Annotated in this window: 48 protein-coding genes and 3 pseudogenes (2 of these 51 only partly in view); 26 read left to right on the forward strand and 25 right to left on the reverse strand. The window is 70.0% G+C overall.

The genetic code is table 11. The features are described 5' to 3' along the window. The 7 genes from ACFT7S_RS16490 to ACFT7S_RS16520 all read right to left on the reverse strand — a co-directional run. Positions 1-331 carry the start of a polysaccharide deacetylase family protein gene (locus ACFT7S_RS16490; protein WP_382732289.1) on the reverse strand. The gene continues 446 nt to the left of window position 1, outside the view, so only the first 331 of its 777 coding nucleotides appear in the window; its start codon is at positions 329-331; its stop codon lies off the left edge, out of view. Positions 332-403: 72 nt separating this feature from the next. Further along, a complete protein-coding gene (locus ACFT7S_RS16495; RefSeq protein WP_382732152.1) occupies positions 404-1,516 on the reverse strand; it encodes a GNAT family N-acetyltransferase in 1,113 nt (370 codons plus the stop codon). A 62-nt stretch (positions 1,517-1,578) separates the two neighbouring features. Then, positions 1,579-2,631: a glycosyltransferase family 2 protein gene (locus ACFT7S_RS16500; protein ID WP_382732291.1), complete on the reverse strand. Its 1,053-nt coding sequence runs from the start codon at positions 2,629-2,631 to the stop codon at positions 1,579-1,581. 47 nt (positions 2,632-2,678) lie between these two features. After that, positions 2,679-3,929 carry a lipopolysaccharide biosynthesis protein gene (locus ACFT7S_RS16505; RefSeq protein ID WP_382732154.1) on the reverse strand — a complete coding sequence of 417 codons (1,251 nt, stop codon included), beginning with the start codon at positions 3,927-3,929 and terminating at the stop codon, positions 2,679-2,681. A 108-nt stretch (positions 3,930-4,037) separates the two neighbouring features. After that, the gene (locus tag ACFT7S_RS16510; protein WP_382732156.1) at positions 4,038-4,439 is read right to left on the reverse strand and encodes a hypothetical protein; all 402 of its coding nucleotides are present in this window, start codon (positions 4,437-4,439) and stop codon (positions 4,038-4,040) included. Then, entirely contained in the window at positions 4,439-6,127 is a 1,689-nt protein-coding gene (locus ACFT7S_RS16515; RefSeq protein WP_382732158.1) for a glycosyltransferase, read from the reverse strand. The genes ACFT7S_RS16510 and ACFT7S_RS16515 overlap by 1 nt, the downstream gene beginning before the upstream one ends. A 353-nt stretch (positions 6,128-6,480) precedes the next feature. Then, positions 6,481-7,323 (reverse strand): glycosyltransferase family 2 protein, encoded by an 843-nt coding sequence (locus ACFT7S_RS16520; RefSeq protein WP_382732160.1) that lies wholly within the window; start codon positions 7,321-7,323, stop codon positions 6,481-6,483. A gap of 308 nt (positions 7,324-7,631) precedes the next feature. Between ACFT7S_RS16520 and ACFT7S_RS16525 the strand changes: the two genes are divergently transcribed. Beyond that, positions 7,632-8,015 (forward strand): helix-turn-helix domain-containing protein, encoded by a 384-nt coding sequence (locus ACFT7S_RS16525; protein WP_382732162.1) that lies wholly within the window; start codon positions 7,632-7,634, stop codon positions 8,013-8,015. Here the strand turns inward: ACFT7S_RS16525 and ACFT7S_RS16530 are convergent. Next, positions 7,954-8,328: pseudogene (locus ACFT7S_RS16530) on the reverse strand (site-specific integrase); the annotation flags it as partial. The gene ACFT7S_RS16525 and the pseudogene ACFT7S_RS16530 overlap by 62 nt on opposite strands. An 87-nt stretch (positions 8,329-8,415) precedes the next feature. On the opposite strand from ACFT7S_RS16530, the gene ACFT7S_RS16535 reads away from it, so the two are divergent. Further along, positions 8,416-9,531, forward strand: a complete 1,116-nt coding sequence (locus tag ACFT7S_RS16535; RefSeq protein ID WP_382732293.1) for a glycerate kinase — start codon at positions 8,416-8,418, stop codon at positions 9,529-9,531. A 222-nt stretch (positions 9,532-9,753) separates the two neighbouring features. Here ACFT7S_RS16535 and ACFT7S_RS16540 read toward each other — a convergent pair whose 3' ends face one another. Continuing rightward, the gene (locus tag ACFT7S_RS16540) at positions 9,754-10,473 is read right to left on the reverse strand and encodes a PucR family transcriptional regulator (protein WP_382732164.1); all 720 of its coding nucleotides are present in this window, start codon (positions 10,471-10,473) and stop codon (positions 9,754-9,756) included. A gap of 277 nt (positions 10,474-10,750) precedes the next feature. Between ACFT7S_RS16540 and ACFT7S_RS16545 the strand changes: the two genes are divergently transcribed. Genes ACFT7S_RS16545 through ACFT7S_RS16565 form a run of 5 tightly spaced genes read left to right on the forward strand, consistent with a single transcriptional unit; the run spans position 10,751 to position 15,614 of the window. Continuing rightward, positions 10,751-11,548: an ABC transporter ATP-binding protein gene (locus ACFT7S_RS16545; RefSeq protein ID WP_382732166.1), complete on the forward strand. Its 798-nt coding sequence runs from the start codon at positions 10,751-10,753 to the stop codon at positions 11,546-11,548. Beyond that, positions 11,536-12,348 carry an ABC transporter ATP-binding protein gene (locus ACFT7S_RS16550; RefSeq protein ID WP_382732168.1) on the forward strand — a complete coding sequence of 271 codons (813 nt, stop codon included), beginning with the start codon at positions 11,536-11,538 and terminating at the stop codon, positions 12,346-12,348. The genes ACFT7S_RS16545 and ACFT7S_RS16550 overlap by 13 nt, the downstream gene beginning before the upstream one ends. Beyond that, positions 12,345-13,235, forward strand: coding sequence for a branched-chain amino acid ABC transporter permease (locus tag ACFT7S_RS16555; protein ID WP_382732170.1), 891 nt, complete (start codon positions 12,345-12,347; stop codon positions 13,233-13,235). The genes ACFT7S_RS16550 and ACFT7S_RS16555 overlap by 4 nt, the downstream gene beginning before the upstream one ends. Continuing rightward, the gene (locus tag ACFT7S_RS16560; RefSeq protein ID WP_382732172.1) at positions 13,228-14,364 is read left to right on the forward strand and encodes a branched-chain amino acid ABC transporter permease; all 1,137 of its coding nucleotides are present in this window, start codon (positions 13,228-13,230) and stop codon (positions 14,362-14,364) included. The genes ACFT7S_RS16555 and ACFT7S_RS16560 overlap by 8 nt, the downstream gene beginning before the upstream one ends. Continuing rightward, positions 14,361-15,614, forward strand: a complete 1,254-nt coding sequence (locus ACFT7S_RS16565) for an ABC transporter substrate-binding protein (protein WP_382732174.1) — start codon at positions 14,361-14,363, stop codon at positions 15,612-15,614. The genes ACFT7S_RS16560 and ACFT7S_RS16565 overlap by 4 nt, the downstream gene beginning before the upstream one ends. 234 nt (positions 15,615-15,848) lie before the next feature. Here ACFT7S_RS16565 and pssA read toward each other — a convergent pair whose 3' ends face one another. From pssA to ACFT7S_RS16615, 10 genes are all read right to left on the reverse strand, one after another. Then, a complete protein-coding gene (gene pssA / locus ACFT7S_RS16570; protein ID WP_382732176.1) occupies positions 15,849-16,703 on the reverse strand; it encodes a CDP-diacylglycerol--serine O-phosphatidyltransferase in 855 nt (284 codons plus the stop codon). Then, positions 16,690-17,337, reverse strand: a complete 648-nt coding sequence (locus ACFT7S_RS16575; protein ID WP_328906770.1) for a phosphatidylserine decarboxylase — start codon at positions 17,335-17,337, stop codon at positions 16,690-16,692. The genes pssA and ACFT7S_RS16575 overlap by 14 nt, the downstream gene beginning before the upstream one ends. 180 nt (positions 17,338-17,517) lie before the next feature. After that, the gene (locus ACFT7S_RS16580; RefSeq protein ID WP_382732178.1) at positions 17,518-18,723 is read right to left on the reverse strand and encodes an acyl-CoA dehydrogenase family protein; all 1,206 of its coding nucleotides are present in this window, start codon (positions 18,721-18,723) and stop codon (positions 17,518-17,520) included. Between the two features lie 27 nt (positions 18,724-18,750). Beyond that, entirely contained in the window at positions 18,751-19,254 is a 504-nt protein-coding gene (locus ACFT7S_RS16585; protein ID WP_382732179.1) for a MaoC family dehydratase, read from the reverse strand. 2 nt (positions 19,255-19,256) lie between these two features. After that, a complete protein-coding gene (locus ACFT7S_RS16590) occupies positions 19,257-20,222 on the reverse strand; it encodes a CoA ester lyase (RefSeq protein WP_185297420.1) in 966 nt (321 codons plus the stop codon). Next, positions 20,219-22,231 (reverse strand): protein meaA, encoded by a 2,013-nt coding sequence (locus ACFT7S_RS16595; RefSeq protein ID WP_382732181.1) that lies wholly within the window; start codon positions 22,229-22,231, stop codon positions 20,219-20,221. The genes ACFT7S_RS16590 and ACFT7S_RS16595 overlap by 4 nt, the downstream gene beginning before the upstream one ends. Position 22,232: 1 nt before the next feature. Next, the gene (gene ccrA / locus ACFT7S_RS16600; protein ID WP_382732183.1) at positions 22,233-23,570 is read right to left on the reverse strand and encodes a crotonyl-CoA carboxylase/reductase; all 1,338 of its coding nucleotides are present in this window, start codon (positions 23,568-23,570) and stop codon (positions 22,233-22,235) included. 358 nt (positions 23,571-23,928) lie between these two features. Next, positions 23,929-24,735 (reverse strand): GNAT family N-acetyltransferase, encoded by an 807-nt coding sequence (locus ACFT7S_RS16605; RefSeq protein WP_382732185.1) that lies wholly within the window; start codon positions 24,733-24,735, stop codon positions 23,929-23,931. A gap of 54 nt (positions 24,736-24,789) precedes the next feature. Beyond that, a complete protein-coding gene (locus tag ACFT7S_RS16610) occupies positions 24,790-25,608 on the reverse strand; it encodes a TetR family transcriptional regulator (RefSeq protein ID WP_382732187.1) in 819 nt (272 codons plus the stop codon). A 291-nt stretch (positions 25,609-25,899) separates the two neighbouring features. Next, positions 25,900-27,681 (reverse strand): 3-hydroxyacyl-CoA dehydrogenase family protein, encoded by a 1,782-nt coding sequence (locus ACFT7S_RS16615; RefSeq protein WP_382732189.1) that lies wholly within the window; start codon positions 27,679-27,681, stop codon positions 25,900-25,902. A 349-nt stretch (positions 27,682-28,030) separates the two neighbouring features. Between ACFT7S_RS16615 and ACFT7S_RS16620 the strand changes: the two genes are divergently transcribed. Then, on the forward strand, positions 28,031-28,630 hold the full coding sequence (locus ACFT7S_RS16620; protein ID WP_382732191.1) for an adenylosuccinate lyase: 600 nt from the start codon (positions 28,031-28,033) through the stop codon (positions 28,628-28,630). Positions 28,631-28,658: 28 nt separating this feature from the next. Here the strand turns inward: ACFT7S_RS16620 and ACFT7S_RS16625 are convergent, their stop codons facing one another. Both ACFT7S_RS16625 and ACFT7S_RS16630 read right to left on the reverse strand, forming a co-directional pair. After that, positions 28,659-30,281: an alpha/beta hydrolase gene (locus ACFT7S_RS16625; protein WP_382732192.1), complete on the reverse strand. Its 1,623-nt coding sequence runs from the start codon at positions 30,279-30,281 to the stop codon at positions 28,659-28,661. A gap of 153 nt (positions 30,282-30,434) precedes the next feature. Further along, positions 30,435-31,493, reverse strand: a complete 1,059-nt coding sequence (locus tag ACFT7S_RS16630; protein WP_382732194.1) for an Rv2578c family radical SAM protein — start codon at positions 31,491-31,493, stop codon at positions 30,435-30,437. Between the two features lie 132 nt (positions 31,494-31,625). On the opposite strand from ACFT7S_RS16630, the gene ACFT7S_RS16635 reads away from it, so the two are divergent. Beyond that, positions 31,626-32,069: an SRPBCC family protein gene (locus tag ACFT7S_RS16635; RefSeq protein WP_382732196.1), complete on the forward strand. Its 444-nt coding sequence runs from the start codon at positions 31,626-31,628 to the stop codon at positions 32,067-32,069. Positions 32,070-32,257: 188 nt separating this feature from the next. Continuing rightward, a complete protein-coding gene (locus ACFT7S_RS16640) occupies positions 32,258-34,702 on the forward strand; it encodes an MFS transporter (RefSeq protein WP_382732198.1) in 2,445 nt (814 codons plus the stop codon). Positions 34,703-34,889: 187 nt separating this feature from the next. On the opposite strand, the gene ACFT7S_RS16645 is transcribed toward ACFT7S_RS16640, so the two are convergent. Further along, positions 34,890-35,816 carry a LysR family transcriptional regulator gene (locus ACFT7S_RS16645; protein ID WP_382732200.1) on the reverse strand — a complete coding sequence of 309 codons (927 nt, stop codon included), beginning with the start codon at positions 35,814-35,816 and terminating at the stop codon, positions 34,890-34,892. Between the two features lie 125 nt (positions 35,817-35,941). On the opposite strand from ACFT7S_RS16645, the gene ACFT7S_RS16650 reads away from it, so the two are divergent. Then, complete coding sequence (locus ACFT7S_RS16650) at positions 35,942-36,934, forward strand: aldo/keto reductase (protein WP_382732202.1); 993 nt, start codon at positions 35,942-35,944, stop codon at positions 36,932-36,934. Between the two features lie 9 nt (positions 36,935-36,943). Here the strand turns inward: ACFT7S_RS16650 and ACFT7S_RS16655 are convergent, their stop codons facing one another. Continuing rightward, complete coding sequence (locus ACFT7S_RS16655; RefSeq protein WP_382732295.1) at positions 36,944-38,026, reverse strand: magnesium and cobalt transport protein CorA; 1,083 nt, start codon at positions 38,024-38,026, stop codon at positions 36,944-36,946. Positions 38,027-38,152: 126 nt separating this feature from the next. Between ACFT7S_RS16655 and ACFT7S_RS16660 the strand changes: the two genes are divergently transcribed. After that, positions 38,153-38,482 (forward strand): ketopantoate reductase C-terminal domain-containing protein, encoded by a 330-nt coding sequence (locus tag ACFT7S_RS16660; RefSeq protein WP_382732204.1) that lies wholly within the window; start codon positions 38,153-38,155, stop codon positions 38,480-38,482. Positions 38,483-38,574: 92 nt separating this feature from the next. Then, a complete protein-coding gene (locus ACFT7S_RS16665) occupies positions 38,575-41,274 on the forward strand; it encodes a SpoIIE family protein phosphatase (RefSeq protein WP_382732206.1) in 2,700 nt (899 codons plus the stop codon). A gap of 24 nt (positions 41,275-41,298) precedes the next feature. On the opposite strand, the gene ACFT7S_RS16670 is transcribed toward ACFT7S_RS16665, so the two are convergent. Beyond that, positions 41,299-41,823, reverse strand: a complete 525-nt coding sequence (locus ACFT7S_RS16670) for an MmpS family transport accessory protein (RefSeq protein WP_382732208.1) — start codon at positions 41,821-41,823, stop codon at positions 41,299-41,301. Positions 41,824-42,089: 266 nt separating this feature from the next. Between ACFT7S_RS16670 and ACFT7S_RS16675 the strand changes: the two genes are divergently transcribed. From ACFT7S_RS16675 to ACFT7S_RS16715, 9 genes are all read left to right on the forward strand, one after another. Next, a complete protein-coding gene (locus ACFT7S_RS16675) occupies positions 42,090-42,743 on the forward strand; it encodes a hypothetical protein (protein WP_382732210.1) in 654 nt (217 codons plus the stop codon). A 731-nt stretch (positions 42,744-43,474) separates the two neighbouring features. Then, positions 43,475-43,789 (forward strand): hypothetical protein, encoded by a 315-nt coding sequence (locus ACFT7S_RS16680; protein WP_382732212.1) that lies wholly within the window; start codon positions 43,475-43,477, stop codon positions 43,787-43,789. A gap of 90 nt (positions 43,790-43,879) precedes the next feature. Beyond that, positions 43,880-44,713 carry a M55 family metallopeptidase gene (locus ACFT7S_RS16685; RefSeq protein ID WP_382732214.1) on the forward strand — a complete coding sequence of 278 codons (834 nt, stop codon included), beginning with the start codon at positions 43,880-43,882 and terminating at the stop codon, positions 44,711-44,713. Further along, complete coding sequence (locus ACFT7S_RS16690) at positions 44,706-46,049, forward strand: M20/M25/M40 family metallo-hydrolase (protein ID WP_382732216.1); 1,344 nt, start codon at positions 44,706-44,708, stop codon at positions 46,047-46,049. Before ACFT7S_RS16685 ends, ACFT7S_RS16690 begins: the two co-directional genes overlap by 8 nt. 20 nt (positions 46,050-46,069) lie before the next feature. Next, entirely contained in the window at positions 46,070-48,088 is a 2,019-nt protein-coding gene (locus tag ACFT7S_RS16695) for a S9 family peptidase (RefSeq protein ID WP_382732218.1), read from the forward strand. After that, a complete protein-coding gene (locus ACFT7S_RS16700) occupies positions 48,085-49,029 on the forward strand; it encodes an LD-carboxypeptidase (RefSeq protein WP_382732220.1) in 945 nt (314 codons plus the stop codon). The genes ACFT7S_RS16695 and ACFT7S_RS16700 overlap by 4 nt, the downstream gene beginning before the upstream one ends. A 141-nt stretch (positions 49,030-49,170) precedes the next feature. Continuing rightward, the gene (locus tag ACFT7S_RS16705) at positions 49,171-50,958 is read left to right on the forward strand and encodes a CocE/NonD family hydrolase (RefSeq protein WP_382732222.1); all 1,788 of its coding nucleotides are present in this window, start codon (positions 49,171-49,173) and stop codon (positions 50,956-50,958) included. Between the two features lie 133 nt (positions 50,959-51,091). Then, positions 51,092-51,331: a lipopolysaccharide assembly protein LapA domain-containing protein gene (locus ACFT7S_RS16710; protein ID WP_382732224.1), complete on the forward strand. Its 240-nt coding sequence runs from the start codon at positions 51,092-51,094 to the stop codon at positions 51,329-51,331. A 145-nt stretch (positions 51,332-51,476) separates the two neighbouring features. After that, positions 51,477-53,549 carry a SpoIIE family protein phosphatase gene (locus ACFT7S_RS16715; RefSeq protein WP_382732225.1) on the forward strand — a complete coding sequence of 691 codons (2,073 nt, stop codon included), beginning with the start codon at positions 51,477-51,479 and terminating at the stop codon, positions 53,547-53,549. Between the two features lie 18 nt (positions 53,550-53,567). On the opposite strand, the pseudogene ACFT7S_RS16720 reads toward ACFT7S_RS16715, so the two are convergent. Further along, positions 53,568-54,605 (reverse strand): annotated as a pseudogene (locus ACFT7S_RS16720) (glycoside hydrolase N-terminal domain-containing protein). A 123-nt stretch (positions 54,606-54,728) separates the two neighbouring features. On the opposite strand from ACFT7S_RS16720, the gene ACFT7S_RS16725 reads away from it, so the two are divergent. From ACFT7S_RS16725 to ACFT7S_RS16740, 4 genes and pseudogenes are all read left to right on the forward strand, one after another. Then, a complete protein-coding gene (locus tag ACFT7S_RS16725) occupies positions 54,729-55,367 on the forward strand; it encodes a LysE family translocator (RefSeq protein ID WP_382732227.1) in 639 nt (212 codons plus the stop codon). 21 nt (positions 55,368-55,388) lie between these two features. After that, entirely contained in the window at positions 55,389-55,676 is a 288-nt protein-coding gene (locus ACFT7S_RS16730; RefSeq protein ID WP_382732229.1) for a hypothetical protein, read from the forward strand. A gap of 58 nt (positions 55,677-55,734) precedes the next feature. After that, positions 55,735-56,016, forward strand: a pseudogene (locus ACFT7S_RS16735) (lantibiotic dehydratase); the annotation flags it as partial. 237 nt (positions 56,017-56,253) lie between these two features. Beyond that, positions 56,254-57,671, forward strand: the 5' portion of a protein-coding gene (locus tag ACFT7S_RS16740) for a SpoIIE family protein phosphatase (RefSeq protein ID WP_382732231.1). Its footprint extends 1,108 nt past the window's final position; 1,418 of the gene's 2,526 nt are visible here — the first part of the coding sequence; the start codon lies at positions 56,254-56,256; its stop codon lies beyond the right edge, outside the window.

A 57,671-nucleotide genomic window follows, 5' to 3' on the forward strand; every position in this document is an offset into this window, starting at 1 on the left:
CCCAGTCGAGCATGGTGTCCAGGGCCGCGCCGCAGATCTCGTGCCGGCCGCGTAGCCACCCTGTTGTGACATACACAGTCGCGGCGAATCCGAACTCGCGCAGGACGGGCAGGGCGTAGTGGTGCACCCCCTGGTAGCCGTCGTCGAAAGTGATCAGCACGGGACGGTGCGGCAGCGGCGGTCCGCCACGCCAGGCGGCGGCGAGCCGGGCTGTGGTCACCGGAGTGAACCCGCGTTTTGCGAGCAGCCACATCTGGTCGGCGAACGTTTCCGGCGGGACGGACAGGGCGCGGATCGATGGCGTCGGCGTGTGCGTGACTGCGTGGTACATGAGGATCGGTACAGGGCTGGTCACCGGAAGCTCCCTCGTGCCAGTGGATCACGGGATCGGTGGTGCCGGGCGCTATGACGCCTTCCTCCATGCATGGACCTTGCCCACGCTCTTCAGCAGCCGGTCGGCCGGCCGGAACAGCTCCGGTCGTGAGACGACGGTGTTGCGCAGGGCCCGGACCGGAGCACGGCGCGCCCGATGGGCCAGCGCGACCGGGTGTCGACGGGTCACCCAGCCCTCAGACACGGAGAGTTCACCTGTCTTCAGCACCTCCTTGTGGTCCCGATGGCCGCGTCCGAGATCTAGGTAGGAGATGCCCTCGGCAGCTGCCCCCTGTGCCATCCGCAAATGCTGCACCATGCCTGGGGAGAACTTGGCGAAGGCGGGATCGTAGGCCGGGAACCAGCAGGCCACGACCTGTTCCGACCGCAGTCCGAAATGCGCGGCGACGGGTCGGCCGTCGGCGTACAGCACGGACAGGAGGCCGGCGAACGATTCGGTGTGGGTGTGGAACAGGTCGTCCACCAGCCGGGTGATCCATGCGTGCGCGAACCGGTCACTACGGCCGGTCTTGCGGTACTGCGCGGACTTCCAGGCCATCAGGGTGCGGAGCATAGCGGGGTCGCGCTCATCGTGTACGTAGCGCACCTCCCCGACCGCTTGGGCCAGCTTGCGTTCCAGTTTCAGTCGGCCCTTGGTGCCCCTGCCCGACCGCTCCCGCAGCCGGGCGACGTAGGCCTCCCAGCCCGCCTCCACGTCCATCACAGGTGACGAGAAGGTGCCCTTGATCGAATGTTCGAATGGCTGCTGCCCCTGAGCGAGATGGTCGAACTCCCAGATGGCGAGGCCGCACGCCGCGAGCAACTCGCCGGCGTCACACCGGAAGCCTGGCCCGTGCACAATCCCCTGGCAGTCGGACAGGCCCAGCGCGATCGCGCGGCCCACGCCCGCCGTGGTGCGCTGGTAGGGAAAGAATGCCACCGGTTCGCCGTCCGGACCGTCCTCGCGCATCACGGCGATGCGTACGCCGCGCCTGCACCGGCCCACTGCCAGTGCGAACTCGGGGGAGAGAAAGGGGTTCGCCATCTGGGGCAGGCCGTCCCGGAAGGCCTTCGCCTGCATTGTCGTCCAGGCTGCCCGATCCGCGTCGGTCAGCTCCTCCGACCGGTAGACGCTGATGTCCATGACACTTTTCCTTCGTTTCGGGGGACAGCCACCTCAGGGCCGTCCTGCGGATTGGTGTGTGCTCACGTCGGCGCTTCGTCTCGCTCGAATGACTCGGTGATGCCGTCTGTGTTCTGGAACTTCGGCTCCCGCACCTCCCAGGCGGGGGAGCCACCCGTGCGTGCCTGGAGGGCGCCGACCGCGTATCCCGCTGCTGCGCTCGCCACGCCGGCCACGATCGCTCCGGCGCGGCCCGCACCGCCGCGCCGCCCCAGCAGGGCGTCGCGCAGTCCGCGTACGACCCCGGCGGGCAGTACGCGTGTGGTGTAGCGACGCTCGGACTCCAGCCCCTTGCCCACACCTACGTGACGGGTGACCCGGGCCTTCGACAGACCCTCAGCGTAGGTACGGCGGCGGAAGTAATCGAAGCGTTCTCGGGCGGAGGGAACCTTGTGATGGATGACCGCGCGGTCGTCGATGAGCAGGACCGCGTCCGGCCTCACCCGGGTCAGCCGGATGCACAACTCGGTCTCCTCGCAACCCAGCGGGCGCTTGTCGCCGTCGCGTCCGATGCCGACAGCGAAGCCGCCCGCCGTGTCGAAGGCCGTGCGACGGAAGGAGGCGTTTCCGCCCAGCACGTTGCGGACGGGCGCCCGTCCGGCCGGCATGCCCCGGTAAGCACAGCCGACGACCCAGTCGAACTCCGCGGGGAACCAGGCGGGACGGCGGCCGGAGGCCCACACCGGAACGGTGCGGCCGCCCACCGCCATCACCCGCGGATCGGTGTACGCCGATGCCATGTGCCCCAACCAGTCCTGTTCCGCCGCCGCGTCGTCGTCGAGGAAGGCGATGACCGTGCCGCGGGACGCGGCGATCCCCGTGTTGCGGCCGGAGGACAGGCCCTTGGGGCCCGCGTTGGCGAGAATCCTGACCGCCTGAGGGGGACTCCCGACGGCGTCGCTCTCGGCGTACTCCTGTCGGAGCAGGTTGAGCAGGACCGGATTGTGGTCGACGACCAGCAGCGTCTCCAGGGCTGGCAGGGATTGTCCTCGTACCGAGTTCACGGCGGCGAGGATGTCCTCCCAGCGCTCCTCGGTGTAGACGCAGATCACCACGGAGATGTCTGTGTGGGGCACGGTGTTCTCCTCATCCGGGTTCGGCGCAGAGCCGCTGGCGTGGACAGTCATGAGGGGTCCTCCTTATCCCGGGGCAGCCATCGCGACCGCTGTGCCAGGAGGTAGAGCGCGAGCAGACTTTGGGCCACGAGCCAGGCGACGCCTCCTCCGGCCAGACCCAGCACCGGCAGCAGGACCTGGGCCAGGCCGAGCACCAGGACGCAAAGGGCCAGTTGCAGCCCGACGACCCGGCGCATCTGCCGACGCATGCGCGCGACATCGACGGCCAGGCTCACCAGGAGGTTCGGCAGTGCGGAGAGAGCCAGCAACCTCAGCAGCGGGGTGCCGTGTTCCGCGTACTCCGGCCCGAAGAAGGCGAGGAACTGCGGCGCGGCGACGAATATCGCGGCGGCGCCCGCGGCCATGAGCAGTGCCGAGTGGCGCAGGACCCGGCGCGCGTGCCGCGCCAGCTGCCCAGGCGCCCGTGCCGCTTCCACGATCATGGAGCTGCCCATGTTCGTCGCGAGCAGGTAGGGGACGTACCCGACGATCCAGGCGAGCGAGTAGTAGGCGCTGTACGCCGGGCCAAGCGTGTTCAGCACCACGAGGGGCACCAGGCTGTACGAGGCCATCCGGAACAGCGAGCCTGCATAGTCCGCCGTCGCGTACCCCATCAAACGGGGCGGGCGTGCCGTCTGCGATGCCTCCCGCTCATGCTGAGGCACGGCACGTCGCAGCAGGAAGAAGTTGGCTACGAGAAGGGCCACCACCAAGGCGCCGGCCCAGGAGATCAGGATGCCCGTGAAGAGTGTGAGGGCCGCAGCCAGGGCCAGCAGAAGAATCTTCACCACGGCGAAGATCACGTTCTCCGTCACCACCCAGCCTGGGCGACGCACCCCGGTCAGGGCGCCGTCCTGGAGGGCGAAGATGGTGTATCCCGCGGTGTAGGCCACGAAGAAGAGGCCGGTCACCGGGGTGAGGAGGAAATCCAGACCGGGACTGAGGATCGGCACCAGCAGGAGGAAGCCCCCGGCGATCAGCACGCTGCAGACGATGCCGGCGAGATAGCAGACGACCACCAGCCTGCGGGTGTGCCGTCCGGCAGCCGGGACAAAGCGCACCAGGAGGTCGGAGAGGTTCAGCTGGCCGATGGTGGAGAGCAGTGTGGCGGCGGAGACGGCGGCGTAGTTGAGGCCCACCGTTCGGTCGTCGTACCAGCGGGTGGCAAGCACCCAGAAGACCGCTCCCAGCACCGCGTTGACCAGGGAGCTCGTGGCGAGCAGGTGTCCGTTGCGCAGAAGCGGCTCGTGAGGCAGCACCGCGGCGAGCCTCTTTCGTACCGCCGTGGCTGGGCGGGAGGAGCCGGGGGACACCGGTTGTGCCGTTCGGCGTGGCGAAGAAGCCTGAGACGTGTGCACGATTCGCTCTCAATCCCAGGTGCGGTCGTCGCGATCGGGAACCGAATGGCTCCGCGTCTCCGGTTGCATCCGGGGAAGAGCTGATGCCAGCGCCATGACCGAGGTGAGAGCCGCAAGGGCCACCAGCGCCCGTACGGTGGTGAAGGCGTGACTCAGAAGGAGTGCTTCGGCGACGAGCGCCGAGAGCGACAGGCTGACGGCTCCTGTGACGAGGGCCGCTTCCAGGACGGTCGCCCTGCCGAGCCGGTCGGTGAAGAGCCGTCCGGCACACAGCAGGGTTGCGGCCAAGCCCGGGCAGACGAGCAGGAAGACGGCTGTGACCGGCACCCGCGCCGCGGGTGGGACAGGGAGGGCGGTCGCGGCAAGGGCCAGCCAACCTGACACGGCGACAGTCCAGCGCAGCGCAGTCATCAGTGGTTCCTTTCGATAGGGGGGTCGAATCGGTACACGACCGCGTCGCCATTGCGGTACACCGGAGTGAAGGAGGGTGCCTTCGCCAAGGCGGACTCCAGTCGCCTCACGAAATCGGCGGGCAGTTCACCGTTCAGGCGTACGTCCGCGCTCTGTGCACGGCTGAGGAGGATGTACGCCGGTTCGTCCCCTGCTCTGTTGAGGAGCGGTTCCAGGCCTGCCAGCGGGTCCTGAACCAGCAGTCGCTTCGTGCTCAGACTTTCCTCGGTTATCTGCGTGCGCTCGTGCCGGTCGTAGTGCATCTCGAGACCGGGAGCGGCGAAGGTGACCGAGATGATCAGCGACCTGGTCGGAGTTTCTGTCGTCAGGTACCGGGTGGCGGCGACCTCCTCGGCGGAGAACCGGTTCATTGACTCCTTGCTGTAGTAACCGAACACCAGGCTCCCGAGCATGGCGAGCAGCAGGACGGGGACGATAGCCATCCGGGCCGGCCGCGCTCTGTGGGAGCGCAACAGCAGCGCGGCGAGCAGAAGAGCGGCAGCAGGCAGCGCGAACATGAACGCTCGGAAGACCATCTCGCCGCCGTAGGCGTTGACCACTACGAGCGGGAGGGGGAACAGCGCGAGCAGCGGAAGCGGGGTACGGCGGGTCCAGGGTCGTACTGCGAGGGCGATCGCGGCCAGCAGGAAGACGCCACCCGACAGGCCGCGGTCGATCCAGGACACCATGACCTGGCTCGGGGCGGCCTCGGCGAGCCTGCTCAGACCGGACCAGACGTTGGCCTCGGGCCGGGTGAGTGCGTTGACGAAGTTGTCGAGATTCGCCGACACGTACGGCCACGCCACGGTCCCGTTCCAGGCCAAGGTGAACACGACCGCGCCGGCTAGCGCGGGCAGCGCCAGTCGCCGGTAGCGACGGGGCAGGGACAGCAACAGCAGTGCGCTGATCAGCATCAACGGGGTGAGCTGGTGGGAGGAGACGATCGCGGCTTCAATCACGAGTACGAGCAGTAGTCGCCCCACGGGCCAGCGTCGGCGCGACGTTCTGGGGCCCGGGAATCTGGACGACGGCAGCTGTCTCACCACGAGGGCGATCACACTCACGAAGAGAAGGAACGTGAAGGCCTGCGGTGCGAAGTAGTCCTGCCCCACCCAGGAGCAGGAGTAGTAGATCCACACGGCTCCCCAGATCAGTCTCCGGTCGTGGGTGATCGACCGATAGATCACCAGGAGCGGGCCGAGGAGTAGCAGGTTGGTGAGCAACTGCGCCCACAGCGCGTACCCCAGGGGCGACTCGAGGCCGGTGGCCTTGAGGATCAGCGCGTTGAACTGGAAGAAGCCCGGCCACTGGTTGTAGATGTTGAAGCCGGACGCATTCGGCACCTCGCCGTTGTGCCGCATCATTGCGTCGATGACGGCGACGTGCTTCCACGCCCATGAATAACGCAGCTCCTGATAGAGCAGCGGAGGTGTCGCGTGGAGGACCGCGATCAGGACGAGAGCATATGCCGCGAAACAGCCGTGAGGAGTCCGCCGATCACCTGCCGCGACACAGAAGCCGAGGGTGAGCAGGGCCAGCGCCACCCAGAAGAGCACAGGCAGCACCTGCAGCAGCCCGAGATCCCCCATCCGGTCCAGGCGCACACCACGGAGCGCCAGCAGCCACATGGCGACCGAAGCGGGCAGCACGCCGAGTGCGGTGAGTGTGCCGGGGCCCAGCCGTCGCCACCGGGACCAGCCAGGTGAAGGGGGCTCGGGAGATGGACCGGGCGGCGTGTGCGGCGAGGCGCTGTGTCCGGAGTGCGATGGTGCAGCGTCAGCCCCTGCCGGGGCAGTTCCGGGAACTGTGCGAGTATGCCGGCCGTTCACCGGCGACTCCGGCGGAGCGCCTTTAACGGCTCCGCGGAGGCGACTCATCGGCCCCACCGGCGTTCCGCGGACACCCGCAGGGGCTGCATCGGATAGTCCGTCAGGACTGGTGCGCAGCAGCCGCAGCGCAGGGCGCACCCAATTACGAGACCACGGCAGGAGGTCGGCGGGGGTCACGCCGTGCTCCGTCGGGCAGGTGCCGATTGTGCGCCGGGCCGCTCGGAGAGCAGCGTACGCAGCACCCGCCGACCATCGGATATGGCGTGCAGATTCGAACGGCCGCTGCGGCGGGGCAGTTCGAGGCTGGGCACCTCTGCGATGCGCAGACCGGAGCGCAGTGCGTGCGCGACCATCTCGGTCTCGATCTCGAATCCGGAGGAGTGCAGGTCGAGATCATCCAGGAAGCTGCGGCGGAAGGCGCAGTACCCGTAGCAAAGGTCGGTCAGTGAGGCGTGGTACAGGTGGTTCACGGCGTCCAGCAGGACCTGATTGCCCAGCTTCCTGATGCGTGTGATGTCGAGTGAGCCGCCGCCGGCCATGAATCGTGAGCCCTTCACGAAGTCGTAGCCGTTGTCCAGGAAGTGCAGGAAGTGCGGGATCTCCCCGGGCACCATGCTGCCGTCCGCGTCGATCATCACGATGTAGTCGCAGGTCGCGGCCAGGAAGCCGGTACGCAGGGCGTTGCCCTTGCCCGGGCCGCTCTGCTCGACGTGGCGGACGGTGGGCAGGCAGTGCTGCGCCATGTGCACCGTGGCGTCCCTGGAGTCGCCGTCGACCAGGATGACCTCGTCGACGCAGTCCGGGATCTGTTCGAAGACCCACGGGATGTTGGGCGCCTCATTTCGGGCAGGTACGACGAGGCTCACGGTGGCGCGGGGAGGGGGGCGGTCCTCCGCTCGGCGCAGGGGGTGGGTGGAGCGGTCTGTGGACCGGCGGGCCGGGTGTTCCGCAGGGTCGCCGCCGGTGGGCTGATCGGTGAGGGCGGGGTGATCGTTCAGCTGAGGGGCGTTGTTCATGGTGCCGTGTCTCCGGGGATCGATTCGATGGGTGTCCGGATGAGTTGTGAGTGGCCGGACAATGCGCCGCTGCCTGGGCCGAGGGGTCGGTTCTGCCAGAGGGCCTTGCCCGTCGACCGTGTGACATCTGCGGGGGCGCGCTCATGTCGACGCCATATATTTACAACGTATACGTACATATTTGGGCATTTAGGGCGTCAAGTCAAATGCAGGGCGTATCGCGGAAGCGTGCCCGCCCGGGGAAGGGCAGACCGGGACCTGTCACCGGTTCTGTCGCAGGCAGCGGAGAGCCGTGGTGCGATGGCGCCGTGAGTCGCGCTGCAGAAGAGAGCAATCGCCGCATGCTCCGGGCGCGGGATGCCATGGACCGCGCCTACGCGCAGCCGCTGGACGTCCCGGTCCTGGCCCGGATCGCCCATGTGTCCCAGGCGCACTTCACGCGTACCTTCCGGGCCACGTTCAGCGAGACGCCGCACCGCTACCTGCAGCGCCGACGGGTCGAGCGAGCCATGTTCCTGCTGCGGGAGACCGACCGCAGTGTTACGGACATCTGCTTCGCCGTCGGCTTCGGCAGCCCGGGGACCTTCAGTTGCACGTTCCGTGACATCGTCGGCCGGTCGCCGAGGGCGTACCGCAAGGAGGGAACCGGCCGAACTGCCCCGCCTCCCAGTGCAGATCGCGCACGCGCATAGCGCACAGCTCAGAAGCCCGCACCCCGGAGATGTAGATCAGCTTCGCCATCACGTAGTCCCGGCAGGCCACTGCCTCTTTGCGGGCTCCCGGAAGCGCAGCCCGCCACGCGGTGAAGAACTCCCGTGTGGCCCGCACCGAGGGCGGGATCCGAAGGCCAAAGTCACCACGGTGCCGGTGGCGGTTGAACGGATCGATCGGCGACTCGACCGACGCCTCGAACTGCCGGAAGATCTCGTGTGCGTATCGCTGCTCCAGAAATGCGAAATAGCCGTCGATCCGGTTCAGCTTCTGGCGCACCGTCGGGCCCGCCCGGGCAGATCAGGGGTGGTCCGGATAAGGTCGGGGCGGCGCGACTGCCTGTTCGAAAGCAAGGGATGCAAGGTGACGGACGGAGCAGTGATCGAGACCGCCCGCGTGCTCGTCGCGGCGGACAAGTTCAAAGGCTCGCTCACGGCCGTACAGGTCGCTGAGCGGGTGACGGCCGGGCTGAGGCGCGCCGTCCCCGATGTGCGGGTCGAGACCCTGCCCGTCGCGGACGGTGGCGACGGCACGGTGGCGGCGGCTGTGGTCGCCGGATTCGCGCGCCGAGAGGCGCGGGTGACCGGGCCCCTCGGGGAGACGGTCACCGCGGCGTACGCGCTGCGCGAGTCCACCGCGGTGGTGGAGATGGCGGAGGCTTCGGGCCTCCAGCATCTGCCGGCGGGGGTTTTCGCCCCGCTCACGGCAACGACGTACGGCTCCGGCGAGCTGCTGCGGGCCGCGCTCGACGCGGGCGCCCGGACCATTGTGTTCGGGGTCGGCGGCAGCGCGACCACGGACGGCGGCGCGGGCATGCTCGCCGCGCTCGGGGCGCGATTCCTGGACGCGGACGGCAAGCCCGTCGGTCCCGGCGGCGGCGCCCTGGCGGAGCTGGCCGAGGCGGATCTCTCCGGGCTCGACCCGCGTCTCGCGGACGTCGACCTGATCCTGGCCAGCGATGTGGACAACCCGCTGACCGGGCCGACGGGTGCGCCCGAGGTGTACGGGCGCCAGAAGGGCGCGACCGAGGACGACATCGGGGTCCTCGACGCGGCCCTCACGCACTACGCGTCGGTCCTCGGCCCCGACCATGCGGCGCTGCCCGGCGCGGGGGCGGCCGGTGGCATCGGTTACGGCGCACTGGTGGCGCTCGGGGCCCGTTTCCGCCCCGGTATCGAGGTCATGCTCGACGTCCTCGGCTTCGCGCCTGCGCTGGCGCGGGCGACGCTGGTGATCACAGGCGAGGGCTCGCTCGACGAGCAGACCCTGCACGGCAAGGCCCCGGCGGGCGTCGCCGCGGCCGCCCGCGCGGCGGGCGTGGAGGTGGTCGCCGTGTGCGGCCGTCTGGCGCTCCCCCCGGAGGCCCTGGGCCGGGCGGGCATCCGCCGCGCGTACGCCTTGACGGACCTGGAACCGGACCCGGCGGTGTGCATGGCGCAGGCGGGGCCGTTGCTGGAACGGGTGGCGGAGTCGATCGCCCGGGACTTCCTGGCCTGACGGGACGCGGTGGCGGTAGCGGGGCCCCTGCCCGAAGGCGGGGGCCCCGCCCCCACACCCCCCGCTCCTCAATCGCCGGAGGGGCTAAAAGTGCCCCGGTCCCTGCGGGTGACCGCCCCGGTCTATTTCTTGAGGCCCGGGGGCCGGAAAATCAAGCCCGTCCGGCGATTGAGGACCGGGGTCCGGGGCGGAGCCCCCGTGGTGGCCCCGACCCGGCCCCCGTCACCGCACCGCCGTCAGACGAAACGCGTCCAGCGCCAACGTCATCTCGATCAGCTCGCGCGGCCGCGACAACGACCGTGACGTCAGCGTCTCCAACCGCCGCAAGCGGTTGAACACCGTGTTCCGGTGGCAGAACAGCCGCCCCGCCGCCCGCCCCGCCGACCCCCCGCACTCCAGCCACGCGTCCAGCGTCTCCACGAGCAGCGCCCGCTCCGCCGGTTCCAGGGTCAGCAGTGGCCCGAAGACATCCGTGACCAGCCTCGCCGAAAGCTCCGGCTGACTCACCAGCAGCGCCGTCGTCAGCCGCTCCTCCAGGCGCACGATCCTCGTCGAGCCCGCCGCGCAGGTCAGCAGCACCGCCTCGGCCAGCCGCCGGGCCCGGTCCAGCTCCGCCAGACCCTCCACCACCGGACTGATCCCGCCCGGCCCGGCGCACCGGCCCACCAGCACCGCGGTCAGTTCGGCCAGCCCCCGGTCACCGAGGCCGACGACGGCGATCTCGCGGTCCGCCCGCGTCCGCCACATGAACCGCATGCCGTCCACGTCCACCACCCCGCGTACCGGCTCGGGGCGTTCGACGCGCAGCACCACCACCGCGTACCGCCCGCGCTCCGGCAGTCCCAGTCCCGCGGCCGCCCGCTCCACGAGGCCCGGCGATACCCGGCCCTCCAGCAGCGCGTCGAGCAGCGCCCGGACCCGCTCGTCACTGCGCCGCTGCATGGTCTGCTCCCCGTTCCGCGGACACGTCGGGCTCTGCGGCCGCTCATGGCTGGTGAGGATGCCACCGGCGCGGGCGGGGGCACCAGCGCATCGCGCCCGTCTGTGCGCGTGCACAACGGCACCCTTCACTCGCTGGTCACCCGCATCGTCTCGGCCGCACGCCGTGGACGCGCGGCCCGCCCGGTGCTGGTCTGTGGCACCACAACGCACCACAGCGCAACGCACGACAGCGCAACGCACCACACACGACAACGACTAGGCGGAAGGAGGAGGACGCATGGCAACGCTCGAGATCCGCGCACTGTCCGTGGGCTACGGCCCGGTAAGGGCCCTGCGCGACGTCTCCGTCGACGTGCCGGCCGGCGCGATCACTGCCGTACTCGGTGGCAACGGCGCCGGCAAGACCACGCTGCTGCGGGCCGTATCGCGGACCCTCGGCTTCCACCGCGGGACGGGCACGGGCACCATCCGCTTCGACGGCCAGCCCCTGGACGGGCTGCGGCCCGCCCAGGTGGTGGCCGCGGGAGTGGTCCAGGTGCCGGAGGGGCGGCAGGTGTTCGCCCGCATGACGGTGGCCGACAATCTGCGGGCGGGCGCACTCGGGGCCCGTGGCGGGCGCAAGTCCGTGACCGCCGCACTGACGCGCGTACACGAACTGTTCCCGGTCCTCGCCCAGCGTGCGCACCAGCGGGCCGGGCTGCTGTCCGGCGGCGAGCAGCAGATGCTGGCCATGGGACGGGCGCTGATGGCCGGTCCCCGGCTGCTGCTGCTCGACGAGCCGTCACTCGGCCTCGCCCCGCTGATGGCGCAGAAGATCGCCGAGACCGTGCAGGAGATCAACGCCTCCGGCACCTCGGTGATGCTCGTCGAGCAGAACGCGTCCATCGCCCTGCGGCTCGCCTCCACGGCGTACGTCCTGGACGTCGGCGAGGTCGCACTCGAAGGACCGGCCGATGAACTCGCCGCGTCCGACGAGGTACGCCGCCGCTACCTGGGCGTCGTCGACGAGACGGCCGCCGAGGACGCGGACCGGGCAGGCCGGGCCCCCCGCACACTGAGCAGGTGGTCCGCGTGAAGACCGCACCCGCCACCGCCGCGGCCACGACGACACCGGCCGCACTCGCCGTCCGGGACGTGACCGTACGGTTCGCCGGGCTCACCGCCCTCGACGCCATCTCGTTCACCGTCGAGCCGGGCAGTGTCCACGCCGTCATCGGCCCCAACGGGGCAGGCAAGTCGACCTGCTTCAACGTGCTCTCCGGCGTCTACCGGGCGACCTCCGGCACGGTGCACCTCGGCGACACCGAACTGACCGGCCTCGCCCCGCACCGGATCGCCGCACTCGGGGTGGCCCGTACGTTCCAGAACCTGGCACTGCCCCCGCACGCCACCGTCGCCGAGAGCATGCTGCTCGGCCGGCACCGCCTCACCCGCTCCGGGTTCCTGGCCACCGGCCTGTGGCTGCCCTCCGCGGCACGCGAGGCACGGCGCCATCTCGAACGGGTCCGTGAGATCGCCGAATTCATCGGCCTGGAAAAGGAGTTGGACCACCCCGCGGGCGCTCTCCCGTACGGGAAGCAGAAGCTCGTCGAGCTCGGCCGCGCCCTGTGCATGGAACCGCAGGTCCTGCTCCTGGACGAACCCGTCGCCGGGATGACCGCCGACGAACGGCGCCGTGTGGCGGCCGTGGTCGCCGGTGTACGGGACAGCCTCGGCATCTCCATCGTGCTGGTCGAGCACGACATGGGGGTGGTGATGCGGCTCGCGGACGCGGTGACCGTACTCGACTTCGGACGCAGGATCGCGGGCGGCACACCCGCCGAGGTCCAGAACGACCCGGCCGTCGTCCGGGCCTACTTGGGGGCACAGGAATGACCACCTTCATCGAACTCCTCCTCGGCGGCCTCTCCATCGGCTCGGTCTACGCACTGATCGCACTCGGCTTCGTCGTCATCTTCAAGGCCACCGAGGTCGTCAACTTCGCCCACGCCTCCCTGCTGCTGGCCGGCGGATACGTCACCGCCGTGCTCCACGACGACATCGGCTTCTGGCCCGCACTCGGCGTCGGCATCGCGGGCGCCGCGGTCGTCGGCGCCGGAGTCGAGTTCTTCGTGATGCGCCGCTACCGGGGCAGCGACCACAGCGTCCTGGCCATCGTCACCATCGGCGTCGACATCCTCCTCACCACCGAACTCACCCGGCGCATGGGCACCGACGTTCTGGCGCTCGGCGACCCGTGGGGCGACCAGGTCCTCACCATCGGCGGAGTCACCCTCGCCCACACCCGTATCGCCGCGTTCCTCGTCGCGGGACTCCTCATCACGGTGTTCCTGCTCGCGTTCCGGTTCACCTCCTGGGGTGTGTCGATGCGGGCCGCCGCCGAGAACCCGCAGACCGCGGCGCTCATGGGCATCAAGCTCGGCAGGGTCTCGCTCGCCGCCTGGGCGGTCGCCGGAGCCCTCGCCGCCGTCGCCGCGCTGTTCCTCACGGTGTTCCCGACCCCGGGACTCGAACGGGCCACCTCGCTCGCCGCGCTCAAGGCGTTCCCCGCCGCGATCCTCGGCGGCCTCGACTCGACGACGGGCGCGCTCGCCGGAGGACTCATCGTCGGCGTCACCGAATCACTGGCCACCGGCTACCAGAGCGACCTGTCCTTCCTCGGACGCGGCATCGGGGACCTCGCGCCCTACCTGGTGATGGTGATCGTCCTGCTCGTCCGGCCCGCGGGACTCTTCGGCACGAAGGAGCTCGCCCGTGTCTGACACCGTCGAAACCGAAACCGCCACGGCAGCCCCCGGGACCCGGCCGGACACGGCGCCCGCACCGGCGGCCGGAGCCCTCCAACGGCTGCGCCGGCCCCGTACGTACCTCTGGCTCGTCGGCTCGGTCCTGCTCCTCGCGTTCCCGTTCTACCTGGAACGCTTCTGGCTCCAGGCGGGACTGTTCGCGATGGCCGCCGCGATCGGGGCCATCGGCCTCAACCTCCTCACCGGCGCCACCGGCCAGCTCTCCATGGGCCACGCCTTCTTCCTCGCCGTGGGCGCGTACAGCTACTGCATCCTGGCGGGGGAGAGCAGCACCGAGAACGGGCACTCGCTCACCGGCCTCGGACTGCCCACCTGGCTCGCGGCGATCCTCGCCGTGCTCCTGGCGGGCGCGGCGGGCGGGGTCTTCAGCCCGATCGCGGGCCGGCTGCGCGGCGCCTACCTCGGCATCGCCACGCTCGCCCTGATCTTCATCGGCCAGCACGTGCTGTTCAACGCGGGCTCGCTCACCGGCGGCTTCAACGGCCGCGCCGTCCCGCCGCTCTCGGTCTTCGGGTTCACCTTCGACGACACCGAGGTCGTCGTCGCGGCCGTCCCCTTCCAGTCCTCCGAGAAGCTCTGGTACGTGGCGCTCCTCGCCCTCCTCCTCAGCGGGCTCTTCGCCCGCGGGGTGCTGCGCGGCAGGCCGGGCCGGGCGCTCAACGCCATCCGTGACCACCGGATCGCCGCCGGCGTGATGGGCGTCCCGGTGGCACGCTACCGGGCCGGCGTCTTCGTCCTGTCCTCGATGTACGCGGGCCTCGCGGGCGTCCTGCTCGCCCTGGTCTTCCAGCGGACCGTGCCGGAGTACTTCGGCATGATCCTGTCCCTCGAGTACCTCGCCATGATCGTCATCGGCGGGCTCGGCAGCGTCGCGGGAGCCGTCGTCGGCGCCGCCTTCGTCTCGCTGCTGCCGCAGGTGCTCACCCACTACAGCGACTCCCTTCCCCTGGTCTCCGCCCCGGGCACGGGCGGTCTCGCACCGGGTGAGGCATCGCGCTATCTGTACGGCGCCGCGGTGGTCGCGGTGGTCCTGTTCCTGCCCGGCGGCCTTACGCGTCTGAAGAAACCAGGGGAGAAGAAATGAAACTGCGAGTGATCCCGGCCGTATGCGCGGCCCTCACGCTCACGCTCGTGGGATGCAGCGGAAAGGCCGCCGACAACGGCGGCGACAAGCAGGACAAGAGCGGAGTGAAGACCGGCGAGGGAGTCACCTCCTCGAAGATCACCCTCGGCGCCCTGACCGATATGACCGGCGTGTACGCCTCGCTGGGCAAGAGCGTCACCCAGGCCCAGCAGCTGTGGGTGAAGCAGACCAACGCCGCGGGCGGCATCTGCGACCGGAAGGTCGAGCTGACGGTCCGCGACCACGGCTACGACCCGCAGAAGGCCATCGCGGCCTACACCGAGCTCGAACCGGACGTCCTCGGCTTCACCCAGTTCATCGGCTCCCCGTTCGTCGCGGCCGTCGAGCAGCGCATCGACACGCAGGACAAGGGCCTCGTCCTGCCGCAGGCCTGGTCGGCGAGTCTGCTCGGCTCCAAGTACGTCCGGGTCCTCGGTGCCACGTACGACATCGAGACGATCAACCTGATCGACTACCTGCTCACGGAGAAGCGCATCGCCAAGGGCGACAAGATCGGCCATGTGTACTTCGAGGGCGACTACGGCGAGAACGCGCTGGCCGGCTCGGAGTACGCGGCGAAGGAGGCAGGTCTCACCGTCGTCCAGCAGAAGATCAAGCCGACGGACAACGACATGACCGCCCAGGTCTCCGCGCTCAAGCAGGCGGGCGTCAAGGCCATCGTCATCAGCGCGGGCCCGCGTCAGGCGGCCTCCCTGGTCGGAGTCGCGGCAGCCACCGGCTTCGACGTCCCGGTCGTCGGCAACAACTCGGCGTACGCCCCGCAGCTCCTCAAGACCCAGGCGGGCCCGGCCCTGCTCAAGGACTACTACATCGCCTCCTCCACGCTGCCGATCGGCGACCCGGGCGCCGGCCCGGCGAAGCTGGCCAAGGAGTACGCGGCCCAGTACCCGAAGGACGGCCTCGACAACGGCGTCGTCGCCGGATACACGGCGGCGTCCGTCTACGGCGAGGCACTGAAGAAGGCGTGCGAGGCCAAGGACCTCACCCGCGAGGGCGTCGACAAGGCGCTGCTCACCCTCACCGCGTACGACAACGGATTCGGGATCACGCACAACTTCTCGGACCCGGCGGCGCCCTCCACCCGCCAGAGCACCATCATGAAGCCGGACGCCACGGCCCCCGGCGGCCTGAAGGTGGTCCGCCCGGCATCGGTGGCCCCCGCGGCCGAGGGCTTCACGATGAAGCCCTGACCCGAAGCCCTGACCCGAAGCCCTGACACGGCGCACTGACGCTCTGAAGCCCTGAACGGGCCCGGCCGACCTGGCCGGGCCCGTTCACGCGTTCCCAGCCCCCTGCCGGCTCCCGCAGGCCCGTACAGGCCGTACGGTGCTGCGGCAACGCCGTGCCACACGCACGAGGGCCCGGATACTGGGGAGTATCCGGGCCCTCGTGTACGTCGTACGTGGTGCGTGGTGCGTCAGGTACTACGGCAGCTGAGCCGCACGCGCCTCGCGCCGGTTGTCGCGGAAGGTGTTCACCCGCCGTGCCGTCGCGAACAGCGGGATCACCGCACCCATCACGACCTGCAGCGCGCAGCCCGTCTGGAGGAGCAGCTGACCGCCCGGGGCGTCGAACGCCCAGGCGGCGAGGAGCCCCATCGCGGCCACGATCCAGCCGAGCATCGCCACCGCGAGAACGCCCCGCGGCTTCGGGTACTCGACCCGGCTGACCATCAGCCACGCCACTCCGACGATCGCGAGCAGCGTCGGCACGAAGGGCAGCTCCAGGAGCACGATCGAGACGACCGTGAGCGCGCCGAAGGGGCTCGGCATGCCCTGGAACATGCCGTCCTTCATGGTCACGCAGGAGAATCTCGCAAGCCGCAGGACCACCGCCAGCAGGACCACGATCGCCGCCAGCGCCGATACCCGCTGCTGGGCATCGTCCGCGACCATGCCGTACACCAGCACGAAGTACGCCGGAGCGAGTCCGAAACTGATCAGGTCGGAGAGGTTGTCCAGCTCCGCGCCCATCGGCGAGGAGCGCAGCTTGCGCGCGACGAGGCCGTCGCAGAGATCGAAGATCGCCGCCAGCAGCATCAGGATCACGGCGGTGGCGGCGGAGTTCCGCGCCATGCCGCTCTCGTTGCTGCCGGTGAGGTGCGGGATGAGGATCCCTGTGGTGGTGAAGTACACCGCCATGAATCCGCACGTGGCGTTACCGAGCGTGAGGGTGTCCGCTATCGACAGCCTCATCGACAGCGGCATGTCCTCGGTGTCGTCCTCGTCGGCCGCCTCCGGCACCCAGCCGGCCTGCGTATCAGGATCAATCACGGTCAATGCGAGTCACCCCCGCGGTGGTGGCCTGGCCGACCTCGACCGCGACATCGATACCTTCCGGAAGGTAGATGTCCACGCGTGAGCCGAAGCGGATCAGACCGATGCGTTCGCCCTGCTCCACCTTCGTACCCTGCGGGAGGTACGGGACGATGCGTCGGGCGACCGCTCCCGCGATCTGCACCATCTCGATGTCGCCGAGCTCGGTGTCGAAGTGCCAGACAACGCGCTCGTTGTTCTCGCTCTCCTTGTTGAACGCCGGAACGAACCCACCGGGGATGTGTTCGACCGAGGTCACCGTGCCGGCCAGGGGTGCACGGTTGACGTGCACATTCAGCGGGCTCATGAAGATCGCGACGCGGGTGCGCCCGTCCTTCCACGGCATGATGCTCTGCACCACGCCGTCGGCCGGCGAGATGACCCGGCCCTCGGTGATCTCGCGCTCGGGGTCGCGGAAGAACCAGAGCATGCCCGCCGCGAGCGCGGTGGTGGGCACGGCCACTGCGGCCCAGCGCCCGGACTTGCGCGCCCGGGAGAGGCTGAGTGCCGCAGTGGCGAGGGTCGGGAGGAGCCACGGCGAAGCTCCGCGTGCGAGGCGGACCCCGCCGCGGGGTGCAGAGGTATGGCTGTCGGGCATGAATGACCTTCGTAGCGGATGATGCCGCGCAGGCAACGGGGGACGGCGGCTTTTCCGGCGATGCTATCGGTTGCGGGCCACAACTGGGCAAGCCAGCAGCCGAGTCGAACCGCCTGCGGGCACCGGCCGAGGATCACAGGGTGTGATGTTCTTCGCGGCAAAATCGCCTCGAAGGGAACATTAGCCCTGGAACCGGTACTCCTCGAGGAGTCGGCGCCCAATGATCATTTTCTGGATCTCGGCGGTACCTTCACCGATCAGCAGCATCGGGGCCTCCCGGTAGAGGCGCTCGATCTCGTACTCCTTGGAGAAGCCGTAACCGCCGTGGATACGGAAGGCGTCTTCGACGACTTCCTTGCAGTACTCGGAGGCGAGGTACTTCGCCATCCCTGCCTCCAGGTCGTTTCGTTCCCCGGAGTCCTTTTTGCGTGCTGCATTCACCATCATCGCATGAGCAGCTTCGACCTTGGTGGCCATTTCGGCCAGCTTGAACTGGATGGCCTGGTGCTGGGCGATCGGCTTTCCGAAGGTGTGACGCTGCTGGGCGTACGAAACACCCAGCTCAAAAGCACGCTGCGCTACACCGCAGCCACGTGCGGCCACATTGACCCGGCCGACCTCTACGCCGTCCATCATTTGGTAAAACCCTCGGCCGGTGGTGCCGCCGAGTACACGATTGGCCGGAATGCGTAGTCCGTCCATGATGAGTTCCGTCGTGTCGACGCCCTTGTAACCCATCTTGTCGATCTTCCCGGGGATGGTCAGGCCCGGGCGGACTTCGCCGAAGCCCGGCTCCTTCTCCACCAGGAAGGTCGTCATCGACTTGTGCGGGGCCGTGCCCTCGGGGTGGCCTTCGTCACTGCGGCACAGGACCGCGACCAGGTTGGCCGTGCCGCCGTTCGTCAGCCACATCTTCTGGCCGTTGAGCACGTACTCGTCGCCGTCCCGCACACCCTTGGAGGTGATCGCGGAGACGTCCGAGCCGAGCGCCGGCTCGGACATCGAGAACGCGCCCCGCACCTCGCCCAGCGCCATGCGCGGCAGGAAGGTGTCCTTCTGCTCCTGCGTTCCGTGCTGCTTGAGCATGTACGCCACGATGAAATGCGTGTTGATGATTCCCGACACGCTCATCCAGCCGCGGGCGATTTCCTCCACACAGAGCGCGTAAGTGAGAAGCGACTCACCCAGACCCCCGTACTCCTCGGGGATCATCAGCCCGAAAAGGCCGAGTTCCTTGAGTCCCTCGACGATCTCGGTCGGGTACTCGTCGCGGTGCTCCAGCTGGGTCGCGACCGGAATGATCTCCTTGTCGACGAAATCTCGCACCGTGGAGAGGATTTCCTGCTGGATGTCGGTCAGACCGGCGGTCTGGGCGAGTCGCGTCATGACTGCTTCTCCTGTGGCTTCACGCGGTTAGTTGGAGGGGACGGGGCGGCCGGGCTGCTCTCCGCCGCGCTCCTTGATGTACGTCTCGGTGGGGACCATCACCTTGCGGCGGAACACGCAGACGACGGTGCCGTCCTGCTTGTAGCCCTTGGTCTCGACGTACACGATCCCGCGGTCGCTCTTGGACTTCGACGGCGTCTTGTCGAGGACCGTCGTCTCGCCGTAGATCGTGTCCCCGTGGAAGGTCGGCGCGATGTGCTTGAGCGACTCGACCTCCAGGTTCGCGATCGCCTTGCCGGACACGTCCGGGACCGACATGCCGAGCAGCAGCGAGTAGATGTAGTTGCCGACGACGACGTTCTTACCGAAGTCGGTCGTCTTCTCGGCGTAATTGCTGTCCATGTGGAGCGGGTGGTGATTCATGGTCAGCAGGCAGAAGAGGTGGTCGTCGTACTCGGTGACCGTCTTTCCGGGCCAGTGCTTGTAGATCGCACCGACTTCGAATTCCTCGTATGTGCGTCCGAATTGCATGATCAGGCCTCCGGGGCTTCGAACTTGGAGGTGCGCTGCATACCGGCCGCGCGGCCCTTGCCCGCGATGACGAGTGCCATCTTGCGGCTGGCCTCGTCGATCATCTCGTCGCCGAGCATCGCCGAGCCCTTCTTGCCGCCCTCCTCGGAGGTGCACCAGTCGTAGGCGTCGAGGATCAGCTCGGCGTGGTCGTAGTCCTCCTGCGCGGGTGAGAACACCTCGTTGGCCGCGTCGACCTGACCGGGGTGCAGCACCCACTTGCCGTCGAAGCCCAGCGCCGCCGCACGGCCCGCGACCTCGCGGTACGCGTCCACGTCACGGATCTGGAGGAAGGGACCGTCGATCGCCTGGAGGTCGTGCGTACGGGCCGCCATCAGAATGCGCATCAGGATGTAGTGGTACGCGTCGGCGCCGTAGCCGGGCGGCTGCTGACCGACGACCAGGGTCTTCATGTTGATCGAGGCCATGAAGTCGGCCGGGCCGAAGATCAGGGTCTCCAGACGCGGCGAGGCGGCGGCGATGTCGTCGATGTTCACCAGGCCCTTGGCGTTCTCGATCTGCGCCTCGATGCCGATCTTCCCGACCTCGAAGCCCATCGTCTTCTCGATCTGCGTCAGCAGCAGGTCCAGTGCGACGACCTGCTGGGCGTCCTGGACCTTGGGCAGCATGATGCAGTCGAGGTTGGGGCCCGCGCCCTCGACGACGGCGATGACATCGCGGTACGTCCAGTGCGTGGTCCAGTCGTTGACCCGCACGACCCGGGTCTTGCCCGTCCAGTCGCCGTTGTTCAGCGCGTCGACGATGTGCTGGCGGGCGCCTTCCTTGGCGAGCGGCGCGACGGCGTCCTCCAGGTCCAGGAAGACCTGGTCGGCCGGGAGGCCCTGGGCCTTCTCCAGGAATCGCGGGTTCGAGCCCGGCACGGCCAGACAGGAGCGGCGCGGACGCAGACGGTTCACGGGCGTGGTCATGCGGAGACCTCCAGAGGGTCGAGCTTGTTCGCTTTCCGGATCTCGTCGACGATACGGCCGATGATCTCCGTGATACCGAAGTCCTTCGGGGTGAAGACGGCGGCGACGCCGGCTCCGATCAGGGCGGCGGCGTCGGCGGGCGGGATGATGCCGCCCGCGATCACCGGCATGTCCGTCGCACCGGCCTCGCGCAGCCGGTGCAGCACATCGGGCACCAGCTCGGCGTGCGAGCCGGACAGGATCGACAGGCCGACGCAGTGCACGTCCTCGGCGACGGCCGCCGAGACGATCTGTTCGGGCGTCAGCCTGATGCCCTGGTAGACCACCTCGAAACCGGCGTCACGGGCCCGTACGGCGATCTGTTCGGCGCCGTTGGAGTGCCCGTCCAGACCGGGCTTGCCGACCAGCAGACGCAGCCGGCCGGCGCCCAGGTCCTCGGCGGTGCGGGTGACCTTCTCGCGGACGAGGGCCAGCGGGGTACCCGCCTCCGCCGTCACCGCCACCGGGGCCGATGAGACACCGGTCGGGGCGCGGAACTCGCCGAAGACATCGCGCAGCGCCCAGGACCACTCGCCGGTGGTGACGCCCGCGCGTGCGCACTCCACGGTCGCTTCCATCATGTTCTCGGTGCCCGCGGCGGCCTTCTTCAGCGCGGCGAGCGCCTCGGTGGCCCGTGCCTCGTCGCGGTTGTCGCGCCACTCGTGGAGTGCGGCGACGACCCCGGCCTCGTTCTCCGGATCGACCGTCATGATCGCGGCGTCCAGGTCGGCCGTGAGCGGGTTGGGCTCCGTCGTCTCGTAGATGTTGACGCCGACGATCTTCTCCTCGCCGCCCTCGATCCGGGCCCGCCGTGCGGCGTGCGAGGACACCAGCTCGGACTTGAGATACCCGGACTCGACGGCGGCCATGGCGCCGCCCATCTGCTGGATGCGGTCGATCTCGGCGAGGGACTCGGTGACCAGCGACTCCACCTTGGCCTCGATGACGTGCGACCCGGCGAAGATGTCCTCGTACTCCAGCAGGTCGCTCTCGTGCGCGAGGACCTGCTGGATACGGAGCGACCACTGCTGGTCCCAGGGCCGGGGGAGCCCCAGTGCCTCGTTCCAGGCAGGCAGCTGGACGGCGCGGGCGCGGGCGTCCTTGGACAGGGTGACGGCCAGCATCTCCAGCACGATGCGCTGGACGTTGTTCTCCGGCTGCGCCTCGGTGAGGCCCAGGGAGTTGACCTGCACGCCGTAACGGAAGCGCCGCTGCTTGGGGTTCTCGATGCCGTATCGTTCGCGGGTGACCTGGTCCCAGATGCGGCCGAAGGCGCGCATCTTGCACATCTCCTCGATGAAGCGGACGCCCGCGTTCACGAAGAAGGAGATCCGGGCGACCACGTCGCCGAATTTCTCCTCGGGCACCTGCCCGGATTCGCGGACCGCGTCGAGGACCGCGATGGCCGTCGACATGGCGTACGCGATCTCCTGGACCGGAGTGGCTCCCGCCTCCTGCAGGTGGTAGCTGCAGATGTTGATCGGGTTCCACTTCGGGATGTGGTTGACCGTGTACGTGATCATGTCGGTCGTCAGCCGCAGCGAAGGAACCGGCGGGAACACATGCGTTCCGCGCGAGAGGTACTCCTTGACGATGTCGTTCTGCGTCGTGCCCTGGAGCTTGCCGGCATCGGCGCCCTGCTCCTCGGCGACCACCTGATAGAGCGCCAGCAGCCACATGGCGGTGGCGTTGATCGTCATCGAGGTGTTCATCTGCTCCAGCGGGATGTCCTGGAACAGCCGCCGCATGTCACCGAGATGCGAGACGGGCACGCCGACCCGGCCCACCTCGCCGCGGGCGAGGATGTGGTCGGGGTCGTACCCCGTCTGCGTCGGCAGGTCGAAGGCGACCGACAGACCCGTCTGGCCCTTGGCGAGGTTGCGCCGGTAGAGCTCGTTGGACGCCTCGGCCGTCGAGTGACCGGCGTACGTCCGCATGAGCCACGGGCGGTCCTTGCGACGGCCGCTCATGTCAGACATTCCGGAAGCGGTTGATGGCGTCGATGTGCTGCTCGCGCATCTCCTGGTTACGGACGCCCAGGCCCTCACGGGGCGCCAGTGCCAGGACGCCGACCTTGCCCTGGTGGAGGTTGCGGTGGACGTCGTACGCGGCCTGGCCGGTGTCCTCCAGGGAGTAGACCTTCGACAGCGTCGGGTGGATCTTCCCCTTGGCGACCAGGCGGTTGGCCTCCCACGCCTCGCGGTAGTTGGCGAAGTGCGAGCCCACGATCTTCTTGAGCGACATCCACAGGTAGCGGTTGTCGTACTCGTGGTTGTAGCCCGAGGTCGAGGCACAGGTGACGATCGTGCCGCCCTTGCGGGTCACGTACACACTGGCGCCGAAGGTCTCGCGGCCCGGGTGCTCGAAGACGATGTCCACGTCCTCGCCACCGGTCAGCTCACGGATGCGCTTGCCGAACCGCTTCCACTCGCGCGGGTCCTGGTTGTGCTCGTCCTTCCAGAACTTGTAGCCCTCGGCACTACGGTCGATGATCGCGGTCGCGCCCATCTTCCGGCAGATCTCCGCCTTCTGGTCGCTGGAGACGACACAGATCGGGTTGGCGCCGCCGGCCAGCGCGAACTGGGTGGCGTACGAGCCGAGTCCGCCGCTCGCGCCCCAGATCAGCACGTTGTCGCCCTGCTTCATCGCGGCGCCGTTCTTCGACACCAGCTGGCGGTACGCGGTGGAGTTGACCAGGCCCGGAGCCGCGGCCTCCTCCCAGCTGAGGTGCTGCGGCTTCGGCATCAGCTGGTTGGACTTGACGAGCGCGATCTCCGCCAGCCCGCCGAAGTTGGTCTCGAAGCCCCAGATGCGCTGCTCGGGGTCGAGCATCGTGTCGTTGTGGCCGTCGGAGGACTCCAGCTCGACGGAGAGGCAGTGCGCGACGACCTCGTCGCCCGGATGCCAGGCGTTCACGCCCGGGCCGGTGCGGAGCACGACGCCCGCCAGGTCGGAGCCGATGACGTGGTACGGCAGGTCGTGGCGCTTGCTGAGGTCGCTGAGCTTGCCATACCGCTCCAGGAAGCCGAAGGTCGAGACGGGCTCGAAGATCGACGTCCACACGGAGTTGTAGTTGACCGAGCTGGCCATGACCGCCACCAGGGCCTCGCCCGGGCCGAGCTCGGGCACCGGCACGTTCTCGACGTGGAGGGACTTGCGGGGGTCCTTGTCGCGGCTGGCGACGCCGGCGAACATCTCGGCCTCGTCCTTGTGCACGGTCACCGCGCGGTACGACTCGGGGATGGACAGGGCCGCGAAGTCTGCGGCGGTGCTGTCCTGCGACTGGATCGCGTCCAGGATTTCCTTCACGGTGATGCCTCCGGCAGAGCTGGCGTCGAGGGAACGCTTGAGGGGTCCCTGTGGGCAGGGGGAGCGGTGCGGTGTGGAGGTGTGCCGTCGGTTCGGCGGGTGGTGCTTCGGCTTGCTCTGTGGAGCAGAAGGGTTTGCCTGTGACGCAGGCGTCCGGGCGCGCAGACACGTGGTTTGCGGGGACAGCCGGCGTACGTGAGGTCTCAGCACGCCGGCCGCCCGGACAACATCAACGTATGGCACTCCGTGACACCTGGCAAGGCACCGAGTGCCAACAATTTCTCTCACTTGTCATCCGCATGGCACGCATGAGCAACACCATGGGCGTTACGGGATGGTCTGTCCTGCCGGCGAGCGGTTAGCGCGCGGGGCGGTACACGTACGGCGTCGTCGTACTCAGCTCCGAGAAACCCAGCCGGCGCAGGATCGGGGCGGACTGGTCGGTGGCGTCGACCTGGAGATGGCGGTAGCCGCGCTCCGCCGCGATACGGGCGCGGAAGGCGACCAGCGCCCGGTAGATGCCCTTGCCGCGCCAGGGCGCCACCGTCCCGCCGCCCCAGAGCCCGGCGAAGCCCGTGCCCGGACAGAACTCCATCCGGGCCGAGCTGACCGGCTCCTCGCCCGCCATCGCCAGGACCCCCACGAAGCTGGGGGCGTCGTCGGAGGACTCCTCCAGCCGGGCCAGCACCTGGTGGCCGAGCCGCGACCAGTCCGTGCCGAACGCCTGCTCGTGGGCCCGGCCCATCAGCTCCACACCGGCCGCGTCGGTCACGGTCCGCAGCTCGATGCCCTCGGGCAGTTCAACGGCGGTCGGCAGGCTCGCGACCGGGGCGACCAGCAGGGTCTCGGGCGGTTCCGGTACGAATCCGGCCGCCCGCAGCCGCTCCGGCAGGTCGGCGGGCCGGTCGTGGGTGTACGCCTTCCACTCGAACTCGTCGTGACCGAGTGCGGTGAAGTACGCGATCTGGGCCGCGATCGCCGCGTCGGCCCGCGCGGGGTCCAGGTCGGGGGCGGACCACACGACCCCGTTCCAGTCGTCGGCCGCGCCGACCTGGCGTACGACGTCACCGGCGCGCTCGACCCGGACACCGGGGCCGTCAGGGCGTGCGTGTTCCCGCATCTCGTGGTCGAACAGGGCGAGGAGGGAATTCCGTTCAGATTCCATCCGGCCAGCTGAGCAGCCCCGGCAGACCGGGGCAATCGGGTTTCCCGGTGGTGCTCAGCGGTCCTTCAGAGCCTGCTGGATCGTGCGCATCACTTCGTCGAGCGGTGCGTCCGTCCGCGCCACCGCGACCAGCACCTCGCCCTCCGTGGCCACCGAGGCGGCGGCCGGGGCCTTGGACGCTTCGGCCGACGCGGTGCGGCCGGCGCCGATCCCGGACCCGAAGGTGTCCCGGACGATCGCGAAGGCGTGGTCCAGCTGCGCCTCCACATCGCCCTGCCCGCCGGCCCGCAGCCAGCGGCGCAGCACATGGTTGTGCGCGGTCACCACGGCCGATGCGGCGACCTCGGCCAGCAGCGGGTCGTCATTGCCCACGTGGTGGTCGCGCTCGTCGAAATGGCCCAGCAGATAGCGGGTGAACAGCCGCTCGTAGCGGGCCACCGAGGCGATCTCCGCCTCCCGGAGGGTGGGAACCTCACGGGTCAGTTTGTAGCGCGCCACGGAGACCGCGGGCTTGGCTGCGTACATCTTCATGACTTCCTTGATGCCGCGGCAGACCGTGTCGAGCGGGTGCTCGTGCGCCGGCGCCGCGTTGAGGACGGCCTCGGCCCGTACGAGGGTGTCGTCGTGGTCAGGGAAGATCGCCTCTTCCTTGGAGCGGAAGTGCCGGAAGAACGTCCGCCGGGCGACGCCCGCGGCGCCCGCGATCTCGTCGACCGTCGTCGCCTCGTACCCCTTCGTGGCGAAGAGTTCCATCGCCGCGGCCGCCAGTTCACGGCGCATCTTGAGCCGTTGGGCGGCGGCACGGGTGCCCGCGGCGGTCTCCGGGGCATCGGGCGCGGCTGAGGTACGGGTGGACTTGGCGGGCTGGGACATGGTGTGAACGTACTGCATCGGTGCGGGGTGACGCGCCCGTGGGGGCGGGCCGCCGGAACGGCCCAGCAGCCCGCCCCACCCGGCTCCCTGCTCAGAGGGTCCGGCAGCGGGCTTCGCGGCGTCGCGGGGCTGGGGTGCGCGCCTCGCGGCGTTGTCGTCAATCACCATGTTCCCCGAGCTCTCGGCTCCGCTCGAGCAGGGGAGGCCCCATTCGCCATGCCTCAATCCTCCGCCTTGCGACGCACGCACCCCAGCCCCGCTCCTTCACCCGCGCTGCGTTGCCGGACCCTCTCAGCGACGGGCATATTCGCGGAAGCCGCGGCCCGTCTTGCGGCCGAGGCAGCCCGCGGCCACCAGATGCTCCAGCAGGGGCGCCGGGGCGAGACCCGGGTCGCGGAACTCGCTGTGCAGGACCTTCTCGATGGCCAGCGAGACATCGAGCCCGACGACGTCCAGGAGCTCGAACGGACCCATCGGGTAGCCGCCGCCCAGCTTCATCGCGGCGTCGATGTCGTCGAGCGTCGCGTAGTGCTCCTCGACCATCTTGATCGCGTTGTTGAGGTACGGGAACAGCAGCGCGTTCACGATGAAGCCCGCCCGGTCCCCGCAGTCCACCGGGTGCTTGCGCACCTTCACGCAGACCTCGCGGACGGTGGCGTGGACGTCGTCGGCGGTCAGCACTGTGCGGACCACCTCGACCAGCTTCATCGCGGGTGCCGGGTTGAAGAAGTGCATCCCTATGACGTCCTCGGGCCGCGTGGTGGCCCGTGCGATCGCGATGACGGGCAGCGACGAGGTCGTGGTGGCCAGCACCGCACCGGGCCGGCAGACCTTGTCCAGCGTGGCGAAGAGCTGCTGCTTGACCGCCAGGTCCTCGGCGACCGCCTCGACCGCGAGATCGACGTCGGCGAAGGCGTCCAGCGACCCGGCGGCGGTGATCCGCGCGAGGGTCTCGTCCCGCGCCTCGGCCGTCAGCCGGCCCTTGGTGACCGAGCGCTCGAGCGACTTGGCGATCCGGCCCTTGGCCGTGTCCGCCTTCTCCTGTCCGCGCGCGGCCAGCACCACGTCGTAACCGGCCTTCGCGAAGACCTCGGCGATGCCCGAGGCCATCGTCCCGGAGCCCGCGACACCCACGGAGCGCACCTGGCGCCCGGCGACCGCCCCCGTGCTCTCCTGCGGAGTCAGCGCGTCCGGGACCACCGTCTGGCCGCCCGGAGCGTCGTACGTGTAGAAGCCGCGGCCCGTCTTGCGGCCGGTCAGGCCCGCCTCGCTGAGCTGCTTGAGGACCGGGGCCGGGGCGTGCAGCCGGTCCTGCGACGCGGAGTACATGGCTTCCAGGACCGTACGGGCCGTGTCGACGCCGATCAGGTCGAGCAGGGCCAGGGGGCCCATCGGCAGCCCGCAGCCCAGCTTCATCGCGGCGTCGATGTCCTCACGGGAGGCGTAGTTCGCCTCGTACATCGCGGCGGCCTGGTTGAGATAGCCGAACAGCAGGCCGTCCGCGACGAATCCCGGCCGGTCACCGACCGCGACCGGCTCCTTGCCCAGCTCCCTGGCCAGCCGGGTGACGGTCTCGACGGCCGGCGGCGCGGTGAGCACCGAGGAGACCACCTCGACCAGCTTCATCGCGGGAGCCGGGTTGAAGAAGTGCAGGCCCAGCACCCGCTCGGGGTGCTGGGACTCGGCGGCCAGCCGCGTCACGGACAGCGCGTTGGTGCCCGTCGCCAGGATCGCGGTGGGGGAGACGACCGCGTCGAGGTCACGGAAGACCTGCTGCTTGATCTCGTACGACTCGGGAACGACCTCGATGACCAGCTCCGCCGCAGCCGCGGCCCGGAGGTCGGAGAAGGTACGGAACCGGGCGAGGACGTCCGTCCGCTCCTCCTCGGTGATCCGCTCGCGCAGCACGGCGCGGGCGGTGGAGGCTTCCAGGGAGGCGACGGCCCGGCGGGCGGCCTCGTCACTGATGTCGATACCGATGACCTCGCGGCCCGCACGGGCCAGGACCTCGGCGATGCCGGTGCCCATGGTGCCGAGACCGACGACGGCAATGGTGCTGAGCGGGGTGTCCATCACGGGACTCCAGGGTGAGTGACGACTGAAGAGGAAGCACGGAGCGCGCGAGGAAAGGTGAACCGGGCGCGGGGCGTGCGCGAGCTGCATGTCGTGGTGCACGGGCCGGGGCGCCACAGGCGTGCCCGGAACCGGGAAAGGTGACGGACTCCGTCCCGAGTCGCGTCTCACAAAGCTGCCGAACCGACAAGCACTCCGGATGGCTGCGTCACCAGGCCATCGGAGCCTGCGGGGTTGTGCCCCGCTCACATGAGGTTAACCGGCGAGTAACGAGCGCGCCAGCCCTGAGTCTCTGTGCACTGGACCACACTTTCCGGCCGCCCGGCCCGCGGCCCGGTCCGCACGGTCCGTGTCCGCCGATACGCTGAGCGTCATGGACGATGAGTTCCGGTCGCTGACGGACCGGGTGCGCGACGAGGCGGGGGAGTCGGCGGCGTACGACCGGCTCGTGGCCACCGACGACGACGAGGAGCTGGCCGAGGTCCTCGTGGAGCAGGGGCGCCCTCTGTGGGCCCGTGAGATCGCCGCGTTCCGGCTCGGCTGCTCGGGCGACCGCCGGGCTTTCGAGGCGCTGGTCCTCCTCCTCAACCACCGCGATCCGGAACGCTGCGTCTCCGCCGCCCACGCCCTGGTGCGACTGGGCGACCCGCGCACGCCCCGGGCCGCCGCCGCACTGGCCACCAACGCCCTGCGCACGGCGTACGCGGTGCACCCCGTACGGCTGCTGACGGACCTGCGGGCCCCCGAATCGGTGCCCGCCCTGGTCAGCACCCTGGAGCGCCTGCTGAACCCGGACGAGCCGCACTGGCGGGTGGCCCTCGCCTGCGTGGAGGGGCTTGGCCGACTGGGCGACGGAGCGGCCCGCCCGGTCCTCGAAGCGGCGCTGCCGCACCCCCGCCTCGGCGGAGCGGCGGCCGAAGCCCTCAGCCGGCTGCCGGCCGGTCGGTGAGCCGCCGGCCGGCCACGGGCACTGGTGGTCAGCCGCGGAAGCCGAGCATCCCGTGCAGCGCCCTGCCGTCGGAACCGCCGCCGACGCCGTCCGAGCTCCGCAGCGCCTTCTCGGTGGGCAGCGGCTGCGGCTCGGCGAGCGCCTCGCAGACCGCGTCCACCCGGCCGCCCCTGCCGCGCGGGACGGTGCCGTTGGCGAGGTAGTCCACCAGATACGCGTCCAGGCAGGTGCTCCCGCTCAGCGTGATGCCGTGGTTCCCGCCGCCCTGTTCGACGACCAGGCTGGAGCCCTTCAGCTTGCGGTGCATGGTGACACCGCCCTCGTACGGGGTGGCCGCGTCGTCGGTGGCCTGGAACAGCAGGACCGGCGGGAGCTGGTGGTTGGTGACGCGCACCGGGTTCAGCGGTTCCACGGGCCAGGAGGCGCACGGCGCGTTGTACCAGGTGTTGTTCCAGGTCATGAACGGGGCCTTGGCGTGCACCGTCGAAGTGTCGTTGCGCCAGGTGTTCCAGTCCCGCGGCCATCCGGCGTCCCGGCACTGCACGGCCGTGTAGACCGAGTAGCTGTTGCCGCCGTCCGCGCCGGCGGCGCCGAAGTTCTCGTACGCCGAGACGAGCGCGTCCTCGTTGTTGTCGTGGACGTACTCGGCGAACGCCTCGGCGAGATACGGCCAGTAGCCGTTGTAGTAACCGCCGGGCATGAAGGTGTCCTCGAGCTCGCTCGCCCCGACCTTGCCGCCCGCGGGCTGCTCCCTGACGGACTCGCGCATCCCGTACCAGGCGGCTTCGACCTCCGCCGGGTCCTGACCCAGGCCGTACGTGGCGTCGTGCCGCGCGACCCAGGCCGCGAACGCCTTGTGGCGGGCGTCGAAGGCGTAGTCCTGGGTGAGGTTGTCGTCGTACCAGACCCCCTCGGGGTCGACGACGGAGTCGAGCACCAGACGCCGGACCCGCTCGGGGAACAGCTTCGCGTACACGGCGCCCAGGTAGGTGCCGTAGGAGTAGCCGAAGTAGTTGATCTGCCGTGCCCCCAGGGCGCCCCGGATCACGTCCAGGTCCTTGGCGGCACTGACCGTGTCCATGTGCGGCAGCAGGTCCCCGTGCTTCTCGCCGCATGCCTCGGCGAAGTCCGCGGCCCGCTCCCTGTTGGCCTGCTCGTCCTGGTACGAACGCGGTACGGAGTCGGGGCGCACCGGATCGAAGTGCCCGGGAAGGCAGTTCAGCGCCGGACTGCTCTTCCCGACCCCGCGCGGGTCGAAGCCGATCACGTCGTACTGCGCGGCGAGCTTCGCGGGCAGTGCGGACGCCACGAATCCGGCCATCGAGAGTCCGCTGCCGCCGGGGCCGCCCGGGTTGACCAGGAGCGGACCCTGCGAGGTCGTGGCCGTGTGTGGAATCCGGGTCAGCGCCAGGGTGACCTGACGGCCCGACGGGCGGTCGTGGTCGAGCGGGGAACGGACCGTCGCGCATTGCATCGTCGGAGACGACTTGGTCGCGCAGTCGGTCCATGTGAGCTGCGCGACGCCCGGCTTGAGGTGCGCGGCGCCCCGCGCACTCGTGCCCGCGTCGGTGGTCGCGGCGGACGGCACGGCGGTCACCAGACCCGCCACCGTCGCGCCGACGGCAATTAGAATTCCTGCACGTTTCGTCATACGGCCTCCCGAGGTGGAGGGAGCGCGGCCGAGGGTGCCGCTGCCCCCGCCGCATGCTCCCCGTATTCGGGCCCGGCAGGACACGTTCTGCCGAGAGTTGACCCATTTGGACAGTGGGACACGCGTGGCCGGGGTGACGCGGGAGGCGCGACGTCAGAGCAGGGTCAGCTGAGTGGGGCCGGTTCCGGGTCCGCTTCCGGTGCCGTCCGGAACCGGCACCGCTGCCTCCGGCGCGGTGATCCGGCGGGCCTCGCCCCGGTGCGCGGGCCCGATGCCGAACTCGGCCGCCAGTTCGTGGACCCGGCGGGTGATCTGCCGCTGGTACCAGGTGGGCGCGTACGCCCCGTCCGCGTACATCCGCTCGTACCGCCGTACGAGATGCGGGTGGTGCCGGCCGAGCCACTGCATGAACCACTCCCGGGCGCCGGGCCGCAGATGCAGGACGAGCGGGGTCACCGAGGTCGCGCCGGAGGCGGCGATCGCGCGGACCGTGGCGCGCAGCTGCTCCGGGCTGTCGCCGAGGAACGGGATGACCGGCGCCATGAGGACGCCGCAGCCGATCCCGTTGTCGGTGAGGGTGCGGATGACGTCGAGGCGGCGTTCGGGGGACGGGGTCCCCGGCTCGACCGTGCGCCAGAGCTCGGCATCGATGAAGCCGACCGAGACGGAGACGCCGACCTCGGTGACCTCGGCCGACTGCTTAAGCAGCTCCAGGTCACGAAGGATCAGTGTGCCCTTGGTCAGGATCGAGAACGGGTTCGCGTGGTCGCGCAGGGCCGTGATGATGCCGGGCATCAACCGGTAGCGGCCCTCGGCCCGCTGGTAGCAGTCGACATTCGTCCCCATCGCGATGTGCGCCCCGTGCCAGCGGTGCGAGGCGAGATGGCGGCTCAGCAGTTCGGCGGCGTTGATCTTGACGACGATCTGGGAGTCGAAGCCGAGCCCCGTGTCGAGGTCCAGATAGCTGTGGGTCTTGCGGGCGAAGCAGTACACACAGGCATGGGAGCAGCCCCGGTACGGATTCACGGTCCATTCGAACGGCATCCGGCTCGCACCCGGCACCCGGTTCACGATGGACCGGGCCCGCACCTCGTGGAAGGTGATGCCTCGGAATTCGGGTGTGTCGAACGTGCGCGTGGTCACCGCGTCCGCGGCGAAGAGCGCGCTGTTCCCGGCCGTTGTGGTGTTTTCAGCCAAATTGTCCCAGCGCATGGACGCCTCCTTGGTAGCACTGACCAGAGAATAGAACACTTGTTCCCTTGATCGTGCGCGACCGATTTTGAGGGGCGTGCCCGAGGTGGTTGGCTCAGCACACCCCAACAGTCGAGTGGTGGAGGAACAGGCATGGCGCAGGTCGAGGCAACGACAGAGCGGATCATCGCGGCGGACGCGGAGGCGGTGTTCGATGCGTTGGCCGACTACAAGGAGGTCCGGGGCAAGGTGCTGACCGGTCACTTCAGCGAGTACGAGGTGCGCGAGGGCGGCGACGGGGAAGGCACCGTCGTGCACTGGAAGCTCCAGGCCACCAGCAAGCGCGTCCGTGACTGCCTGCTGGACGTCACCGAGCCGACCGACGGCCAGCTGATCGAGAAGGACCGCAACTCCTCGATGGTCACCACCTGGACCGTCACCCCGGCCGGGGAGGGCAAGTCCCGCGCCGTCGTCTCGACCGTGTGGGACGGCGCCGGCGGCATCGGCGGTTTCTTCGAGAGGACCTTCGCGCCCAAGGGGCTTGGCCGCATCTACGACGAACTGCTCCAGAATCTCGCCACCGAGGTCGAGAAGTAGCCTCCGGGCGCTGTCGGCCGGCCTCACTGGAACGGGTGGTTTTCCGGGACGCTCGGTTGTGCGCCGTAGTGCCTCCGACCGGCGCATAAGCCCTCCGTGTGCGCCGGTCGTGCTCCCGGTCGCGTTTGCCCCGCCTTGCCGCGTGATGCGAGAAATGGGCGGCGCAGGTGCGACGAGGGGAGCGTTTCGTGGTGGGTGGGATCACTCTGGTGAAGGACGAGCCGAGTGGCGCAGGGGGAGCCGAGACGCAGACCGCGCCACCCCCACCGCCCCCGTCCGGCGCGGACGCGGACAACGCCGCCCTCGCCGCGCCGCCCTCGGAGATCAGCCACGGCCGGGTCCGGATGGTCTTCCTCGGCCTGATGCTCACCCTGCTGCTCGCGGCGCTCGACCAGATGATCGTCGCCACCGCACTGCCGAAGATCGTCGGCGAGCTGCACGGCCTGGAGAAGATGTCCTGGGCGGTCACCGCCTATCTGCTCGCCTCCACGATCGGACTGCCGATCTACGGGAAGCTCGGCGACCTCTTCGGCCGCAAGGGCGTCTTCCAGTTCGCGATCGTCGTGTTCGTCATCGGCTCCGCGCTCGCCGGCTGGTCCCGCACGATGGAGGAACTGATCGCGTTCCGCGCGATCCAGGGCATCGGCGGCGGCGGACTCATGATCGGCGTCCAGGCCATCATCGCGGACATCGTCCCGCCCCGGGAGCGCGGCCGCTTCATGGGCCTCATCGGCGCGGTCTTCGGCCTCGCGTCCGTCGCGGGCCCGCTGCTCGGCGGCTTCTTCACCGACCACGCCTCCTGGCGCTGGTGCTTCTACATCAACGTCCCCTTCGGCCTGGTCACCTTCGCCGTCATCGCCGTCGTACTGAAGCTCCCCAAGCCCGCCGTACGCCCCCGCCTCGATGTCCTCGGCGCACTGCTGCTCGCCGCCGCGTCCACCTGTCTCGTGCTGCTCACCAGCTGGGGCGGCACCGAGTACGCCTGGGGCTCGCGCACCATCCTGGGGCTCGCCGCCGGAGCTGCCGGAACGACTCTGCTCTTCCTCGCCGTGGAACACCGCGCGCCCGAACCGATCATTCCGCTTCATCTGTTCCGCGACTCGATCTTCAACATCACCGGTCTCGTCGGCGCGGTCATCGGCGTCGCCCTCTTCGGTGCCGCCAGCTATCTGCCGACCTACCTCCAGATGGTCGACGGGGCCTCCGCCACGGAGTCGGGACTGCTGATGCTGCCGATGATGGGCGGCATCGTCGGCGCGTCCGTCGTCTCCGGGCAGCTGATCTCCCGTACCGGCCGCTACCGGATCTACCCCCTGCTCGGCAGCGGGATCTCAGCCGTCGGCATGTGGCTGCTCTCCCGGCTCGAAACCGGCACGTCCCGGTTCGACTACAGCCTCGCGCAGGCGGTACTCGGCCTGGGTATCGGCCTGGTCATGCCCGTGCTGGTGCTCGCCGTGCAGAACTCCGTGCGGCCCGCCGACCTCGGCACCGCCACCAGCGCCAACAACTACTTCCGGCAGATCGGCGGCAGCGTCGGTGCCGCGATCTTCGGAACGCTCTTCGCCGGGCGGCTCTCGGACGCCCTCGACGTACGCCTCCCGTCCGGCGCCGGACTGCCCGACCCGGAGTCGATCACCCCGCAGCTGGTCCATGCCATGGAACCCGCGCTGCGCGACGCCTACATCCAGGCGTACGCCGACGCGATGCCGCGGATCTTCCTGTACCTGGTGCCGGTGCTTCTGCTCGGCCTCTTCCTCGCCTTCTTCCTCAAGGAGAAACCGCTGGTGTCCCACCGCATCCCCGACACGGCAGCAAACCCGGCGACCGTCCCCGCCGCCCGTACCGACTCGGCCACTGTGACGGTCGGTTACGTCGCCGGTGTGCCGGTCTGCGGATATGTCCAGCACCCCGACGGAACGAAGGTCCCGCGGGCCGCCCTCACCCTCATCGACGGCCAGGGGAAGCAGGCCGGCCGGGGTGCCAGCGGCGACGACGGGCGGTACGCGCTGAGCGTGCCCGGCTCCGGTTCGTACGTCCTGATCGCCGCGGCGGGCGGTCACCAGCCGCAGGCCGTCAGCGTCACCGTCGGCGAACGGCCCGTCGAGCTCGATGTGGTGCTCGGCGGCGCGGGCCGGCTCGCCGGTACGGTCGTGACGGCCGAAGGAATTCCGGTACGCGATGCCGCGGTGACCCTCACCGACGTACGCGGCGAGGTCGTCGCGACCACCCGCACGGGCCGCGAAGGCAGCTATGTGATCACGGAGTTGGTGGCCGGCGAGTACACCCTCGCCGCCAGCGCCCCGGCCTTCCGGCCCGCCGCCCTGCCGGTCAGTGTGCAGGCGGCCCGCGAGACCCGGCAGGACATCGAACTGGCGGGCGGCGCCGTCCTGCGCGGCACCGTCCGCGCGAACGGCGGGCGGCCCGTGGAGGACGCGCGGGTCACCCTGCTCGACGCGGCGGGCAATGTGGTCGACACCCTCACCACGGGGCCCGACGGAACCTTCCGATTCGTCGACCTGTCCTCCGGGGAGTACACGGTGATCGCCGCCGGATACCCGCCGGTGGCGACGGTCCTCCAGATGGCGGGCGGCGGCCGCACGGAACGGGACCTCCAACTGGGGCACGAGGACTGAGCCGTGAGCGGGGCGCACCACGCTCCAGTACGTGATCAGGGCAGCAGGCGTGGCCTCCTCCTCGCCGCGATGTCCTCGACCCGGCCCAAGAGCACCACGGCCGTGGCGATCAGCACCCAGGCGATCACGCCCCCCGACCACAGTGCCTGCGCGAGCGGGATGTCGTCGACTCCTGCAGCGGCATCGATCAGGAGACGGGAGTTTTCGCGAAGGTGTTCGGAGACTGGCCCAGGGGGTCCTCCCGGACCAAGGTCATCAGGGCTCTCGCGCCCGGGCTCATCGCCCGGGCTGCCGGGAGCACCACCACACTCTCGTACACCGGCCGGTGCGGCCCCTGCGGTTCCACCGCCACCAGGCGCCGGGCCTCGGGCTTGCGGGCGAAGTGCTGCGGCACCACCGCGATGCCCAGCTTCTCGTGGACCAGGTCCAGGAGGCTGTGCACATCGTTCACCTCAAAGGCCACCGTGCGCCGCACCCCGGCGGCCGAGAACGCCTCGTCCGCGGCCCGCCGGGGGCCCCAGTCCGGATGGAAGTCGATGAACGACTCACCGGCCAGGTCCGTCCACGCCACCGAGGACTCCCGGGCGAAACGGTGGCCCGGAGCGCACAGGACGACCATCGGCTCCCTGGCCAGCGGCATCAGCTCGCCACGCCACTCCAGCGGGCTGACCGTGGCGGCGAAAGCGATATCGAGCCGACCACCCGCCACCCCGTCGAGCAGACTGGACGTGCCCTCCTGCCGGAGCCGGATCTCCATGTGCGGATGGGCCCGGTGAAAGGCCGCGAGCAGCTGCGCCGGGCTGACTCCGGCCACGCACTGCTCTACCCCCACGTTCAGCGTGCCGCGCAGCAGCCCGCGTACGGCATCGACGGCGTGCTTCGCCGCCCGCGCCCCCGCCAGCGTGCGCTCCGCCTCCACCAGGAGTGCCCGCCCCGCCTCGGTGAGCCGGACCGAACGCGTCGTCCGGCTGAACAACGGGGTCCTCAGCTCCTGCTCCAGCGCCCGTACGGACGCGGACAGCCCCGACTGGGACACGGCGAGACGCTCGGCGGCGCGGGTGAAGTGCTGCTCCTCGGCGACGGCGACGAAGTGCTCCAGCTGACGCAGTTCCATGATTGAGAAATGTAGGCGATGAATCCGACCGGAATCTCCTGTTGGACTGCTGGATCGTTCTGCGCCAGCCTGGGGACGCGCACCGAGCCCGGCGCGTTCCCAGGACCTCTCCGTGGAGCCCGCGTATGTATCTCCCGTCGGCCGACCGCTACTCCGCCATGCCCTACCGGCGAACCGGACGCAGCGGTCTGCTGCTGCCCGCGCTGTCCCTCGGGCTGTGGCACAACTTCGGCGGCGACCGGAATCCGGAGGACCAGGGCCGCATCCTGCGCAGGGCCTTCGACCTCGGCATCACCCACTTCGACCTCGCCAACAACTACGGACCGCCGCCCGGCTCCGCCGAGGTCACCATGGGCCGCGCCCTGAAAACGGACTTCGCGCACCTCCGGGACGAGATCGTCATCTCGACCAAGGCGGGCTACGGCATGTGGGACGGGCCGTACGGGGAGTGGGGATCGCGGAAGTATCTGCGCTCCTCGCTGGACCAGAGCCTGACCCGGCTCGGCCTCGACTACGTCGACATCTTCTACTCCCACCGGCCCGATCCCGAGACCCCGCTCGAAGAGACGATGGGCGCGCTCGACACCGCGGTGCGCCAGGGCAAGGCGCTGTACGCCGGTATCTCCAACTACTCGCCCGAGCAGACCCGCGAGGCCGCCCGCATTCTGCGGGAGATCGGCACCCCGCTGCTCATTCACCAGCCGCGCTACTCGATGCTGGACCGCCGCCCCGAGGAAGGGCTGCTGACCGCCCTCGACGAGCTGGGCACCGGCTCCATCGCGTACTCGCCGCTGGAGCAGGGCATCCTCTCCGACCGCTATCTGCGCGGCATCCCGGAGGGCTCACGGGCTGCGGGCGGCAGCCCGTTCCTGACCCCGGACGCCGTCACTCCGGAGCTGGTGCGCCGGCTGGGCGCACTCGACCAGGTGGCCAAGGAGCGCGGCCAGACCCTGGCCCAGCTGGCCCTGGCCTGGGTGCTGCGGGGCGGCCGGGTCACCTCCGCCGTGGTCGGCGCGAGCAGTGTCGCCCAGCTGGAGAGCAGCGTCGGGGCGGTGGCGAACCTTGAGTTCGGCGACGAGGAGCTGGCGAGGATCGAGGAGATCCTCGCCGCCGGCTGACGCGTCCCGTCAGAGCCAGCCGTTGCGGCGGAAGCCGCGGTGGATGACGAAGCAGGCGGTGGCCATGACGCCGACGACGAACGGATATCCGTAGGTCCACCGCAGCTCCGGCATGTATTCGAAGTTCATGCCGTACACCCCGCAGACCATGGTGGGTACGGCGACGATGGCGGCCCACGCCGTGATCTTGCGCATGTCCTCGTTCTGGGCGACGGTCACCTGCGCCAGGTGGGCCTGGAGCACCGAGTCGAGCAGCGCGTCGAACGAGGCGATCTGTTCCGTCGTACGGGCCAGATGCCCCGCGACATCGCGGAAGTACGGCTGGAACTCCGGGCCCACCGGCTCCATCGGCCGGCTCGCAAGCTCCTGGAGCGGCCGGCTCAGCGGTGCCACCGCCCGCTTGAACTCCATCAGTTCACGCTTCAGCTGGTAGATCCGCCCGGCGTCGCCCCGGCCCGCCTCCTCGCTGAAGACCGCGGTCTCCACCGCGTCGATGTCGTGCAGCATCGCGTCGGCGACCAGCAGATAGTTGTCGACCACCTGGTCGGCTATCGCGTGCAGCACGGCGGCGGGCCCCTTGGCCAGCTGGTCCGGGTCCGCCTCCAGAGCCTCCCTGAGCGGTCCGAGCGAGCCATGACTGCCGTGCCGCACCGTGATCACGAAGTCGGCGCCCGTGAAGATCATGATCTCGCCGGTGTCCACCACCTCGCTGGTGGCGGTGAGTTGCTCGTGCTCGACGTAGCCGCAGGTCTTGAAGACGGCGAACAGCATCTCCTCGTACCGCTCCACCTTGGGCCGCTGATGGGCCGTCACCGCGTCCTCGACGGCCAGCGGGTGCAGCCCGAACAGCTTGGCCACACCGGCGAATTCCTCGGCGGACGGCTCGTGCAGACCGAGCCAGACGAAGCCCCGGCCGGAGTGGCGGACCCGGCGCAGCGCCTCGTCCGCCGGGCAGGCGACCGGATGCCGGACACCGCCCTCGTACAGCACACAGTTGACCACCGCGCTGCCCAGCGGCGAGCGTGCGGGGTGGCTGAGATCCACCCCGGGCCGGCGGGTGCGGCGTACCGCGTGGCGTAGTTTGCGGACGATCGGCACTGCAGGCTCCTTTACGCGCGGGGCCGCCAGTGTGCCATTCGGACACCCGTCGCTGTCCGGGCGGGCAGAGTCTGCGGCACACTGTCCAGGCGCCTCTTCGGACCTTCGGGCCCCGAACCCTTGAAAGGCTCAGTCGTATCCGTACCCGGCGGGCCCGCCTTCGTCTCCGGGCTGCTGGCCGAAGGCGCCGCCGTGGCGGACGCCGCGGGCTTCCCCGTACGGGAGCGGGAGCTCGCCGCCCTGGCCACCACCCTCACCACGGCAGGGTCCCCCCTCACGGCCTCGCTGTACCGCGATGTCCTGGCAGGCCGTCCCACCGAGGCGGAACACGTCTTCGGTGACCTGGTGGCCCGCGCCCGTGACCTCTCGGTCGACACCCCTCTCCTCGATCTGGCCGCCCTGCATCTGCGCGTCCACGAGCACCGCACGGCCGCCGCCGGAGACCGATGAGCCGCCGCCCGCCGGGCACAGCACGCCACCGGACGTCTCCGTGCGGAGCCGCGTGGGTCGCCCGGCGCATGCGGAGGGTGTAAAAAGAGGGCATGGCCGGACGCTACGGCCGCCCGCGCTCGGTTCTCAGGATGCGGACCGTCGCCGGTCAGGTCTTTCTCCTGCAAGTGGCGATCGTGGTGCTACTGGTCGTCGCTGCCGTGGCCGTGCTCGTGCTCCAGTCGCGGGCCGACAGCGAAACGGAGGCTCGCAACCGGTCCGTAGCGGTGGCCGAGACCTTCGCCAACGCACCGGGCACCGCGGCGGCGCTGAAGAGCCCCGACCCGACCGCGGTGCTCCAGCCGGCTGCCGAGAAGGCCCGAAAGCGCTCCGGGGTCGACTTCATCGTCGTACTGAACACGGACAGCATCCGCTACACCCACCCACTGCCCGACCGCATCGGCAAGAAATTCGTCGGCAATGTGGAGCCCGCCCTCCGCGGCGGCATCGTCGTCGAGCGGATCATCGGGACCATCGGGCCGCTCGTCCAGGCCGTGGTGCCGGTCGTCGGCCCTGACGGCACCGTCGTGGGCCTGGTGTCCGCCGGGATCACCATCGAACACGTGAGCGGTGTCGTGGAGGACCAGTTCCCGCTGCTGTTCGGCTCCGCCGCCGGAATCCTGCTCCTCGCCACGGGCGGCACCGCGCTCGTCAGCCGGCGCCTGCGCCGCCAGACGCACGGCCTCGGACCCACCGAGATGACCCGGATGTACGAGCATCACGACGCCGTCCTGCATGCCGTACGGGAGGGCGTGGTCATCGTCGGCGGCGACGGCCGGCTCATGCTCGCCAACGACGAGGCGCGCAGGCTGCTGGGCCTGCCGCCGGACGTGGACGGGCGTACGGTTCCCGAGCTGGGCCTCGACCCGGCCACCACGGAACTGCTCGACTCCGGCCGCATCGTGACCGACGAGCTCCACCCGGTCGGCGACCGCCTGCTGGCCGTCAACCAGAGGTCGACGGACAAGGACGGCGGACCGCCCGGCAGCGTGACGACCCTGCGCGACACCACGGAACTGCGCGCCCTGACGGGCCGGGCCGATGTGGCGCGGGGGCGGCTGAATCTGCTCTACGAGGCCGGGGCGGAGATCGGCACCACCCTCGACGTGGTGCGTACCTGCGAGGAACTCGCCGCTTTCGCCGCCGCCAGCTTCTCCGACCTCGCCACCGTCGACGTCGTCGAGGCCGTGCTCCAGGGCGAGGAACCGGCCGCCATCCGCGGCGGGACCGAGATGCGGCGAACGGCCCTCAGCGGCGAGCGTGGGGACATGGGCCTGCAGCCGGTCGGCTCGACCCTCCGGTTCATGCCGACCACTCCCACGGGGTCAGGACTGGGACGGGGCGAGGCCGTCCTCGAATTGGATCTGGCGGACTTCGCCGGGTGGCAGGAGCAGGACCCCGAGCGGGCCCGGAGGCTCGTCGACAACGGCGTCCACTCCAAGATCGCGGTACCGCTGCGCGCCCGCGGCGCCGTCCTGGGCGTGGCGATGTTCTGGCGCTCGGCCAACCCGGCACCCTTCGACGAGGAGGACCTGTCCCTGGCCGAGGAACTGGTCGCCCGCGCCGCCGTCAGCATCGACAACGCCCGCCGCTACTCGCGCGAGCACGCCATGGCGGTGACCCTGCAGCGCAGCCTGCTGCCGCACGGCCTCCCCGAGCAGAACGCCCTCGACGTCTCCTACCGCTATCTGCCCGCGCACGCCGGGCGCGGCGGCGTCGGCGGCGACTGGTTCGACATCATCCCGCTGCCCGGCGCTCGGGTCGCTCTCGTGGTGGGCGACGTCGTCGGCCACGGACTCCACGCCGCCGCCACCATGGGGCGGCTGCGCACAGCGGTCCACAACTTCTCCACCCTGGACCTCCCGCCAGGCGAGATCCTCTGGCACCTGGACGAACTGGTCGCGCGGATCGACCAGGACGAGGCGTTCGACCCGGCCGCGGCGGCGGTCACCGGAGCCACCTGCCTCTACGCGATCTACGACCCGGCCTCCGGACGCTGCACCATGGCCCGGGCCGGCCACCTCCAGCCGGTGATCGTCCAGCGGGACGGCACCGCCGAGTTCGCCGATGTGCCCGGCGGGCCGCCGCTCGGGCTCGGCGGTCTGCCCTTCGAGACCCTCGACGTACTGCTCCCCGAGGGCAGCGAGCTGGTGCTCTACACGGACGGGCTCGTCGAGGACCGCCGACGTGACATCGACGAAGGACTGGAGCTGCTGCGCCGCACCCTCGCCGACCACGCGGCCGACCTGCCGGAGGTCACCTGCGAGGCCGTCGTCCGCACGCTGGTGAGCGACCCCGCCCGCGACGACATCGCGCTGCTCGTCGGCCGTACGCACAGACTCGACGCGGCGGACATGGCCGACTGGGACGTACAGTCCGATCCTTCGGCCGTGTCCTTCGTACGGGCAGAGGTGTCACGCAAGCTGGCCGAGTGGGGGCTGACCGAGGAGTCCTTCACCACCGAGCTGATCCTCAGTGAGCTGGTCACCAACGCGATTCGCCACGCGGACGGTCCCATCCGCGTCCGGCTGATCCGCGACCGCTCGCTGATCTGCGAGGTCTCCGACCACAGCAGCACCTCGCCCCATCTGCGGCAGGCGGCCACCATGGACGAAGGCGGCCGCGGACTGTTCCTCGTCGCCCAGTTCGCAGACCGGTGGGGGACCCGCTACACCGGCGACGGCAAGGTCATCTGGACGGAACAGACCCTGGCGGCGGCCCCTCCACCACCGCACGTCCGACGGGAGGTGTGAGCGCGTCGCCCCGATGGCCGGGAATCAGCCGGTTCCCTCCGCGGGTGCCGATGGCTCCGGCGTGGGGAGTTCGCTGGTGCAGGTGCTGCGTCCGAAGGCCCCTGATGCGGTGGCGCGTTGGACGTGCTTGCCGCCGACGGCGAGTGTGCAGCTCGCCTCGCCGCCCTTTTCGCCGAGGGTGACGTTGACGACGGGGGAGGTGCCGAGTGGCACGTGCACCGTCTTCTTCCAGGGCAGTTCGGCGTTCTTCACGACGGTAGCCCGGTCGCCCTTGCCGTCCCCGCGGTAGGAGATGTCGGCCGCGCCGTCGCCGAGTACCTCGTAGGTCACGGCGGCGGCGGGCACCGCGGACTCCTTGTCGGCCTGCTCGCTGCCGGTGTCGAGGATTCCGTAGGTGATGAGTGCGCCGCACGCGAGCAGCAGTGCCGCGGCGACGGCGATGCCGCGGCGGTCGGGGCTCCGGGACACCTTCCCGGCGACTTCAGGGGTTTCGGACTGTTCCAGCTGTTCCAGCTGTTCCGGGTCGGTTGGTTCAGGCGTGGTGGACATGGCCGCGCTTTCGGTCGAAGCGAGTTCGCCTGGGTTATACACCATCCGAATCGGCACATGCCAGGGTGCGGAAGAAGCGGGTGAATTGGGGCACGCATTGTCAAGAGAGTTCATAATTCGGGTATTTGACTCCCCCGAAGAGAAACCGAAGAGACGCTTCCTTCTTTCCTTCCTTGCTTGCTAATCCACTTGACCCATTGCACTCGGTTGCCGGCGCAGTCGACACTTCGCTGACCTGGAATCCTGAGCCCTGATGGACGGAGAACATGAGCGACCCCCAATCGGAGGGCCTCGGGGCTGCCGACAACTACCGCACCCGCATGTGGGGCCCGGCCACATTTGCAGAGCGGCCGCCCACACGGCTCGTGGTGGAGGGGGCGCTGCTGGGACTCACGACCGCTTGCCTCGTCGTAGGCGCCGCGGCAGCCGGAGCACTGACCGGTCACAGCGCCCTGGGCACCGGCGTCGGGGTTGCCGTGGCACTGGCTTGTGCCGTGTACCTGTTCTTCACCAACGCCGGGCGGGTTCTCCTGGTCGGGGTGGCTCTCCTCGGCGGGGTACTGGCCTGGTGGGTCCCGGGTCAGACAGCGGAGGCCGTTCTCGCCGCACGCGGCGAACCGAGGACCGTGGTGGTGACCGAGGTCCATGTCCACCGCTACGAAGGACGGGACTACGTCAAGAACTCGTGCTCCGTGGAGCTGCTGGATGGCACACCGGTCGCCGTTGAGGCATGGCGGAGCTGCGGTCCCGCGGTGCGGACGGGTCACCACCCCACGATGGTCTTCGACCCCGAAGGCGTGATCGCCCCGACGGACCGGGTGCTTCCCGCTTCCGCCGCAGCGGCGGGCGCCGGACCGGCGGGCGCCGCTCTGGCACTGGCTGTTCTGTGCTGCGTCGCTGTCATCAGATCCCAGCCGTGAACCGATACCCCAGTTCGACCGAAAGTTGTGCTAGGCGCCGACCTGCCCGGCGGCGCGGAGCAGCCGAAGGCGCGGCTGGTGGCGGAGTTCGAAGCGGGGCTTCCGTTCTGGCGGCAGGCAGCCGAGGCATCCGACACCCCGTCCTTTCTCCGACACCTCCGCTCGGTGGACAACCACTCCGGAAACGCGCACAGCCGGCGGATCCGCGCTCTGCTGAACCTTCCCGCTGCCCCGGCCGCGCCGGCTGGTTCGGCGGCAGCGCCCGTGACGAACACGGCGCTCCGCTGATCGCGCCGACGGGAACAGGAGCGACATGGGAAACAGGTTCGCGTTCCGTCAGTGGTCGGCGCCTCTGGGCGGCCTGGCGGCCGACTTGGAAGCCGAGCTCCAGGCGGTCTGTGCTCCGCCGGAGCACAGCACGACGGTGTACGGCGGCATCTGGCTCACGCTTCCGCCGACCGGAATCTACTGGAAGGATCTTGCGTGGCTCGCCTTCGGCGCTTCGCTGATGCGGCGGCAGCTGACCGAGGCGTACCCCGGTGGTGTCCAGATCCAGGTGCACGGCCTCGTCCACCCCTTGGCCGACTACAAGCCCGAGGTCGCCGCGGTATGCATGGCCGGATGGCTCCGCGAGCAGCTCGACGCGGCGGACCCGGGCATCGTGGTTCGGGCGGACCAGGAAAGAGGCGGGAGCGCCGGGCCAGGCGGTTGTCGCGGAGATCGGTCCACCCGTGCGGCTGGTACTCGCCGTGATCGGCCTGTTGGCGTGGTGGTATCTGTTCCGGTGCCTCGCGGACACCTGGGGCAGCTGGATTCTGAGGAGGGTCGGCCGGGCGCCCTCGTTGGCAGTGGCGGCCTGGATCGGACTGAGCGGGTCACCGGACACGCAGCGGGTGCTGGTTCCCGCTCTCGGGGTGCTCGCCCTGGCCGTTCTGCTGCTCTGGCCCGCGATGGCGGTGTGGCACCTCCTGGCGGGGTCCACCGGGCAGGCCTGCGCACCGGGCAATGTCCCCGACTGGTGGCCGGCACTTCTGCCCATCGGCTGATCCCGCCCACCGGCCCACGCCACAGGACTGGACCATTAAACCTCCCTGTGGTTCTGGTCCGGCCGTTCGGCGACGCGTAACGTGGCGCCGATGAAGATCCTCATCAGCGCGGACATGGAGGGCGCCACGGGAGTGACGTGGCCCGCCGATGTGCTGCCCGGAACTCCGCAGTGGGAGCGGTGCCGCTCCATGTTCACCTCCGACGTGAACGCGGCCGCCCTCGGGTTCTACGACGGGGGAGCCGACGAAGTGCTCGTCAACGAAGCCCACTGGAGCATGCGCAATCTGCTCCTCGAGCGGCTCGACGAGCGGGTGCAGATGCTCACCGGCAAGCACAAGTCCCTTTCCATGGTCGAGGGCATCCAGCACGGTGACGTCGACGCCGTCGCGTTCGTCGGCTATCACACCGGGGCCGGTACGGAGGGCGTGCTCGCCCACACCTATCTCGCCAACTCCATCACCGGGGTCTGGCTCAACGGCGTCCGCGCGAGCGAGGGGCTGCTCAACGCGCACGTCGCCGCCGAGTACGGGGTGCCCGTCGTCCTCGTCACCGGGGACGATCTGACCTGCGTCGACGCCGACGGATACGCGCCCGCCGCCCGCAAGGTCGCGGTGAAGGACTACGTGTCGCGGTACGCGGCGGTGTGCCGCACCCCGGCCCGTACCGCCGCCGACATCAGGGCCGCGGCCAGAGACGCCACCGGACTCGCCGTGCGTCACCCGCCGGCTACGGGCGGCTCCTTCACGGTGGAGCTGGAGTTCGACGCCGAGCATCTGGCGGCTGCCGCCACCGTCGTACCCGGCGTGGCGCCCACCGGTGAGCGGCGTGTCGCCTACACGAGCGTCACGATGTACGAAGGTATTCGCACGTTCAAGGCGGTGACGACCATCGTGTCGTCCGCCGTGGAGGAACAATATGGCTGAGGCGATCAGCCCGCTCGGTCCTGTGGACGAGCAGGCACTCGAGGAATCGGTGACGTTCACCTCCGAACTGATCCGGATCGACACCACCAACCGCGGTGACAGCAGCTGCCAGGAGCGTCCGGCAGCCGAGTACGTGGCCGAGCGACTGGCGGCCGCCGGACTGGAACCGGCCCTCCTGGAGCGCACGCCCGGACGCACCAACGTCGTCGCCCGTATCGAGGGCACGGACCCGTCCGCCGACGCCCTCCTCGTACACGGGCACCTGGATGTCGTACCGGCCGAAAGCGCCGACTGGACCGTGCACCCCTTCTCCGGGGAGGTCCGCGACGGCGTCGTCTGGGGCCGCGGGGCCGTCGACATGAAGAACATGGACGCGATGGTCCTCTCCGTCGTACGCGCCTGGGCACGTGCCGGAGTCCGCCCCCGCCGTGACATCGTCATCGCGTACACCGCCGACGAGGAGGCCAGCGCCGAGGACGGCTCCGGCTTTCTCGTCGAGCGTCACGCCGGCCTCTTCGACGGCTGCACCGAGGGCATCAGTGAATCCGGGGCCTTCACCTTCCACGCGGGCGAGGGAATGTCCCTCTACCCGATCGCCGCCGGCGAACGCGGCACCGCCTGGCTCAAGCTGACCGCCGAGGGCAAGGCAGGGCACGGCTCCAAGGTCAACCGGGACAACGCCGTGACCAGACTGGCCTCGGCCGTCGCCCGGATCGGGACGCACCCGTGGCCGGTGCGGCTCACGCCGACCGTCCGGGCCGCCCTCACCGAGATCGCGGCGCTGCACGGCATCCCCGTCGACACCGAGGCCCCCGGATTCGACGTCGACGAACTGCTGGGCAAGCTGGGACCGGCCGCCGCACTCGTCGAGCCCACCGTCCGCAACAGCAGCAACCCGACGATGCTGGAAGCCGGATACAAGGTCAATGTGATCCCGGGCCGTGCCACCGCCCACATCGACGGCCGGATGCTCCCCGGCGGCGAGGACGAGTTCCACGAGACCCTGGACCGGCTGACCGGACCCAATGTCTCCTGGGAATTCCACCACCGCGAGATCCCGCTCGAGGCCCCGGTCGACTCACCCACGTACGCCAAGATGCGCGCCGCCGTCGAACGCTTCGACCCGGACGGCCATGTCGTGCCTTACTGCATGTCGGGCGGCACGGACGCCAAGCAGTTCTCCCGGCTGGGCATCACCGGATACGGCTTCTCGCCCCTGAAGCTGCCCGTCGGCTTCGACTACCAGGCCATGTTCCACGGCGTCGACGAGCGCGTCCCCGTCGACGCGCTGCACTTCGGCGTCCGCGTCCTCGACCACTACCTGCGTACCGCCTGACCCGACACGGGGGGAATCACATGGTCACCACAGCGCCCTACGGAACCTGGCCGTCGCCGATCGACGCGGCACTCGCCGCCTCGCTCGACGGCCGCCCCGAGTTCGTCGGCACCGTCGGCGACGAGGTGTGGTGGACGGAGCCGCGCCCGGCCGAAGGCGGCCGCCGCGCCCTGGTGCGCCGCCGCGCGGACGGCACCACCGCCGCCGCGCTGCCCGCACCCTGGAACGCCCGCAGCCGCGTCATCGAGTACGGCGGGCAGCCCTGGGCCGGGGCCGAGCGCTCCGAAGGCGGCCCGCTGGTCGTCTTCGTCCACTTCGACGACCAGCGGCTGTACGCGTACGAACCGGACGGCCCCCGCGACCCGTGGCCGCTCACCCCTGTGTCCGACGTCGGTGACGGGCTGCGCTGGGCCGACCCGCAGCTCCGCCCGGTCCGCACGGAGAGCGGCGCGCAGGGCGAAGTCTGGTGCGTCATGGAGGAGTTCACCGGCGAGGCGCCCACCGACGTGCGCCGGGCGATCGTCGCCGTGCCGCTGGACGGATCGGCCGCCGACGACCGCGGCGCGGTACGTGAACTCTCCGACGACCGGCACCGGTTCGTCACCGGGCCGAAGATCTCGCACGACGGGCGGCGGGCCGCCTGGATCGCCTGGGACCACCCGCAGATGCCGTGGGACGGCACGGTCGTGATGGTCGCGGACATCACCGACGAGGACACCTTCACGGGCATCCACCCGCTCGTCGGCGACACCGACGAATCCGTCTGCCAGGTCGAATGGGACCGGGACGGCTCCCTGCTGTTCGTCTCCGACGTCAGCGGCTGGTGGGAGCTCCAGCGCATCCGCCCGGACGCCCCGGCGGGCTCCGTCGTACCGAGCAGCAGGATCTGCGGCGGCCGGGGCGAGGAGTTCGGCGGCCCCATGTGGCGGATCGGGCTGCGCTGGTTCCGGCTCCTGGACAACGGCCTGATCGCCGTCATCCACGGCAAGGGCACCACCCGGCTGGGTGTGCTCGACCCGGAGACCGGCGAGCTCGCCGACGTGGCGGGCCCCTGGACCGCCTGGGCCGAGACCCTCGCCGTACAGGGCACCAGGGTCATCGGCATCGCCGCGAGTCCGCACACCGCCTACGAGGTGGTCGAGCTGGACACCGCCGACGGGCACACCCGGATCATCGGAGCGCAGCATCGGGACGCCGTTGATCCCGCGTACTACTCGCAGCCACAGGAACGCACCTTCATCGGACCCGACGGGCGCGAGATCCACGCCCACGTCCATCCGCCGCACCACCCCGGCCACACCGGCCCCGAGGGCGAGAAGGCCCCCTATGTGATCTGGGCGCACGGCGGCCCCACCGGACACGCGCCGCTCGTACTCGACCTGGAAATCGCCTACTTCACCTCCCGCGGAATCGGAGTCGCCGAGGTCAACTACGGCGGTTCCACCGGCTACGGCCGCGCCTACCGCGAGCGGCTCCGCGAACAGTGGGGCGTCGTGGACGTCGAGGACTGCGCTGCCGTCGCCGAGGCGCTGGCGGCCGAGGGTGCGGCCGACCGCGACCGGCTGGCCGTACGTGGCGGCAGCGCCGGCGGCTGGACCACGGCCGCCTCCCTGACCGGCACCGACGTCTACGCCTGCGGGACGATCCTGTACCCCATCCTCGATCTGGCGGGCTGGGCCACCGACGAGACCCATGACTTCGAGTCGCAGTATCTGGAATCACTCGTCGGCCCGTTCGCCGAAGTGCCGGAGCGCTACGACGAGCGGTCACCGATGCACCGCACCGACCGGCTCACCGTCCCGTTCCTGCTGCTCCAGGGGCTCGACGACGTGATCTGCCCGCCCGTGCAGAGCGAACGGTTCCTGGCCGAACTGGCGGGCCGGGCCGTCCCGCACGCGTACCTCGCCTTCGAGGGGGAAAGCCATGGATTCCGGCGCGCGGACACCCTGATCCGGGCGCTGGAGGCCGAACTCTCCCTGTATGCCCAGACGTTCGGCATCGAACGCCCCGACGTACCGCGACTGGAGCTGACGAAGTGACGCTCAAGCCCCTCACCCGGCCGGCCCGGCTGCGGCCGGGTGCCAGGGTCGCCGTCGTGGCTCCCGCCGGGCCCGTGCCCGCCGACCGGCTGGAGGCCGGTCTCGACCTGCTGCGCGGCTGGGACCTGGACCCCGTGGTGGCACCCCATGTCCTGGACGCCCACCCCGAGTTGGACTACCTGGCCGGTGCGGACGAGGATCGCGCCCGGGACCTCCAGGACGCCTGGTGCGACCCGTCGGTGGACGCCGTGCTGTGCGCCCGCGGAGGGTATGGCGCCCACCGCATGGTCGACCTCCTGGACTGGACCGCCATGCGGGCGGCCGGTCCCAAGGTGTTCGTCGGCTACAGCGACATCACCGCGCTCCACGAGGCGTTCGCCGTACGGGCGGGGATCTCCACCCTGCACGGTCCGATGGTCGCCACCGAGAACTTCCTCAAGGACGCCGCTACCCAGGAGTCGCTGCGCGCCACCCTCTTCGAGCCGGAGTCGGTACGCACCCTCGGTCTGGAGTCGGCGACCGCGCTGGTCCCGGGCCGCTCGCGGGGCATCACGTACGGCGGCTGCGTCAGCCTGCTCGCCGCCGACATCGGCGCCGCGCACGCCCGGAGGTCGGCCCGGGGCGGACTGCTGGTGATGGAGGACGTGGGCGAGGACCCGTACAGGCTCGACCGCATCCTCACCCAACTGCTGCGTACCGGCGCCCTCGACGGGATCTCCGGTGTGGCGTGCGGGTCCTGGGAGAACTGCGGACCGTACGAGCAGGTACGGGCCGTGCTGGCGGACCGGCTCGGTGGTCTGGGCATACCGGTGGCCGAGGAGCTGGGCTTCGGTCACAGCCCGACAGCGCTGACGATTCCGCTCGGTGTGCCCGCCGTGCTGGACGCGCCGGAGGACGGCGGGCGGTGCACGCTCACGGTCGAGGTGCCCGCTCTTGTCTGAAGTCCCTCGTCCGAATTCCCTCGGCGGGTGCAGAAGTTGAGCAAGATTCAGGAAACGCCGTCCTGAGCGTTGACACACCCATGACGCCTGTCACAGCATGAGCGCGGCCCGGTACTTACCGGTCGGTAAGGTGTCCTCGGTGTGGAGGTCTTCGTGTCAGGTGCTGTCTCCAGGTTCCGTAAGCCACTGGTCCTCGCGGCGGGAGCGGCACTGGCCGCCCCCCTCGCCCTCGCCAACCCGGCCCAGGCCGAAACGGCGCAATACACCGTCACCCCACTGAAGTTCACCGTCCAGGCGGGCGACCGCTCCTGCACCGTCGACGCCGACCTCTACCGCCCTGATGGCGTCGACGCCGCGCACCCCGCCCCCGCCGTCCTCGCCACCAACGGCTTCGGCGGCAGCAAGTCCGACGGGTCGACGGACGCCATGGGCAAGGCATTCGCCGCACGCGGGTACGTCGGCCTCGTCTACTCCGGTCTCGGCTTCGGCAAGTCCGGCTGCCTCATCACCCTCGACGACCCGGCCGTCGACGGCAAGGCGGCCTCCGGGCTCCTCGACTTCCTGGCCGGGTCCCGCGCCGCCGACGACGGCACCAAGGCCGACTACGTCACCCAGGACGGGGCGGGCGATCCGCGCGTCGGCATGATCGGCGGCTCGTACGGCGGGGCGGTCCAGATGGCCACCGCGGCCGTCGACCACCGGGTCGACGCACTCGTCCCGCTCATCACCTGGAACGACCTGGGATACGCGCTCGCCCCCAACAGCACCGGTGCGCGCCACGGCGTCTCATCCGACACTCCCGGCGTCTTCAAGTGGCAGTGGACCAACGGCTTCTATCTGATGGGGGAGGGGCAGACGCTGCTCAACGCGAGCCTCGACCCGTCCAGGTTCGGCAGTCTCACCTGCCTTCACTTCGCGGCGCAGGCCTGCGACACCATCCGGCTGCTGAACTCGGGGCGCTACCCCAAGGACGAGGCGGACGCGATGCTCTCCTACGCGCGCGGCGTCTCGCCTGTTTCGTACCTCGACCGCGTGAAGGCGCCGACCCTCCTCGTACAGGGCCAGGCCGACAGTCTGTTCAACCTGAACGAGGCCACCGCCACGTACAAGACCCTCACGGCGCAGGGCACCACGACGAAGATGATCTGGCAGTCCTGGGGGCACAGCGGCGGCCAGGTCCCCGGTGAACTCAACCTCACCGAGGGGAATCTGGAGACCAGCTACGTCGGACGGCGCGTGCTCGCGTGGTTCGACCGCTACCTCCAGAAGAAGAACACCGACACCGGCCCCGCATTCGCCTACTACCGTGACTGGCAGAGCGGTTACGGCACCGCGGGCGCCGTGCCCGCTCTCTCGCAGACGATGTATCTCTCCGGTGACGGCAAACTGGTCGACAACCGCTCCAAGGTCGCCCGGGGAAGCCGCCAGTACAGCAACTGGCTGGTGCCGACCAGCCACTCCGAAAGCTCGCTTGCCGGTCTGATCGGACTGCCCGACCGTGCGCCGTACGACACCAAGGGCACCTACCTAGGCTGGACCAGCGCACCGCTGACCGCACCCGTCGATGTCGTCGGCGCCCCGAAGGCCACCCTGAAGGTCGTGTCGCCGAAGACGGAGCGCGTCCAGAACAGCGGCGACGCCTCCGAAAAGCTGGTCCTGTTCGCGAAGGTCTACGACGTGGCACCGGACGGCAGCAGGAAGCTGGTGAACCGCCTGGTCTCCCCGGTGCGGGTCCCCGACGTCACCCGCCCCTTCACGGTGGAACTGCCCGGCATCGTGCACCGGTACGAGACGGGGCACCGGCTCGAATTCGTGATCGCGGCGAGCGACACCGCGTACTTCGGCAACCGGGGCATCAAGCCGGTGACCGTCGTCAGCGCTCCCGAGGACACCGGTGTGCTGGAACTTCCGGTGATCCCGGCCGGCTGACCGGCCACGGGGCCGTCCGCGCTGTCACTCGAACGGCGGTATCCCGCTGCCCTCCGGACCCGGGTGGAGACACTCTGGGAACCGGGGGCGGCTGCGGGGTGCTGCAGACGAGGCTCCAGCGAAAGGCCGGACCATGAGCCCCAAGGACGTATCGAGTGGTGGGAAGACCGCCAAGAACATGCTCACTCCGGGACGGATCGCCGTCCTCGTCGTGGCCGCGCTGGCGATCGCCTTCATCTGCGTGAACACCGAAGAAATCACCATCCGCCTGTGGATTCCCGAAGTCACCATGCCGCTGTGGGTCGCCCTGGTGGGAGTCTTCCTGGCAGGGGCGGTCTGCGGAGGGTACGTGTTCCGCCGGCGTACCAGGTGACGGTGGACGGGCTCGACGCGTAGCGATCGCGTGCGGACGCAGAGTGCACCTGTTGGCGACAATGCGCGGCCAACCCCACAAAGTTATGCTCAGGACAGCGCTGGATCAGCAGCCACGGTGAGACCGGCCCCTGCGGAGCGTACGCATGGCAGCACGTGATCGACCGGACATCGGTGCGGAGAAACGGCTGGCCCTCAACCGCATGGGCACGTTCGACTGGGATCTGGAACGGTCCACGCTCGTGTTCGACGAGGGCGGCCTGGCCGTCTTCGATCTGCGCCCGGACGAGTTCGACGGCATGGCCGACTCGCTGGCCAGGCGCGTACCCCCGGAGGAATGCGCGCGGCTCACAACGGCGCTCCGCAAGGCATTGGACGCCGGCCAGTCGTCCTACGGCGGCTACTTCCAGATCCGGCGCCGCGACGGCCTGCGGCAGTGGACGCATGTACGCGGCCACATCGTCCGTAACGAGGAGGGCGCGCCCGTTCGTGTGCTCGGCATCGTACGGAACGCGACGACGGACCTCGCGGAGTTCAGTGTCGTCAGCCCGCTCGAAGCGGGCCGGCAGCGTACGACCACCATGGTTCAGGGCACCACGCAAGCGCTCGCGCAGGCGGTGACCGTCGACGACGTCACCGCGGTACTGACCGGCGCCGGCGGAATGGAGCGCTTCGGCGCCGACGGACTGATCCTGGGTCTTGTCGAAGGGAGCGCGCTCAAGATCGTCGGCCTCGCGGGCGAACCGGTGGCGATACTCACCGAACTGGCACTCGACCACGTGGACAACGTGCTGCCGCTCGCGGACCACTCACAGCCGCTCGCCGAGGCCGTCCTCACCCAGCAGCCGCGCTTCGTGGCCTCGCTGCCCGAGCTGGCCGAGCGCTTCCCCCGGCTGGCCCCCTACATCCGTCGGCGCCGCCTCGACGCGGCGGCCTTCCTTCCCCTGGTCGCCCAGGCCCGCTCCATCGGCGGGCTGGGACTCTTCTACCGCGACCGCACCGAATTCTCTGCCGAGGACCGCAACCTGTGCATCGGCCTCGCCGGCATCGTCGGGCAGTCCCTGCAACGGGCCATCCTCTTCGACGAGGAGCGGAAGTTCGCGACCGACCTCCAGTCCTCCATGCTGCCGCGCCACATCCCCGACGTCGACGGCGCAGAGATCGCGGTGCGTTACCGGACGGCATGGAGCGGCCGGGACGTCGGCGGTGACTGGTACGACGTGATCCTGCTGCCGAGAGGGCGCATCGGCCTCGTCGTCGGCGACGTCCAGGGGCACGACACCCACGCCGCGGCCATCATGGGCCAGCTCCGCATCGCCCTGCGCGCCTACGCGGCCGAGGGCCACACCCCGTCCACCGTGCTGGCACGCGCCTCGCGCTTCCTGGCCGAACTCGACACCGAGCGCTTCGCCACCTGTACGTATGCGCAGGTCGACCTCGGGTCGGGGGCCGTGAAGGCGGTACGGGCCGGGCATCTGGGGCCGATGGTCCGGCACACCGACGGCCGGATCGGCTGGCCGCGGCTGCGCGGCGGGCTTCCGCTGGGGCTGGCGACGGTGTTCGGCGACGACGCGTACCCCGAGACGCGCCTCGACCTGGTGCCCGGCGAGACCCTCGTCCTGTGCACCGACGGACTCGTGGAGGAACCCGGACTCGATATCGACGTGGGTCTCGATGCCCTGGCCGAGGCCGTGCGCACCGGCCCTGCGGAGGCGGAGGCCCTCGCCGATCATGTGACGGAGGGGATGTGGGAGCGGGCGAAGTCGGGCGACGACATCGCCCTCCTGGTCCTGCGCAGGAACCCGGACGTGGGGACGGCGCAGGCGCCGCGCGTTCATCAGTACATTCACCAGGCGGACCCCGAGGGTCTGGCGGAGGCCCGCGCGGCCCTGCGGCACAGCCTCGAACACTGGGGGCTCGGCGTGCTCGCCGACGACGTGGAGGTGGCGGCGGGCGAACTGCTGGGGAACGTGCTCCTGCACACGGAGGGCGGCGCGGTCGTCACCCTGGAGGTCCTGCTGGAGCCGGACCGGCGGGTCCGGCTCTGGGTCAACGACCGCTCCAGCGTCCGGCCCCACCGGCGTACGCCGGGCGAGTCGGCGACCTCCGGACGAGGGCTGATGATGATCGAGGCGGTCGCCGAGCGCTGGGGCGTCGAGCCTCGGGGCGAGGGCAAGGCGGTGTGGTGCGAGTTCGTGCCGCCCGCCGCGGAGGAGTGACGGCACGAAGCGGCAGGATCACCCCGCCTGAGCGGTGATCCGGTACTCCTCGCCCGCACGCGTCGGCAGGACCAGCACGCCGTCCCGCACCGCGTGATCGGCGGGTCGGCCATCGGGTTGGCCATCGGGTCGGCCGTCGGACCGCTCGACTCGGCCGTCGTGCCGCTCGACGTGGAAGGCTCCGGCGAAGAGCGGGCTGCTGTCGGCGTAGTCGGTTCCGGCGGAGAAGACGAAGGTGGCGCTGTCCGCTCCGCTCACGGTGATCCGGCCGTCGCCTTCGGTCCGGGTCCCGCCCTGGTGGAGGACCTGGACCTGGCCCTCGTACACGAGACCGTTGTCGGCGAGCACGCCGCGTATCAGCAGCCGTCCGCCCTCGGCCGTCACGACCGCCCCGTCCTGCGCCGCGGCGAAGCCCAGCGTGAACGAGATCCGGCCCGGCCGGTCGGCGGCGAGGCGGCCGGCGACGACCTGGGCGGGATGGCTGGCGAAGAACTCACGGCTGAACCGGATGCTGCCACCACCTTCACCTTCACGCCCACCTCCACCCTCGTCCTCGTCCTCGTCCTCGTACGAGACCGTGGCCAGCGCCTGCGCGATGTCGAGGCCGCGTCGGTAGCCGACGGGGGAGGTGGGCGCATCCGGCACATCGAGGACGAGTTCGCCGAAGTTCTGTTAATTGCCGAAGCCGGGGATGCCGTCCGTGCTCGCGTACGCCGGATTGCCGAGCCGCCGCGTCACGTCCTCGGGGTCCATCGCCCCGTACTCGTCGATGATCCGCCGTACCTCGGCGAGCGCGTCCGGCCGGGGTCCGGGCCAGTTCCCGTGCTCGTACCCCTCCCCGCTGCCCGACCCGCCGGTCCACAGCGACTTCTCGTTGAGCTTGAGCCGCTCGCGGGCCACGCCACCGAAGACCATGGCGCCCAGAGCGCCGTTGCCGAGGGGCAGCGCCTCGCGCTCCCAGTCCGTCGCGGGACGGTCGTACCAGAGCGTCCGCGCGGCGACGGTGTGCGTGCGTGACATGAACGGTCCCTCGTCTTTGCTTGTCGTGAACCTCATGGCTCGCGGCCAGAGACGGCAATAGACACCGAAGTGGCGTGCTCGCACGGCAAGACATCGGATGAGATTCCTACGGAAAAAGGGGCTTCAGGCTTCCGCGGTATCCGTGCTTACATGCGCTGCATGGTGTCTACCGACCGACTGATGGCGTTCGCCGCCATGTCCTTCCTGCTGATCGTGATCCCCGGCCCCAGCGTGCTGTTCGTGATCGGGCGGGCGCTGGCGCAGGGACGCCGTGCCGCGCTGACCACGGTCGTGGGGAACACGCTCGGCGCGTACGTGCTCGTCGTGGCCGTGGCCCTCGGGGTCGGGTCCCTCGTGGAGCGGTCCATCCTCGCCTTCACGGTGCTGAAGCTCATCGGCGCCGCGTACCTGGTGTACCTCGGGGTCAAGGCGGTACGGCAACGCGGGGCACTGCATGCCGCGTTCACCGGTGACGGCCCCGTGCACGGAAACCTGCGTACCTTGGGGGAGGGGTTCGTGGTCGGCGTGGCCAACCCCAAGACCATGGTGTTCTTCGCCGCAGTGCTGCCGCAGTTCGTCGACCGCGCCCAGGGACACGTCACCGCCCAAATGCTGCTGCTCGGCGTGGTCTTCAATGTCATCGCGCTTGCTTCGGACAGCGTATGGGGGCTGGTCGCGGCAACCACACGGACCTGGTTCGCCCGCTCACCGCAGCGGCTGGCCCTGGTCGGCGGAGTCGGCGGGCTCACCATGATCGGCCTCGGCGTCACCGTCGCGGCGACGGGCCGCAAGGACTGAAAGACCAACGGGACAGGGGGCGTGGCGTTGGACCTGCTTGCGGTTCTCCACGCAGCCGTGGTCACTCTCAAGGCTCCCTTGGAGCAGGCGGACCGGGAACAGGGCTGGACCGATGAGCTCCGGAGAGAGTTTCAGGAGGAGATCTCGGTCAGCCGCTCTGTGCTGAGCCGGCACGGCCCGGGCATGGTGCGGCATCTGTCTTCGCGCTTCGACGCGTGGATGGAGCGCGAGGGGGTGCGGCAGGGAAGACTCCAGCACCTGGTGTCGGATGTGCAGCGGCAGCTCCTGGACGCTCGCAGCACGGCATAAGGCACGCACCCGCCCTACAGAGTCACGCAGCCCCTGACCCGCGCCGGCCGAGGCCGTCGCGCTCGCCAGCCCGGTGCTGGCGGAGCAGATCGAGGCGATGCTCACCGGACGGCCAACCGCCGTAGCGCAGGCCCGGCGCATGGCGACGGCGCTGGCCCGGTATCTGGTCCGCATGCGCGGCCGTGCCACCCCCTTCGGGACCTTCGCCGGCGTGAGCCCGGTGCACTTCGCCCCGCACCTCACGCTTCGGTGGAGCGAGGGCCATTGGACACGGACCCGGGCTGATGCGGTGTGGGTCGCCGAGATCACCGCCCGCCTCGAAGCATGTCCGGGTCAGTGACCTGATCGACAAGGTCGCCGCCGAACACCCCGGCGCCGCGCACCCGGCCCTGGAGGCGATGATCGGGGAACCGGTGGCGGCGGGCGTGCTGATCAGCAGCCCTGGCTTTTCGGGCTTCTCGGTCTCGCACGTTCGTGCGACTCCACGCGATGCGGCGGCCCTGCCACGAGCATCGCGGTTGTGCCGGTCCTGGTCAGGGCGGATTCTGTAGGTAATGAACCGTGCTGGGACGGCGCCATGAGTGCATGGAACGCGGCGACGGCGTGGGACGCGGCGCAGAGCGCGGATTTCCGTGGGCCTCTCGACGTCACCACGGCAGCCACGGCGGTACTCGACGCCCGTGACACGGTCATCGGGTGGAGCCCCGCGGCGGAGGAACTTCTCGGCTACCGGCCGCACGACATCGTCGGGCGGCCGGTGACGACGTTTCTGCCGCGCCGTCCGGCCTCCGGTCCCGCCCCGGCTGATACGCCTCCCGCCACCGCGGCTTCCCTGTTCGGCGGAAGCGAGCCCCGCGTGGCCCGGCATCGGGACGGCCACACGCTGCTGGTCGCCACCGCGGTGTGCGCCGTGTCCGGTACGGGGATGGCAGCGCAGGTTCTCGTGGCGGCGGAACTGCGCAATCTGCGGCAGTGGGAGTCCCGGATCTCCATGCTGCACGGTCTGGCCACGCAGTCACCGCTCGGCCTGGCCATCTACGACAACGATCTCCGCCTGACCTGGTCCAACACCGCGTACGAACGGGAGATCGGCCTGCCGTTCGCCAAGTACCGGGGCATGCGCGCCGACGAGCTGTACTCCAGCGGGGCATTCGTGACCGAGGGGTATCCGCGCACGCTCGACGGGGTCATGCACCATGTGCTGGATACCGGCGAACCGGTCCTCGACCTGCACTTCCGCGGCCAGCCGCCCAGCGACCCCGGGACTGATCACCTCTGGTCCTGCTCCTACTACCGGCTGCAGGATGCCGACGGGCGGGTGCTCGGGGTGTGCGAGGACGCCTTCGACATCACAGACCGTTACGAGGCGCAGCGGCGGCTGGCCCTGCTCGTGGAGGCGGGCCGCAGGATCGGCACGACCCTGGACGTGGCCGTCACGGCCCGGGAGGTCACGGAGGTGGCCGTCCAGGACTTCGCCGACACGGCCACGGTCGACCTCGTGCGGGCCGTACTGGAAGGGCTGGAGCTGCGCGTCGGAGCCGGGGTGAGGGACCTAGTGCGGGTCGCCGCCCGGTCAGCCCGGACAACCGGGCAGGACGGCCGCCAGGAGAACGGGCCGGAGGAGCCGGAGCAGAGGCCGGAGGACAAGCCGGAGCAGGATCCGGACGGCAGGCCGGAAGCGCCGCAGGAGCCCCAGCCCCACGCCGTCGAATATCCGCCGGGCTCACCCCAGCACCGCTGTCTCTCCTCCGGCGGGCTCGTGCTCGACGAGGACACCGACACCCTGGTCGTACCGATGCGGGCCGGAGGCGCGGTACTGGGCCTCGTCACCTACGTCCGCGGCGCCCGCCCGACCGTCTTCGACAGCGGTGAGGTCGCTCTCGCCGACGAGCTGACGGCCCGGGCGGCCGTATGCATCGACAACGCCCGCCGCTTCACCCGGGAACGCGCCGCGGCCGTCACCCTGCAGCGCCAGCTGCTGCCGCAGAATCTGCC

Source organism: Streptomyces sp. NPDC057136 (genome assembly GCF_042670885.1).
Lineage (GTDB): Bacteria > Actinomycetota > Actinomycetes > Streptomycetales > Streptomycetaceae > Streptomyces.

Bases quoted from the DNA above. Each gene is read 5' to 3' on its own strand.
- ACFT7S_RS16495 (WP_382732152.1), bottom strand. From the start codon at position 1,516: ATGGACATCAGCGTCTACCGGTCGGAGGAGCTGACCGACGCGGATCGG.
- ACFT7S_RS16510 (WP_382732156.1), bottom strand. From the start codon at position 4,439: ATGACTGCGCTGCGCTGGACTGTCGCCGTGTCAGGTTGGCTGGCCCTT.
- ACFT7S_RS16520 (WP_382732160.1), bottom strand. From the start codon at position 7,323: ATGAACAACGCCCCTCAGCTGAACGATCACCCCGCCCTCACCGATCAG.
- ACFT7S_RS16540 (WP_382732164.1), bottom strand. From the start codon at position 10,473: ATGCAGCGGCGCAGTGACGAGCGGGTCCGGGCGCTGCTCGACGCGCTG.
- ACFT7S_RS16545 (WP_382732166.1), top strand. From the start codon at position 10,751: ATGGCAACGCTCGAGATCCGCGCACTGTCCGTGGGCTACGGCCCGGTA.
- ACFT7S_RS16555 (WP_382732170.1), top strand. From the start codon at position 12,345: ATGACCACCTTCATCGAACTCCTCCTCGGCGGCCTCTCCATCGGCTCG.
- ACFT7S_RS16565 (WP_382732174.1), top strand. From the start codon at position 14,361: ATGAAACTGCGAGTGATCCCGGCCGTATGCGCGGCCCTCACGCTCACG.
- ACFT7S_RS16575 (WP_328906770.1), bottom strand. From the start codon at position 17,337: ATGCCCGACAGCCATACCTCTGCACCCCGCGGCGGGGTCCGCCTCGCA.
- ACFT7S_RS16580 (WP_382732178.1), bottom strand. From the start codon at position 18,723: ATGACGCGACTCGCCCAGACCGCCGGTCTGACCGACATCCAGCAGGAA.
- ACFT7S_RS16585 (WP_382732179.1), bottom strand. From the start codon at position 19,254: ATGCAATTCGGACGCACATACGAGGAATTCGAAGTCGGTGCGATCTAC.
- ACFT7S_RS16590 (WP_185297420.1), bottom strand. From the start codon at position 20,222: ATGACCACGCCCGTGAACCGTCTGCGTCCGCGCCGCTCCTGTCTGGCC.
- ACFT7S_RS16595 (WP_382732181.1), bottom strand. From the start codon at position 22,231: ATGAGCGGCCGTCGCAAGGACCGCCCGTGGCTCATGCGGACGTACGCC.
- ACFT7S_RS16605 (WP_382732185.1), bottom strand. From the start codon at position 24,735: ATGGAATCTGAACGGAATTCCCTCCTCGCCCTGTTCGACCACGAGATG.
- ACFT7S_RS16610 (WP_382732187.1), bottom strand. From the start codon at position 25,608: ATGTCCCAGCCCGCCAAGTCCACCCGTACCTCAGCCGCGCCCGATGCC.
- ACFT7S_RS16615 (WP_382732189.1), bottom strand. From the start codon at position 27,681: ATGGACACCCCGCTCAGCACCATTGCCGTCGTCGGTCTCGGCACCATG.
- ACFT7S_RS16625 (WP_382732192.1), bottom strand. From the start codon at position 30,281: ATGACGAAACGTGCAGGAATTCTAATTGCCGTCGGCGCGACGGTGGCG.
- ACFT7S_RS16630 (WP_382732194.1), bottom strand. From the start codon at position 31,493: ATGCGCTGGGACAATTTGGCTGAAAACACCACAACGGCCGGGAACAGC.
- ACFT7S_RS16635 (WP_382732196.1), top strand. From the start codon at position 31,626: ATGGCGCAGGTCGAGGCAACGACAGAGCGGATCATCGCGGCGGACGCG.
- ACFT7S_RS16645 (WP_382732200.1), bottom strand. From the start codon at position 35,816: ATGGAACTGCGTCAGCTGGAGCACTTCGTCGCCGTCGCCGAGGAGCAG.
- ACFT7S_RS16650 (WP_382732202.1), top strand. From the start codon at position 35,942: ATGTATCTCCCGTCGGCCGACCGCTACTCCGCCATGCCCTACCGGCGA.
- ACFT7S_RS16665 (WP_382732206.1), top strand. From the start codon at position 38,575: ATGGCCGGACGCTACGGCCGCCCGCGCTCGGTTCTCAGGATGCGGACC.
- ACFT7S_RS16670 (WP_382732208.1), bottom strand. From the start codon at position 41,823: ATGTCCACCACGCCTGAACCAACCGACCCGGAACAGCTGGAACAGCTG.
- ACFT7S_RS16675 (WP_382732210.1), top strand. From the start codon at position 42,090: ATGAGCGACCCCCAATCGGAGGGCCTCGGGGCTGCCGACAACTACCGC.
- ACFT7S_RS16685 (WP_382732214.1), top strand. From the start codon at position 43,880: ATGAAGATCCTCATCAGCGCGGACATGGAGGGCGCCACGGGAGTGACG.
- ACFT7S_RS16690 (WP_382732216.1), top strand. From the start codon at position 44,706: ATGGCTGAGGCGATCAGCCCGCTCGGTCCTGTGGACGAGCAGGCACTC.
- ACFT7S_RS16695 (WP_382732218.1), top strand. From the start codon at position 46,070: ATGGTCACCACAGCGCCCTACGGAACCTGGCCGTCGCCGATCGACGCG.
- ACFT7S_RS16710 (WP_382732224.1), top strand. From the start codon at position 51,092: ATGAGCCCCAAGGACGTATCGAGTGGTGGGAAGACCGCCAAGAACATG.
- ACFT7S_RS16715 (WP_382732225.1), top strand. From the start codon at position 51,477: ATGGCAGCACGTGATCGACCGGACATCGGTGCGGAGAAACGGCTGGCC.
- ACFT7S_RS16725 (WP_382732227.1), top strand. From the start codon at position 54,729: ATGGTGTCTACCGACCGACTGATGGCGTTCGCCGCCATGTCCTTCCTG.